Source organism: Spiribacter sp. SSL99, from assembly GCF_009805925.1.
In the GTDB taxonomy this organism is placed as follows: Bacteria; Pseudomonadota; Gammaproteobacteria; order Nitrococcales; family Nitrococcaceae; genus Spiribacter; species Spiribacter roseus.
Window position 1 is genome coordinate 112,076 of the sequence record NZ_MAOM01000016.1, and the last position, 56,492, is coordinate 168,567.

The window sequence follows — 56,492 nt, forward strand, 5'->3', positions numbered from 1 at the left end:
GGTTTCATGTGGAACACCAGTATAGGGGGACACAGGCAATGGCGGAACAGCCGTTGGAGACCGTGGAAACAGCCGGCCCGGCGCCGGAATGCAGTGTCATCTGGCTGCACGGGCTGGGTGCCAGCGGCCATGACTTCGAGCCCATCGTCCCACAGCTGGGACTGCCGTCACCGGAGCTCGTGCGGTTCGTGTTTCCGCACGCGCCATCCCAGCCCGTGACGCTGAACGGCGGGCTGTCGATGCCGGCCTGGTACGACATCTACGGCCTGTCCGCGGGCACGCCGCAGGATGAGCCGGGTCTGGACGCCGCCGCCGGCTGGATCGAGGCCCTGATCCAGCGCGAAATCGCCCGCGGGATCCCACCCCAGCGTCTGGTGCTGGCCGGGTTCTCGCAGGGCGGTGCGCTGGCGCTGCATACCGGCCTGCGCTATGCCGAGGGCCTCGCGGGCATCATGGGGCTGTCCACCTATCTGCCGCTGGCCGATCACCTGGGTCAGGCCCGCGCCGCCGCCAACCGCGATACCCCGATCTTTCTGGCCCACGGCCATCACGACCCGGTGCTGGCGTATCGGCTGGGCACGGATTCGCGGGACGCCCTCGAGGCGCTGGGGTATCCCGTGGAGTGGCGCGACTACCCCATGGAGCACCAGGTCTGCATGGAAGAGATTGCCGACATCGGCGCCTGGCTGCGCCGGGTGCTGGCCCTCTAGCGGTCGCTGTCCTGGCCGAGCCGCCGGCGCGCGGCGGCCACCTGCCGGCGGACCTGCGCCGGGGCGGTCCCGCCGGTGTGATCGCGGGCCGCCAGCGAGCCCTCCAGGGTCAGCACGCCAAAGACATCCTCGCCGATGGCCGTTGAAAAGCCCTGCAGTTCGGCCAGCGACAGATCCGCCAGATCGCGGCCCTCGGCCACGCCATAGGCCACTGCCCTGCCGACGATTTCGTGGGCGTCGCGAAAGGCCACGCCCTGGCGCACCAGGTAGTCGGCCAGGTCGGTGGCCGTCGCGAAGCCTTCGCGGGCCGCCGCCCGGGTGCGCCCGCGATTGACCGTCAGCGCCGGCACCATGTCGGCAAACGCCCGTAGGCTGTCACGCAGCGCATCGGCGGCATCAAACAGCGGTTCCTTGTCTTCCTGGTTGTCGCGGTTGTAGGCAAGCGGCTGGCCCTTCATCAGGGTCAGCAGGGTGTGCAGGGCGCCCTGCACCCGGGCGCTCTTGCCGCGCACCAGTTCGGCCACATCGGGGTTCTTTTTCTGCGGCATGATCGAGCTGCCGGTGCAGAAGCGGTCGGGCAGATCGATGAAGCCGGTCAGCGGTGATGCCCAGATCACCAGCTCCTCGGCCATGCGCGACAGGTGGGTCATGGTCAGCGCCGCCGCCGAGACGAATTCAATGGCGAAGTCGCGATCCGAGACGGCATCCAGGGAATTGCGGGTGGGCGCATCAAAGCCGAGCGCCGCACAGGTCTGGTCGCGATCGATGGGAAAGGTCGTCCCCGCGAGCGCCGCCGAGCCCAGCGGCATTTCGTTGGCACGCCGCCGGACGTCGTGGAGCCGTGACTCGTCGCGCACCAGCATTTCGTACCAGGCCAGCATGTGATGGCCAAAGCTCACCGGCTGGGCCACCTGCAGATGGGTGAAGCCGGGCATGACGGTGTCCGCCTCGCGTTCGGCCAGATCCACCAGTCCCGCCTGAAAACGCCGCAGCAGGGCAAGGTTGCCGTCGATGACCGTGCGCAGCCAGAGGCGGATGTCGGTGGCGATCTGATCGTTGCGCGAGCGCCCGGTATGCAGCCGCTTGCCCGCCTCACCGATGCGGTCGGTGAGACGCGCCTCGATGTTCATGTGGACATCCTCGAGGGCCGGATCCCAGGGGAACCCGCCGGCCTCGATCTCGGCCTCGATGGCCTGTAACCCGGCGTCGATGGCCGCGCCGTCGTCCGCACTGATGATCCCGCAGTCCGCGAGCATTCTGGCGTGGGCGCGGGAGCCGCGGATGTCCTCGCGGTAGAGGCGTCGATCGTAGTGTTCGGAGGCGCTGAAGGCCGCCACGAAGGCGTCGGTCGCTTCGCTGAAACGACCACTCCAGAGACCCTTGGCGTCTGACTCGCTCATTGCCATCCATTCCTCTCGGCTGAGCGCGGCAGTATAGCAGCCGACCGGCCGCCTGCGCCGGATGCCCGGTCTGTGAACCGGTTGGCGAACGCCGCGGGCGCGGTTTTCCATGCTCGAGCCTCCACTTGATGAGCGCCCGGGAGGAACCGACATGATGAAGATTGTGATTGCCTGCGAGCAGCCCGCCCTGCGCGAGCGTCTGGCGCGACTCGCCGCCAACCGTTCGGGCTGGCGGATTGGCGGGGTTTTCGAGACCCCGGCGGACGCCCCGCCCAGTCACCGCCGTGACCCGGTGGATGCGGTGGTGCTGGGGGTGCGCGATGCCCGGCATCTGGCCGCGGCGGTGGCGCTGGCCAATGCCACGCCGGCCCCGGCGATCCTGCTGGCCTGCGAGATGACCGACCTCATCCTCCCGCAGCTTGAGGCCAGCGGAATCGACTACGTCCTGGACAGCGTCCAGCCGGCGCGTTTCGGGGCCGCCCTCGAGGCCGCCCGTCCCCTGAGCGCCGGCCAGATCGTCCGCCTCCAGGCCCCGGGCGCCGGTGACGAGCGCCGGCATATCCTCTGCCGCCGGCGCAACGGCCTGAGCCTGATTCCGGTGGATGACGTGCGCTGCTTTGTGGCCGATCACAAGTACGTCAGCGTGCAGCACGACGCCGGTGAGGATCTGATCGAAGAGTCGCTGTGCGGTCTCGAGGCGGAGTTCGGGCAACGCTTTCTGCGGGTGCACCGCAGTGCCCTGGTGGCCCGGGACGCCCTGCGGGGGCTGGAGAAGGACGTCGAGGGTCGCACCCTCGCCCGGGTGGAGGGTAGCGACGAGACCCTGCCGGTCAGCCGGCGCCGCCTGCCCACGGTCCGGCGCTGGATGCGGGGCGCGGCGGCGCCGGGGTGATGCTTTGCGTGGGGGCGATCAGGCGGTATCGTTGCGCATTATCGCAACTGACCGCCCGGCTCGCCCCGGGTCCACGCATTCATGTCCATCACCCATCTGCGCATCGCCACCCGTCGTAGTCCACTGGCCATCTGGCAGGCCGAGCACGTGGCTGAGCGCCTGCGGGCCCGTCATCCGGGGCTCGAGGTCGAGCTGGTCCGCTTGTCCACCCGCGGCGACGAAATCACCGATCGGCCGCTGATGGCGGTGGGCGGCAAGGCCCTGTTCGTCAAGGCGCTCGAGGAGGGCATGCTGGCGGGCAAGGCCGACATCGCCGTGCATTCCATGAAAGACATCCCCGCGGAGGTCCCGGATGAATTCCGGGTGCCGGTGATCCTCGCCCGTGATGACCCCTTCGACGCCTTTGTCTCGCGCCACTACGGTGCCCTTGGTGAACTGCCCACCGGCGGCTGCGTGGGCACGGCAAGCCTGCGCCGCGAGTGTCAGATCCGCGCCCGACGCCCGGACCTGACGGTGACGTCGCTGCGCGGCAACGTCCAGACCCGGCTCGGCAAGCTCGATGCCGGCGAATTCGATGCCATCGTGCTGGCCGCCTCCGGCCTGCGGCGACTGGGCATGGCCGATCAGATCACCCGGGCGATGCCCGCCGAGGAAAGCCTGCCGGCGGTGGGTCAGGGGGCGCTGGCCATTGAGTGCCGCGCTGACGATCCCGAGGTGGAGGCGTTGATCCGCGATCTCGACGACCCGGACAGCCACGACCGGGTGGCGGCGGAGCGCGCGGTCAATGCCCGGCTGGAGGGCAGCTGCCATGTCCCGCTGGCCGCCTATGCGGTGCTGGAGGCCGACGACCTGTGGCTGCGCGCCCTGGTGGCCAGCCGCGATGGCCGCCAGGTGCTGCGTGCCGAGGGCCGCGCGCCCCGCCACGGGGCCGAGGCCCTGGGCAATACGGTTGCCGGGGACCTGCTCGCGCAGGGGGCCGGCGAGATCCTCGCCGATATTCAGTGACCACCGCAGACGCCCTGGCCGGCCGCCGGATCCTGGTGACCCGGCCCGAGGGCCAGGCCGACGGGCTGATCCACTGCCTTGAGGCCGCCGGCGCCGCGGTCCTGCACCGCCCCACCCTGCAGATCGTTGCCCTCGCGCCGGCGCTGCCGGCCATCCCCCGTGTGGACTGGCTCGTGTTCACCAGTCCCAACGCCGTGTGGCATGGCGTCGGCCGGCTGCCGACGGAGCGGCGCGGAGACGCCCGCGTGGCCGCCGTCGGCCCGGGTACCGCCACCGCCGCGCGGCGCCAGGGGCTGGCGGTCAATGCCGCGCCCCAGTCGGGTGGTGGCGCGGATGACCTGTTGGCTGAAGCGGCGTTCGATGCCGGCGCCGGTGCCCGGGTGCTGATCATTCGTGGCGAAGGCGGACGCCGCCGTCTGCCGGAGGCGCTGCGCGAGCGCGGCGCCACGGTGGACGAGTGGGTGGTCTACCGGCGCGAGGTGCCGGACGGTGGACTGGCCATTCCCCGGGAGTGGCAGGCCCGGCCGCTTGACTGCACAATTGTGACAAGCACCAGTGGCCTGTCGGGCCTGCTCGGCATGGCGGGGTCAGGCGCGCTAGAGTGGTTGCAGAAAAGCCGACTGGTCACCGTGAGCGAGCGCATCGCGATGGCCGCCGTCCGCGCGGGATGGGATGCCCCCGGCATTGCCGCTGGCGCGGACGATCAGGCAATTACACGGGCGGTGTGTGCCGCGCTGCAGAGAGAGAGCGATGAGCAAGACAGACAAGGACGCACAGAAGGCCCTCGAGACGACCCCGGGCGATGACGGCCCGGCGCCGGATGATGCCTCGACGGCGGCCCCGGCCGAACCCGCGGCACCGGCGACGGGGCGCGGGCCCGGTCGGCTTGCGTTGGTCGTGGCCCTGCTGGTCGCGCTGCTCGTGGCGGCGGCCGGGGGGTATCTCATCTGGCAGATGCAGCAGCTTGCCGACGCTCAGGCCGACCTCGCCGCCCGCAGCGAACTCGAGACCCTGCGCGACGATCAGCAGACCGCCCTGGGCGAGCTCAACGGCCGCGTCACCAACCTCAACGAACAGCTCGAATCGCGCCTGCAGTCGCTGGCCCAGCTCGAAAACCGCATGGCCGATCAGGTCAGCGCCCGCCGCGAACTGGCCGACCGGGTGGATCAGCTCTACCGCCGGATGAACTCCGAGACCGATGACTGGCGCATTGCCGAGGCCGGCTATCTGGCCCGTATGGCCGTGCATCGCGTGCGCTTCAACGGCGATATCGCCGGTGCCCTCGAGGCGCTGGAGGCCGCCGATGTCCTGCTCTCCGGCCTGGGCGGCGTGGGCATCGACCGGCGTGAGGCGATTGGCCGTGCCGTCGATCAGCTGCTGGACGTCGAGCGGATCGATCAGGTGGCCATCAACCGCGGGCTCGACCGGGTGGCGGATCAGCTCGGCTCGCTGCCACTGGCCGCCGGTATCCAGCGCTTCGAGACCGCCGACACCACCGCCGGGGCGCGGAGCGATGCGCCGGCGGGGGGCTGGCAGGCACGCCTGGATCGTGCCGGCGACCGGCTCATGACGGGGCTCAGCGAGCTGGTCACCGTCAGCCGCGACCGCCAGGTCGAGCCGCTGCCCGAGCCGGAGTCCCGGTTCCTGCTGCAGCAGAACCTGCGCCTGCAGATCGAGTCGGCGCGACTGGCGGCCCTGCGGGGCGAGCCCGCCACCTATGACAACGCCCTCAAGCGCATCGACGACTGGGTGAGCGCCTACTTTGATTCCAGCGCCGAGTCGGTGAGCGCGGTCCGCGAGCGCCTCGCGGATCTGATGGACGAGCCCGTAAAGGTTGAGCGGCCCGCCATCGGCGAGACCCTCGCCCCCGTGCTCAATGACGGTGGCCAGTCATGATCCGCCGGCTCATCCTTCTGGTCCTGCTGCTGCTGGCCAGCGTGTCGGCGGCGCAGTGGTTCGCCAACGAAGGCGGCTTTCTGATGCTCCGGGTGGGCGAATGGACCATCCAGACCAGCCTGTTCGTGGCGGTGCTCGCCTTCATTGCCCTGTGGGCGGCGGTGACTCTGGCGGTGGGGCTGCTGCGGCGGACGCTCCGGGCCCCCGGTCAGGTGCGCGAGCGGCTCGCCAGCCGGCGCACGCACCGGGCCCAGCGCGAGCTGATCGATGGACTGATCGAGCTGGCCGAAGGGCGCTATGCCCAGGCCGAGCGCCATCTCGAGGGCACCAGTGGTTTTTCGCAGCAGCCGCTCATGCACCATCTGCTCGCGGCGATCGCCGCCCAGCGCCGTGGCGAGTGGCAGCGCCGGGACGACCTGCTGGTGGCGGCCGATTCGGCCAATCCACGGGCACGGCTGGCGGTGGGCCTGCTGCAGGCCCAGCTACAGGTCGATGCCGAGCAGTGGGAACAGGCCCTGGCAACACTGGGCTGGCTGCGCGAGAAAGCGCCCCGCAACCACCGCGTGCTCATGCTGCAGGCACGCGCCATGCGCGCGGTAGAGGACTTTGCCGGATTGATGGATCTGCTGCCGGACCTGCGCCGTGAGCAGTCCCTGCCCAGTGCCGAGCTCACCGCCATCGAACAGCGGGCCCTGGACGAGCGGATCAATGCCCTGGGCGCCTCGGCCAATGCCGACAGCCTGGGGCGCATCTGGAAGTCGCTGCCCAAGAGCCGGCGCCGCGATCCGGTCCTGCAGGCCCGCTACGCGCGGGCGCTGATCGACGCCGACTGCCCGGTCACCGCCGAGCGCCAGCTGCGCCGCTGGCTGCGCCAGCGCTGGGAGCCGATGCTGGTGGAAGTCTACGGCGAGCTGCCCCTGCCCGCCGAGCGGGTCTACAACCGCCTCACCGGATGGCTCAACGAGCGCCCCGACGATCCGGCGCTGCTCTATGCGGCGGCCCGTCAGGCGGCCCGCGCGAAAGACTGGGGACCGGCCCGGCGGCACCTTGAGGCGGCCGTCGCCCGCGATGACAATCCGACCACGGCGCGGCTGCTTGCCGAGCTCTACGAGCGCCTCGGCGAGCATGACCGCGCCCGCCAGGCCTATCGCCAGGCCCTAGGCCTGGACCCGATCGGCAACAGCCTGCCGCGGATGGACGCCCCGAGCGATTAGGCCCGCAGGATGATCGAGCCGCTGCTCCGGCGCGATTCCAGGCGCTGATGGGCCGCACCCGCCTCGGCCAGCGGCCATTCGCTGTCGATGTGGATCTGCAGGTCGCCGGCGACGACGCGGGCGAACAGGGCGTCGGCCGCCGCCTGCAGTTCGGCCGGGGTGCCGATGTAGTCGAACAGCGACGGCCGGGTCAGAAACAGCGATCCCCCCGCCGCCAGCTGGCCCACCTCGATGGCGGGCGGTGCGCCGGATGACTGGCCAAAGCTGACCAGCAATCCCCGCTTGGCGAGACAGGCCAGGGATGCCGTCAGGGTATCCGCACCCACCGAGTCATAGACCACCTGCACGCCCTCGCCGCCGGTGAGGGCCTGGACCCGTTCGCTGACCGACTCGTCGCGGTAGAGCACCGGATGGTGGCAGCCATGGGCGCGGGCCTGCTCGGCCTTCTCCGCGCTGCCCACGGTGCCGATCACGGTGGCCCCGAGGTGATGGGCCCACTGACAGAGCAGCAGCCCGACACCGCCCGCCGCGGCGTGGATCAGGACCCGATCCCCCGGTCCCACGGCGTGGACCCGTTCGAGCAGCATGTGCGCGGTCATGCCCTTGAGCATCATGGCCGCGGCCCGCTCGCTGGTGATGGCCGCCGGCAGTGCCACCACCCGATCGGCGCTGATCACCCGTTCGCGGGCATAGGCCCCTGGCGGACCACCGACATAGGCCACGCGCTGGCCGGGTGTCAGCGTGTCGACGCCGTCGCCCACGGCCAGCACCTCGCCGGCGGCTTCCAGCCCCGGCGTAAAGGGCATCTGCGCGGGCCGGTAGAGCCCGGTGCGGAAGTAGACATCGATGTAGTTGACGCCGATATGGGTCTGGCGGATGAGGACCTCGCCGGGACCGGGCGTGATAGCGGCGGTCTCGGCAAGCCGTAGCTCGTCGGGGCCGCCGAAGGATTCAATGCGGATGGCCTGGTTCATGCCGGACTCCCGTCTTTGCCGCCCTCGATACCGGCTTCGACGCCGGCCAGGGCCGTGAGGTTGACGACGCCCCGCACCGTCACCGACGGCGTGAGGATGTGGGCTGGCTTGGCCATGCCCAGCACGATGGGACCGATCGACACGGCGTCGGTGACGGTCTTGAGCAGATTGAAGGCGATATTGGCCGCATCCAGCGTGGGCATGATCAGCAGGTTGGCCTCGCCCTCGAGCCGCGAGTTGGGAAAGATGCGTCGGCGGATTTCCTCATTGAGGGCGGCATCGCCATGCATCTCGCCCTCGACCTCCAGTGAAGGATCGCGGAGCTGGACCTGATGGAGGGCCTCGCGCATCTTGGCGGCCTCGGCATCGTCCGAGGTGCCGAAGTTGCTGTGCGAGAGCATCGCCACCTTGGGCACCATGCCGAAGCGCCGGATCTCATCGGCGGCGAGGGTGGTCATCTCCGCGAGCTGATCGGCGCTGGGGTGGTGATTGACGTAGGTGTCACACAGAAACAGCGTGCCCTTGGGGGTGATGATGGCGTTCATCGCCGCCAGATTGGCCACCCCTTCGCGCCGGCCGATGACCTCGGTGACATAGTCGAGCTGGCGGTGGTACTTGCCCACCGCGCCCGAGAGCATGGCGTCGGCCTCGCCCCGGTGCACCATCAGCGAGGCGATCACGGTGTTGCGCGTGCGCACGATCTGGCGGGCCCGGTCGGGGGTGACGCCGCGCCGCTCCATGAGCGAGTGATAGAGCTGCCAGTAGGCCTTGAAGCGCGGATCGTCCTCGGGGTCCACCAGCTCGAAGTCGTCATCGACGGCGAGCCGCAGGCCCAGGCGCTGGATGCGCATTTTGACCACCCGGCGGCGGCCGATGACGATGGGCTTCGCCAGACCATCGTCCACCACCAGCTGCACCGCCTGGAGGATGCGCTCGTCCTCGCCGTCGCCGTACGCCACCCGGCGCGGGTTCTGACTGGCGCGCTCGAAGATCGGCTTCATGAGCAGGCCCGACTGGAAGACATAGTTCGACAGCCGGCGGCGGTAGGCGGCGAAATCCTCGATGGGTCGGGTGGCCACCCCGCTTTCCATGGCGGCGCGGGCCACTTCGGGGGCGATGCGCGTGATCAGGCGCGGATCGAAGGGCTTGGGGATCAGGTATTCGGGGCCGAACGACAGCGGTCTGCCGCCATACGCCGCGCGCACCACATCCGAGGATTCCATGGTGGCCAGATCCGCGATGGCGCGCACGCAGGCCTTTTTCATTTCGTCGTTGATGGTGGTCGCGCCCACGTCCAGCGCGCCGCGGAAGATGAACGGAAAGCACAGGACGTTGTTGACCTGATTGGGGTAATCCGAGCGCCCGGTGGAGATGATGGCGTCGGGCCGGGCGTCGAGGGCGTCCTCGGGCAGAATCTCGGGGGTGGGGTTGGCCAGCGCCATGATCATGGGCTTGTCCGCCATGCGCTTGACCATCGCCGGCGTCAGCACGCCCGGGGCGGACAGCCCCAGAAAGATATCCGCGCCATCGATGGCCTCGCCCAGGGTGCGGGCGTCGGTGTCGCTGGCGTAGACCCCCTTGCGCGCATCCATGTACTCGGTCCGGCCCTTGTAGATCACGCCCTGCCGGTCGGTGGCGATGACGTTGGCCGGGTTGAGGCCCATCGACACCAGCAGATCCAGGCAGGCCACCGCCGAGGCCCCGGCGCCGGAAGTCACCAGCTTGATGTCCTCGAAGCGCTTGCCCACCAGGCGCAGGCCGTTATAGATGGCGGCGGCGGCGGTAATGGCCGTGCCGTGCTGGTCGTCGTGGAAGACCGGGATGTTCATGCGCTCGCGCAGCTGGGCCTCGACTTCGAAGCACTCCGGCGCCTTGATGTCTTCGAGGTTGATGGCGCCGAAGGTCGGCTCGAGCCGGGCGATGGTCTCCACCAGCTGACCGGCGTCGGTTTCGTCGATTTCGATGTCGAAGACGTCGATGCCGGCGAACTTCTTGAACAGGACGCCCTTGCCCTCCATGACCGGTTTGGAGGCGAGGGGGCCGATCGCCCCCAGCCCCAGCACCGCCGTGCCGTTGGTGATGACGCCCACTAGGTTGCCGCGGGCGGTGACATTGGCGGCTTCGCGCTCGTTCTCGACAATCGCCTCGCAGGCGGCGGCCACGCCCGGGCTGTAGGCCAGGGCCAGATCGCGCTGGTTGGCCAGCGGCTTGGTGGGGGAGACCGTGATTTTCCCCGGCGTCGGGTTGCGATGGTAGTCGAGCGCGTTCTGTTTAAAGTCCTCAGCCATGGCGGTCTCTCTGCGTGGTCAGGGGTGGGGTTGGGTCACGAAATCGTTCAGCTCATCGGTGAAGCGCTGCGGCGCCTCGGCATGCAGCCAGTGGCCGACGCCGGGATAGCTCACCACGTCGGCGGCCGGAAAATGGCGGGCGATCGCGGCGCGCCCGGCGCGATCGACATAGTCGGACGCCCCACCGTGGACGAAGCGCACCGGCGGCTCCGTCAGGGTGCCCAGGCCTTCCGGCCAGCCCTGGATGACCGGCAGTTGCTCGGCCAGCGTGGCGAGCGGAATGCGCCACACCCACTGCGCGCCCCGACGCTGCAGGTTGGTGAGCAGAAACTGCCGGATCATGGGGTGACTGACCTCGGTGGCCAGCTGCGCATCCACCGCGCCGCGATCCGGCGCCGCCGCCAGATCGATGGCCTGCATGGCACGGATCAGCCCGCCGTGCTCGGCTTCATGGTCGTAGGCCATGGGGGCGATATCCACCACCATCAGGCGGCGCAGCCGGTCCGGCCGGGTCAGGGCCAGCGCCATCGCCACCTTGCCGCCCATGCTGTGGCCCATGATGTCGGCCTGTTCAATGCCTCGTGCCTCCAGCAGGGCGACGACGTCGGCGGCCATGGCGCGATAATCCATGCCCGGGTAATGCGGGGACTGGCCGTGGTTGCGCAGATCGGGGCGCAGCACCCGATGGCCCGCCTCGAAGGATCGGGCGATGCCGCGCCAGTTGTTACCCGAGCCGTACAGGCCGTGGAGCATGACTAGTGCCGGGCCGTCACCCCCTTCGGCACAGTGCAGTTCCACCGCATCCGTCATTGCAGGCGCTCTTGGGCATTCGAGGCGACATGCCGCAGTGCCTGCAGCGCGACGCCGAACATGGCGCTGTCGGGCTGGGCGCTGGCCCGGATCTGATCGGTGATCTGGCGCAGATAGTCGACCCGGTTGCCCTCGCCAGCGAGTCCGTCCTCCACCCGGCTGGCCGCCGTGCCGTCACCGGTATGCCGGAGGATGGCTTCGGTGACCCGGCGGTGTTCCTCGTGCAGCGACTCCATGAGCCCGATCCGGTAGCGCGCCTGCCAGTCGTCCTCGGGCTGGAACCGGTCAATGGCCGCCTGCAGGTCACTGAGCGCCAGATGGTCGCTGGCCTGGAAATGCACGCGGGCCGCCTCGGTCAGTTCGGTGTCGGCGACGCAGGCCGCGGCATGGATATCGAGCGCGGGATAGAGCCGCGGCAGACGGCTCAGGCGCTCGGCCAGGGGTGCCGGGACGCCGGCCTCGACATGCCGGTCGCGTGCCGCGGCCAGCTGCCCGGCGGCGGTTTCGGTCAGCAGCGTCGGCAGGGCCTCGTCGAGGCGGGCGACCGCCTGCTGCATCGGCGCCATACCGGCCCCGGCGTCACTGCCGCCGCCGCCCGGATGACGGAGCAGCCAGCGCGTGGCCTGCTCCTGCAGGGCGCGGATGCTGTGCAGTGCGGACTGCTGATGCTGGATGGCCACCGCGTCACCCAGTCCGTTCACTTCGTGCCACAGCCCGCGCAGACCGTAGATGTCACGGGCCGCCAGATAGGCCCGCACCGCCTCGGCGGTATCGGCGCCGGTCGCTTCGGTCATGCGCATCAAAAACGTCGCCCCCATGCGGTTGAGCACATGATTGGCGAGGTGGGTGGCGATGATCTCGCGGCGCAGCGGGTGCTGGTCGATGCGTGTCGCAAAGCGCTCGCGCAGGGGCGCGGGGAAATACCCCACCAGTTCGTGAAGGTTTTCCTCGCCCTGCACCAGCGGCGAGTCGAGCAGCTCCTCGAAGCTGCGGATCTTGGTGTACGACAGCAGTATCGCCAGCTCGGGACGGGTCAGTCCGCGCCTCTGGCGAGCCCGCTCGGCGAGGCCCTCATCATCGGGCAGCTGCTCCACCGCCCGGTCCAGCCGGCCCTCGCGCTCGAGCCGGCGCATGCAGCGATCCTGCTCCGCCAGCCGTGCCGCCGCCCGATCCTGCATCAGGCTGATGGCCTGGGTCTGGCGGTCGTTATTGGCCAGCACGTGCGCGGCGACGGCATCGGTCATTTCGACCAGCAGCTGGTTGCGCTGCTTGACGGTGAGGTCGCCATCATCGACGCCGCCGTTCATGAGGATCTTGATGTTGACCTCATGATCGGAGCAGTCCACGCCACCGGAGTTGTCGATGGCGTCGTTGTTGATCCGCCCGCCGGCCAGGGCGAACGCGACCCGACCCAGGGGCGTCACCCCCAGGTTGCCGCCTTCGCCGATCACCGCGCAGCGCAGATCTTCGGCATCCGCCCGCAGGGCATCGTTGGCCTTGTCGCCCACCTCGGCATGACTCTCGGCCCGGGCCTTGACGTAGGTGCCGATCCCGCCGTTCCAGAGCAGGTCCACCGGTGCGCGCAGGATGGCGGCGATCAGGTCGGTGGGCGTCAGGCGCTGCTGCTCGACGCCGAGGGCCCGGCGGGCCGGTTCCGGCAGGGTGATGGACTTGGCGCTGCGCGGCCAGACGCCGCCGCCTTCGGAGATCAGCGCGGTGTCATAATCCGCCCAGCTGGAGGGGCCAAGGCCGAACAGCCGCTCCCGCTCGGCGTAACTGCGCTCGGGGTCCGGGTCGGGGTCAATGAATACATGGCGGTGATCGAAGGCGGCGATCAGCCGGGTGGTCCGTGACTGGAGCATGCCGTTGCCGAACACATCCCCCGACATGTCGCCGACGCCGACGACGCTGAACGGCTCGATCTGGATGTTGCGGCCGGCTTCGCGGAAATGCCGCTGGACCGCCACCCAGGCCCCGCGGGCGGTGATGCCCATGGCCTTGTGGTCGTAACCGGTGGAGCCACCCGAGGCGAAGGCGTCATGCAGCCAGAAGCCGTACTCGTCGGCGATGGCGTTGGCGTCATCCGAGAAAGTCGCGGTGCCCTTGTCGGCGGCCACCACCAGATAGGGATCGTCATCGTCGTGGCGGACCACCTGTGCCGGCGGCTGGACGACGTCATCGACGATATTGTCGGTCACATCCAGCAGCGCGCGGATGAACAGCCGGTAGCAGGCGAGCACCTCGTCGCGCTGGGCCTGACGCTCACGGGGCAGGCGCTTGCAGACAAAACCGCCCTTGGCGCCCACCGGGACGATGAGGGCGTTCTTGACCATCTGGGCTTTCATCAGGCCGAGGATTTCGGTGCGGTAGTCCTCGCGCCGCTCCGACCAGCGCAGTCCGCCCCGGGCCACCTTGCCGCCGCGCAGGTGCACGCCCTCGACCCGGGGTGAGCTGACGAAGATCTCGAACGCCGGGACCGGCTTGGGAACACCGGGGATCCGCTCGGGCCGCAGCTTGAGGGCCAGGCTGGGATGCGGCCGGCCCCGGGCGTCGCGCCGGAAGAAGCTGGTCCGCAGCGTCGCCAGCATGGCATCGCGCAGGCGCCGCAGGATGCGGTCATCATCCAGGCTCTGCACCGCCTCGAGCTGCGCATCCAGCTCGTCGGCCAGGCGGCCGGCGCGCCCGGCGTCGGCGTGATCCGGGTCGAACCGCGCCCTGAACAGCTTGATCAGGCCGCTGGCGATGGCTGGATGATCGGCAAGGGTGGACTCCATATAGGGCTGGCTGTAGGCCATCCCTGCCTGGCGCAGGTACTGGGCGTAGGCCCGCAGGATACAAATCTCCCGCCAGGTCAGACCGGCCAGCAGGATCAGTCGGTTGAAGCCGTCGTCATCGGTTTCGCGTCGCCAGATGGCGGCGAAACCCGACTGGAAGGCGTCGCGCAGCTGGCCCGTATCAAGGTCAAGTTCGGGATCGTGACTCAGGCCGAAGTCATGGATCCAGCATGGTCCGGCTCCCTCCGGACGGATGCCGTAGGGGCGCTCGTCGATCACCCGCACGCCCATGTTCTCGAGCACCGGCAGCACGTCGGACAGGCTCATGGGCTGGCCGGCGTGATAGAGCTTCAGCCGCAGGCTCCCCACCGGTGCCTCGAGCGGGCGGTACAGGCTGATCACCAGGCCGTCGCCGGCCTCCAGGGTCTCGAGGCGTTCGATGTCCTGGGTGGCGGTGCCGGGCGGCGTGTCCTCGCGATAGGCGGCGCTGAACGCGTCGCGATAGCGGTGATGGAGCTGCGTGCCGCGGGCCTCGCCGCAGTGCTCGAGCAGCGTCTGTGCCAGATCGTCCGACCAGGACCGGGTGGTGGCCGCCAGACGTGCCTCGAGGGCGTCGGTGTCCACGGTCTGGGCCTCGGTGCCGCGGAAGTGGATGATGAAGTGGATGCGGGCAAGCACCGCCTCGGAGAGCTGTACGGTGAACTCGGAGTGTGCCCCGTCGAACGCCTCCATGAGGATCTGCTGCATGCGCTGCCGCGTCGCCGTGTCATAGCGGTCCCGTGGGGCATAGACCAGGCACGAGACGAACCGCCCGAAGCGGTCGTGACGCGTGAACAGGCGCACCCGCTGGCGCTCCTGCAGCTGCAGGATGCCCAGGGCCGTCTCATAGAGCGTCTGCGAGTCGATCTCGAAGAGCTCGTCGCGGGGATAGGTCTCGAGGATGTGCACCAGGGCCTTGCCGGCATGGCTGTTGGCGCGCAGCCCGGCGCGCTCGAGCACCGCCGCCACCTTGCGCCGCAGCAGCGGGATGTTGCGCGGATTGCGGCTGTAGGCGCCTGAGGTGTAGAGCCCCAGAAAGCGGTGTTCGCCGATCACCTCGCCCCGGGTGTTGAAGCGCTTGATGCCGATGGTGTCCATGTAGCCATGGCGATGGACGGTGGCGCGGTGGCTGGATTTGGTCAGGATCAGCGGGTCGGGGTCGCTGGCCTGCTCGCGCATCGCCGGCGGTAGCGCCTCGAAGCTGCTCGACAGCCGTTCGGCGTTGCGGGCGGGCCGCAGCAGCCCCAGGCCGGTGTCCTGCACCGCCTCCAGCCGCAGGCTGTCGTTGCCGCGCCTGAGATCGTAGCGGCGGTAGCCGAGAAACGTGAAATGGTCATCGAGCATCCATTCCAGAAAGGCATCGATCTCGGCGGGGTAGTCGTCGTCGGCGGCCGGTGCGCGGCGCTTGAGTGACCGGCGCGCCTGCTCGGCCTGGTGGCGCATGGCCTGCCAGTCGGCCACCGCCACCTCGACATCGCGCAGGGTGTCCCGCACCGCCGCCTCAAGGGCGTCCAGCGGCGCATCACCGGCCTGGCGATCCACCTCGATATGGATCCAGGCCTCGGGCTCGCCGTCACTGCTGGAGCGGTCGCTCACCGCGGCGACGTGGCCACCGGCGTCGCGCGCGATCTCGAGCACCGGATGGCTGATCAGGTGGATCATCAGACCCTGCTCGTTCATCGCCATGGACAGTGAGTCCACGAGGAAGGGCTGATCGTCGGCGACGATCTGGACCACGCTGTGGGTGGACTCCCAGCCATCCTGTTCCGGGTCGGGGTTGTAGACGCGCAGCGCAACCTCGCCGCGGGGCCGCTGATAGCCCAGTCGCCAGTGCGACAGCGCCAGCCCGTAGAGGCTGCCCGGCGCCCGCGCGGTCAGGTCTTCGGTGGCCATGCTGGCGTAGTAGCAGTCGATGAAGCGGTGGATGATCGCCTGATCCGCCTCGGACCAGCGCTGATCCGCCAGCTGCTCCAGCGCGTCCAGCTGGCGCTGGCGTGTCTTGTCGGCCGCGTGATTCATCGGCTTGCGCACTCCTCCAGTCGCAGGGCAACTCCCGCCATGTTGTAACCTACGCCCGAACCCACCAGTGTGACCAGATCTCCCGGCCCGGTCAGGCCGTTTTCGATGAGATGATCGAGGGCGATGGGCAGGCAGGCCGAGCCGGTGTAGCCGTAGCGGTCCATCAGCGCGGGCGCCCGCTGGGGCGGGATGCCCACGGTCTGGCAGGCTTCGCGGATGCTGGCCGCGTTGATCTGAGTGAAGATCGCCTGATCGATGGCGGATGGGGTGAACCCGCCCTGCCGGGCGAGCCGGCGCATCACCAGCGGCCAGCCCTCGGCGTTGATGGCCGGGGGATAGCGGCGATGCACCTGCACCCGGGTGCGCCCGGCGGCCACCGCGTCATGGCTGGCCGGCTCGGCGGTGCCCCCGGCGGCGATGTTCCAGTGATCGGCATAGCGGCCGTCCGCATGGAAGGCGCTGGTGATGATGCCGTCGCCGTCGGTGGGCGCGAGCAGTGCCGCGCCGGCGCCGTCGCCATAGAAAAACACCATCGGATCGGCGGGATCGGCGAGGCGCTGCATCATGTAGGCGCCGATCACCAGGATGCGCCGCAGTGCCGGGTTGGTGGCCATCAGGCCGGTGGCGGCGGCCAGTGCCGTGGGGAACGAGGCGCAGGCACAGCCGATATCGAGGGTGCCGGCCGGGTGGGCGCCCAGCTTGGCCTGAACGATCACGCTGGTGGCCGGGGTGATGCGATCGGGGGTGTCGGTGCCGAGGATGATCAGGTCCAGCTCGTCAGCCCGCCACCCGGCCCGCGCCAGGGCCTGCTGTGCCGCGGCGACGGCAAGGTCCGAAGTAACCTGCCCGGGCGCCGCCCGGTAGCGCTGGCGGATGCCCGAGCTGGCCTCGAAGCGCTCGACGCTGTCGGCCTGGCCGGTTGCGGCCAGTTCGGTCCGCAGCTCGTCGTTGCTCACAAGGCGCTCGGGAAGGTAGCGCCCGGTGGCAACGACGGCGGCGGACCGGTTCATCGTGGGTCAGCGTTTCTTTTTGGGTATGTACAGATCCGTCAGCGTGCCGGCGGCCGCCTCGGCGGCCATGCCCACCGTCTCGGAGATGGTCGGGTGCGGGTGGATGGTCAGGCCGATGTCGTGCATGTCGGCGCCCATCTCGATGGCGAGGCCCACTTCGGCGATCAGATCACCGGCGTTGGGCCCGACGATGCCGGCGCCCACTACGCGCTCGGTGTCGCGCTCGAAGATGAGCTTGGTGATGCCTTCGTCCCGGCCCAGCGACAGTGACCGGCCATTGGCGGCCCAGGGGAAGCTGCCCACCTCGACATCCATGCCCTCGGCCTTGGCCTGCTCCTGGGTGACGCCCACCCAGGCGACCTCGGGGTCGGTATAGGCCACCGACGGGATGACCCGGGCGTCAAAGGCGCTTTTCTCGCCGGCGGCGACCTCGGCGGCCACCTTGCCCTCGTGAACCGCCTTGTGGGCGAGCATCGGCTGACCGATCAGATCGCCGATGGCGAAGATGTGACCGACCCGGGTGCGCATCTGGTCGTCCGCCGGGATGCAGCCGTTGTCCATCAGCTCGAGGCTGGTGGCTTCCAGGTTGAGCCGGTCGGTGTTGGGCCGCCGCCCCACCGAGACCAGCACCCGGTCGAAACGGTCCTCGGCCGGCGCCTTGCCGCCCTCGAACTCGACGCTGACGCCGTCATCGTCGGGCTTGAGCGCCGTCACCTTCGTATTGAGGAAGATGTTCGCGTAGCGCTTGTCGATGATCTTGCGGAACGGCTTGACGATGTCCGGATCGGCCCCCGCCATCAGGCGGTCGGCCAGCTCGACCACGGTGATTTCGCTGCCGAGGGCATGATAGACCGAGGCCATTTCCAGGCCGATGATGCCGCCACCGACGACGAGCATGCGCTTGGGCACCTCCTCGAGCTTGAGGGCGTCGGTGGAGTCCATGACCCGCGGGTGGTCCAGGTCAAAGCCCGGTGGCGCGATGGGCCGCGAGCCCGCGGCGATGATCACGTTGCGATAGCTGATCGAGCGCTCACCATCGGCGGTGTCGACCTTGACGTTATAATCATCGACGAACTGCGCCGGTCCGTGGACGGTTTCGACATTCCGCTGCTTGGCGAGCCCGACCAGACCGCCGGTGAGCTTGCCGACCACGCTCGATTTCCAGGATTCGAGCTTTTTCAGATCGATTTTCGGCTCGCCGAACTCGATGCCGTTGTCGGCAAAGAACGCCGCGTCGTCGATGACCTTGGCGGCATGCAGCAGCGCTTTCGATGGGATGCAGCCCACGTTCAGGCAGACCCCGCCCAGGCTTGGATAACGCTCGACCATAATGGTCTTCAGCCCCAGGTCCGCGGCCCGGAAGGCGGCGCTGTAGCCGCCCGGCCCGGCGCCCACCACCAGCACGTCACAGTCCGGCGAATCGGGCGCGGCCTGATTGGCGGCGGTTGCCGCAGGGGCGGCGGCCGGTGCCGGCTCGGAGGCGGCGGCGGGTGTTTCGCTGGCGGTCTCCGCCGGAGCGGCTGCGCCGCTGTCGGCGCCGCCACCGGCATCATCCGCCTCAGCGCCGGCAGCACCGTCGGCGGGCACCGCCATGGCGATCACATCGCCCTCGGCGACCTTATCGCCGACACTGACCGTCACCGACTCGATCCGCCCGTCGAAGGGCGCCGGCACTTCCATGGTGGCCTTGTCGCTCTCGAGGGTGATGAGCGAGCTCTCGGCCTCCACGGTATCGCCGGGGCCGACCAGCACCTCGATGATCTCGACCGCGTCGAAGTCGCCGATATCCGGGACGCGGACTTCCTTGGCTTGTGACATGAATCGCGATCCTTTCAGGTTTACAGGATGAGGCGGCGCAGATCGCCGAGCACACCCGTCAGATAAGTGGTGAAGCGGGCGGCCGCGGCGCCGTCGATGACCCGATGGTCATAGGAAAGGCTCAGCGGCAGCATCAGCCGGGGGACGAACTGGCTGCCGTCCCAGACCGGCTTGGTGGCGGTCTTGGACACGCCGAGGATCGCCACCTCGGGGGCATTGACGATGGGCGTGAACGCCGTGCCGCCCAGGCCGCCCAGGCTCGAGACGCTGAACGTACCGCCCTGCATGTCGCCGGCGCCAAGCTTGCCGTCACGCGCCTTGGCCGAGAGCTCGGCGAGATCCGCGGCGATCGCGTAGATGCCCTTCTGGTCGGCGTCCTTGATCACCGGCACCACCAGGCCCTGGGGCGTATCCACGGCGACGCCGATGTTGATGTAGTGCTTGCGGATCAGCGCGGCGCCATCGCTGCGCAGCGAGCTGTTGAAGTCGGGAAACGCCTGCAGGGCCCGGGCCGAGGCCTTGACCATGAAGGCCAGCGGGGTGAGCTTGATGCCGGCCTGCTCGGCGGCCGCCTTTTCCGCCTTGCGGAAGGCGTCGAGCTCGGTGATGTCGGCCTCGTCGAACTGGGTGACATGCGGGATGTTGAGCCAGCTGCGATGCAGATGCGGGCCCGAGAGCCGCTTGATGCGGGGCAGGTCGACTTCCTCGACTTCGCCGAACTTGCTGAAGTCGACCGCCGGGATGGGCGGGATGCCGGCACCCTCGGCGGCCGGTGCCGCAGCTGCGGGGGCGGCCGCTGCGCCGCCTTCCAGCGCCGATTTCACGTAGGCCTGCACGTCTTCGCGGCTGATCCGGCCCTTGCGGCCGCTGCCGGTGACCTGATCCAGCGGCACGCCAAGCTCGCGGGCGAAGCGTCGCACCGACGGTCCGGCGTGGGCCAGACGCTGGGTCTCGGCGCTGAGCGCGGGCCCGTCGGCCTGCTTCGTCGGCGCCGCGGCGGGTGCGGGCTGCTCCGCCGGGGCGGATGGCTCAGCAGGGGCCTCGGCGGCGGGTGCCGGGGCCGGTTCCGGTGCCGCAGCGGCGGGCTCGGCCGCCGGGGCCTCAGGGGCGGCGGCCGCATCGTCCCCGGCGGCGTCGCCGGCGCCGTCACCACTGACCTCAACCTTTGCAACCGGCGTGCCCTCGGCCACCTTGTCGCCGGGCTGGATCAGCATCTCGGTGACGGTGCCGTCCACCGGACAGGGGACTTCCATGGTCGCCTTGTCGCTCTCCAGGGTGATGATCGAGTCTTCGGCAGCGACGCTGTCGCCCGGGCCGACCAGCACCTCGATGACGTCCACCGCATCGAAGTCGCCGATGTCGGGGACGGTGATTTCCTTGACCTCTGCCACGCAAATTCCTCCTGCGCCGTGATTCGCCGCTAGACCGTGACCGGGTTAGGGGCGTCGGTGTCGATGTTGTAGTGGGCGATCGCCTTGCTGACGGTTTCGGCACTGATCGTGCCTTCGTCGGCCAGCGCCTTGAGGGCCGCCACCGTGACGTAATAGCGATCCACCTCGAAGAAGCGGCGCAGGTTCTCGCGCGTGTCCGAGCGGCCGTAACCGTCGGTACCCAGCACCACATAATGGCGGTCGATGTAGGGCCGGATCTGATCGGCGAACGCGCGCATGTAGTCGGTGGAGGCGATCGCCGGGCCCGCATGATCGGCCAGGCACTGCTGTACATAGGGCACGCGCGGCGTGTCCTCGGGGTGCAGCATGTTGTGGCGCTCGCAGTCGATGCCGTCGCGACGCAGCTCGGTGAACGACGGGCAACTCCAGATGTCGCTGTCGACGCCCCAGTCCTGCTTGAGCAGCTCGGCGGCGGCGATGACCTCCATGAGGATGCTGCCTGAGCCCAGCAGCTGGACCTGCTGCTTGCCCCCGGCGCCCTTCTGGAACAGGTACATGCCCCGGGTGATGCCGTCCTCGGCGCCCTCCGGCATGGCCGGCTGGTGATAGTTCTCGTTCATCATGGTGATGTAGTAGAAGACCGACTCCTGCTCCTGATACATCCGCTTCATGCCGTCCTGGATGATCACGGCCATCTCGTAGGCGAAGGTCGGATCGAATGAGCGGCAGTTGGGCAGGGCCGCGGTCATCAGATGGCTGTGGCCGTCCTCGTGCTGCAGGCCTTCGCCGTTGAGCGTGGTGCGCCCGGCGGTGCCGCCCATGAGAAAGCCCTTGGCCTGCATGTCGCCGGCCGCCCACCAGAGATCGCCGACCCGCTGGTAGCCGAACATGGAGTAGTAGGCAAAGAACGGGATCATCTCGACGCCGTGATTGGCGTAGGCGGTGGCGGCGGCGATCCAGCTCGACATGGCGCCGGCCTCGTTGATGCCCTCCTGGAGGATCTGACCTTTCTGATCCTCGCGGTAGTACATCAGCTGATCGGCATCCTGCGGCTCGTAGAGCTGACCCTGCGGGGCGTAGATGCCCAGCTGACGGAACAGGCCCTCCATGCCGAAGGTGCGGGCCTCGTCGGGGACGATCGGCACCAGACGCGAGGCCAGGCCCTTGTCGCGGGCGATGATCGACAGCGCCCGGACGAACGCCATGGTGGTCGACATCTCACGCTCGCCGCTGTCCTTGAGCAGCACCTGGAACGCCGAGAGGTCGGGCACCTCCACCGGCTCGGCGGTAATGCGCCGCTCCGGCAGGTAGCCGCCCAGCGCCTCGCGCCGCTCGTGCAGGTACTTGATCTCGGGTGAGTCCTCGGCGGGCTTGTAGAACGGCGCGTCGGCGACTTTCTCGTCGGGCACCGGGATGTGGAAGCGGTCGCGGAACTCCTTGAGGGCGTTCTCGGCCATTTTCTTCTGCTGATGGGTGATGTTCTGGCCTTCGCCGGCCTCGCCCATGCCATAGCCCTTGACCGTCTTCGCCAGGATGACCGTGGGCTGGCCCTCGTGCTCGGTGGCGGCGCGGTAGGCGTTGTAGACCTTGGCCGAGTCATGGCCGCCGCGCTTGAGCTGCCAGATGTCCTCGTCGGACATGTTCGCGACCATGGCCTTGAGGTCGGGGTATTTGCCAAAGAAATGCTCGCGGGTATAGGCGCCGCCCTTGGCCTTGAAGTTCTGGTACTCGCCGTCCACGGCTTCGTCCATGCGCCGGCGTAGCAGCCCCTGAGAGTCCTTCGCGAGGAGCGGATCCCAGGCCGAACCCCAGAGCACTTTGAGGACGTTCCAGCCGGCGCCGCGGAACTCACCCTCGAGCTCCTGGATGATCTTGCCATTGCCGCGCACCGGCCCGTCCAGGCGCTGGAGGTTGCAGTTGACCACGAAAATCAGGTTGTCGAGCCCCTCGCGGGCGGCCACACCGATGGCGCCCAGGCTCTCGGGCTCGTCCATTTCGCCGTCACCGCAGAACACCCAGACCTTGCGGTCGGCCGTATCGGCGATGCCGCGGTTGTGGAGATACTTGAGGAAGCGGGCCTGATAGACGCCCATGATCGGGCCGAGCCCCATGGACACGGTGGGCAGCTGCCAGAAATCGGGCATCAACCAGGGATGCGGATACGAGGACAGCGGCTTGCCGGTCTTGGCGAGGTCGGCGCGGAAGTTGTGCAGATCGTCGTCGTTGAGCCGGCCTTCGAGGTAGGCGCGGGCGTAGATGCCCGGCGCTGAGTGGCCCTGGATGAACACCAGGTCACCGCCGTGATCCTCACTCGGCGCGCGCCAGAAATGGTTGAAGCCCACCTCGTAGAGCGTTGCCGACGAGGCGAACGAGGCGATGTGGCCGCCAATGCCGTCCCGATCGCGGTTGGCCTGGACCACCATCGCCATGGCGTTCCAGCGGATGATCGAGCGGATCCGCGATTCCAGCGCGCGATCCCCGGGAAAGGGCTGCTCATGCTGGGTGGGAATGGTGTTCTGGTAGGCCGTGGTCGCCTTGAAGGGCAACTGGCCGCCGCTGCGGCGGGCCTTGTCCACGAGCTGCTCGAGCAGAAACTGTGCCCGCTCCGGGCCTTCGTATTCGAGGACCGACTCAATGGCCTCGAGCCACTCCTGGGTCTCCTGCGGATCCAGGTCGTCCGGCGTCGGCATGGGCGTCATTTTTGCTGCCATCTCTGACCTCGTCATTGTTCTGTCAAGGCACAGCCTAGCGGGCGGACCGTTCGGTGGCCACACCCCTGATCGCTGTAGGTTATTGTTGCGCTGCGGAAAAATGCAGTCCGTCGCGATCCGCCAACCTAACCCAACGGGCAGCGGTTGTCGCCCCGTGATTTATGAGCATCAGGCACAGACCGTATGACTCGGGCGGCGTGCCCGCTAGAGCCACTCACGGGGCTGCAGATAGCGCCGGGTCAGTTCCGCCTCGGGCGTGGCTTCGCCCACTTGGTAGTCGTACTCCCAGCGCGCCAGCGGTGGCATCGACATGAGGATCGACTCGGTCCGGCCGCCCGACTGGATGCCGAACTTGGTGCCGCGGTCGTAGAGCAGGTTGAATTCGACATAGCGGCCGCGCCGATAGAGCTGGAAGTCGCGTTCGCGCTCGGTATAGGGAATGTCCTGGCGGGCCTCGACGATGGGGGCGTAGGCGCGCATGTAGCCGTCGCCCACCGAGCGCATCATGGCGAACGCCGACCCGAAACCGCCGCGCTCGTAATCGTCAAAGAACAGTCCGCCGATGCCCCGGGTCTCGCCGCGATGAGGCAGGTAGAAATACTCATCGCACCAGGTCTTGAAGCGTGGGTACAGATCCTCTCCCCACGGGGCGACGGCGTCGTGGGCCACCTGATGCCAGTGACGGCAGTCCTCGTCGAAGGGATAGAACGGGGTCAGGTCAAAGCCGCCGCCAAACCACCAGACCGGTTCGGCGTCCTTGGCCTCGGCCATGAAAAAGCGGACATTGGCATGCGAGGTGGGCACGTATGGGTTGCGCGGATGCACCACCAGCGACACGCCCAGGGCCTGGAAGCCGCGGCCGGCCAGCTCCGGTCGGCGTTCGCTGGCGGTGGCGGGCAGGTTGGCGCCGAACACGTGCGAGAAGTTGACGCCCGCCTGCTCGAACACGGGCCCACCACTGAGCACCCGGGTCCGGCCACCGCCTCCCGCCTCGCGATCCCAGGCGTCCTCATGAAAGTCGTTGCCATCCAACGCCGACAGCCCATCGCAGATACGATCCTGCAGATCCAGCAGATAGGATCGGACGGCAGTTGCATCAATCTCGGTCATGCGTGCAAGGATACGCATCAGGGAACGCTGGAGCGAACGCAATGACGGACCATATTGATGGCGAGGCCATCGACCTCGACGCGCTGTTCGAGGAGACCGCCTCGCCGGATGCCGGCGCCGTGGTGGTGTTCGGCGGCACGGTGCGCCGTCACCACGCGGGCCAGACCGTCACCGATATCGAGTACTCGGCCTACGTTCCGCTGGCCGAGCGCGCCCTGGCCGCCGTCGAGGCCGAGGCGCTGTCCGGCTATGACATCCTCTCGTGTCGGATCCGCCATCGCACCGGCCGTCTGCGGGTCGGTGAGCTGAGCGTGGTGGTGGTGGTGCGCGCGGCGCACCGGGCGGAGGCGTTCGAGGCCGCGCGGTTTGCCATCGACCGGCTCAAGGCCACCGCACCGGTCTGGAAGCGCGAGACCTATGCCGATGGCTCGCAGGTCTATCAGCAGGGCGAGGCGCTGCCGGGGGCGGGGGAGTAGAGCCATGACGCAGGACGTCACCGATCGGCGCGATCGACCGCTGCGGGATCTGCGGATTTCGCTGACCGATCGCTGCAATTTCCGCTGCAGCTACTGCATGCCCAAGGCCCTGTTCGGCGCCGATCACGCCTTTCTGCCGCGCCACCAGCTGCTCTCGTTCGAGGAGATCGCCCGGCTCGCCGGGGTGTTCGCGTCGCTGGGCGTGCGCAAGCTGCGCCTGACCGGGGGTGAGCCGCTGCTGCGCCGCGATCTGGAAACGCTGATCGGGCTGCTGCGCGACATTGATGGCATTGACGACATCAGTCTGACCACCAATGCCTCACTGCTGACCCGCGACAAGGCCCGGGCGCTGCGGGCGGCGGGGCTGGACCGTCTGACCGTCAGCCTGGATGGCATCGATGATGCGACCTTCCGGGCCATGAATGACGTCGGATTCCCGGTGGCGAAGGTGCTGGCCGGGATCGATCACGCCGAGGCGGCCGGGCTGGGGCCGATCAAGATCAACATGGTGGTGCAGAAAGGCGTCAATGATGGCGATATTCTGCCCATGGCCGGACATTTCCGCGGCACCGCCCACATCGTGCGCTTCATTGAGTACATGGATGTCGGCAACAGCAACGGCTGGCGGCTTGATCAGGTCATCCCGTCCCGCGACGTCGTGGACCGGATCAACGCCCGCTGGCCCATCGAACCGCTGGCACCCAATTACCGTGGCGAGGTGGCCGAGCGTTATCGCTATCGGGACGGCGCCGGCGAGGTCGGTCTGATCAGTTCGGTGACCCAGCCCTTCTGCCGCACCTGCCAGCGCGCCCGGCTGTCCGCCGAGGGTCAGCTGTTCACCTGCCTGTTCGCCAGTCACGGCCATGATCTGCGCGAGCGGCTGCGCCGCGGTGACAGTGACGCCGCGCTCCACGAGGCACTGACGACGGTCTGGTCGCAGCGCGATGACCGCTACTCTGAGCTTCGCACCGCCGGCGAGCAGCCCATCGACAGCCGCCGCATCGAGATGTCCTACATCGGCGGTTAGGCGCCCGCCCGCAGCACCCGGCCGGTGTCGGCGTCGCGGATTTCCGACGGGCCGCGCTGGCCGCCCAGAGGGCCGGGCACAAACCAGTCGAGCTGCCGGCCGAAGCAGCGCTGCACCTGCCAGCCACGCCGGCAGGCGGGCCGGCCACTGCGGTTGGCACTGGTGGACACCAGCGCTGAGCCGGCCGCGCGGCAGAGGTTGATGACCGGGGGGTGGCGGGTGACCCGCACGGCAATGCTCGGGCGCCCGCCGGTCAACAGCTCGGGCAGGCCGTCGGCGGCCTGCATGACCCAGGTGACGGGGCCCGGCCAGGTGCCCAGCATCGCCTCACGCACCGAGGCACGGGCGGGCCATTGCACCAGCCCCTCGAGCTGGTCGATGCCCGCCGCAATCACGATCAGGCCCTTGTCCGCGCCCCGGCCCTTGAGCCGGATCAGCCGGGCGATGGCATCGCTGTCGAGGGGATCGCAGCCCAGGCCCCAGACCCCTTCGGTGGGGTAGGCGCCGACGCCGCCTGAATGGATCTGATCGCGGACCCGGCGCAGGGCCGGCGAGGGGGTGCGCATATCAGCTGCCCGAGGACTGCTTCTTGCGGCTGGTGCGACCCTTGCCGGTGCCACTGGCGGACTTCTTGCGGCCCCCGCCACGACCCTTGGGCTCGGGCGCCTCGTCAATCAATGCCTGGCACTCGTCCCGGGTCAGCGATTCGGCCTCGCGGTCCTTGGGGACCCGCGCCCGCTTGCGACCGTCGGTGATGTAGGGCCCGAAGCGGCCTTTCATGACGGTCAGTGCGCCGTCGTCAAAACTCTGGATGGTGCGCCGGGCGATGTTTTCCTTTTTCTCCTCGACCAGCTCCAGGGCGCGTTCACGGTCGATGGTGTAGGGATCATCGTCCTTTTTCAGGGACGCGAACTGATCACCAAAGCGGACATAGGGGCCGAAGCGGCCGATGTTGGCGCTCAGCGGCAGGCCATCCGGCGTCTCGCCGAGGTCGCGGGGCAGCGTGAACAGGGCCAGCGCCTCGTCGAGGCCGATGGTGTCGATGCTCTGCCCGGGGCGCAGGCTGGCGAAACGCGGCTTTTCCTCGTCCTCGCGGGTGCCGATCTGGACGAAGGGTCCGTAGCGGCCGAGCCGCGCCGAGACCGGACGGCCACTCTGCGGGTCGGTGCCCAGCTCACGGGCCTTCATTACTTCGCTGCGTGAGACCTGCTGTTTTTCCTCGATGCGCTCGTGGAAGGGATCCCAGAACTGGCGCAGCACCGGCACCCAGTCGGTCTCACCCCGCGAGATCGCATCCAGCCGGTCCTCGAGACGGGCGGTGAATTCGTAATCGACGTAGCGATCGAAATGCTCGGTCAGGAACTTGGTGACCACCCGACCGGTGTCGGTGGGCTTGAAACGCCGGTTCTCCAGGGTCACGTAGTTACGTGCCTGCAGCGTGGCAATGATCGCGGCATACGTCGACGGCCGGCCGATGCCGTATTCCTCGAGGGTGCGCACCAGCGTGGCCTCGGAGTAGCGCGGCGGCGGCTCGGTGAAGTGCTGTTCCGGCCGCAGGCCAGTCAGCGGGATCCGCTCGCCTTCGGCAAGCGGCGGCAGGATGCGGTCGTTGGCATCGGCCCCCGGGTCGTCCGCACCCTCCTGGTACACCGCCATGAAGCCGGGGTCGCGCACCGTCGAGCCCGTCGCCCGGAAGCTCGCCACGTCGCCGGCGGCCAGATCCACCGACACCGTGTCGATGGTGGCGTGGATCATCTGGCAGGCCACGGTGCGCTTCCAGATCAGGTCATAAAGCCGGTACTGGTCGTCGCTGAGGTATCCCTTGAGCGATTCCGGCACCCGGCTGGCATCCGTCGGCCGGATGCCTTCATGCGCTTCCTGGGCGTTCTTGGCGCGGGTGCGGTACTGGTTGGGCTTGGCCGGCAGCTTGGCGGCGCCGAAGCGCTTTTCGATCACCTCGCGCAGGCTGTGGATGGCCTCCTGCGAGAGGTTGACCGAGTCGGTGCGCATGTAGGTGATCAGGCCCACCGTGCCGCTGCCGGTATCCACACCCTCGTAGAGCTGCTGGGCGATGCGCATGGTCTGCTGCGCGGAAAAGCGCAGCTTGCGCGATGCCTCCTGCTGCAGGGTGGAGGTGATGAACGGCGCGGCGGGGTTGCGCCGGCGCTGCTTTTTCTCGACCCGGGTGACGCTCAGTTCGCCTTCGCCGTGCTCGGCGCCGGCGGCCGCGAGGATGCGCCGCGAGGCGTCTTCGGCGGTTTCGGCATTGTTGATGGTGAACTGCTCGACCTTGCCGCCATCGAGCTGCTGCAGACGCCCGACAAATGGCGTCTCAGCCTGCACCAGATCGGCCTCGACGCTCCAGTACTCCTGGGGGACGAACGCCTCGATCTCTTTTTCGCGCTCGACGATCATGCGCAGCGCCGGCGACTGCACGCGCCCGGCGGACAGGCCGCTGGTGATCTTGCGCCAGAGCAGCGGCGAGAGGTTGAACCCGACCAGGTAGTCCAGCGCCCGGCGTGCCTGCTGGGCATCCACCAGGTGATCGGACAGCCCGCGGGGATGCTGGATGGCCTCGCGGATCGCATCGCGGGTGATTTCGTAGAAGACCACCCGGTGGACCGGTTTGTCATCGACCACGCCGCGCTCGCGCAGCAGTTCGAGCAGGTGCCAGGAAATGGCCTCGCCCTCGCGGTCGGGGTCAGTGGCCAGATAGACCGCATCGGCCTTGCGGGTGGCCTTGGCGATGGCATCGACCTGTTTGGCGTTGCGCTCCACCACGCTGTAGTGCATCGCAAAGTCCTGCGCCGGATCGACGGCACCCTCCTTGGCGATCAGGTCACGGACATGACCGTACGACGCCATCACCTCGAAGTCCTTGCCCAGGTACTTCTTGATGGTGCCCGCCTTGGCCGGCGATTCGACGATTACCAGTGAATGCGACATGAATGCTTAGTGTTTCGTGGGGTAGGGAGGTTCAAAAAGCAGGCTCTCCATGGAGGCGCAGGCCTCTTCCTGACCCGGTTGGCTGAACAGGACCATGAGGACCACCCACTTGAGCTCATCAAGTCCGATGGGGTCGTCGTCGAGATCCATGAGGCGATCGATGACCAGCTCGCGGCTGCCCGCCGTGAGAATCCCGGCCTGTTCGAGGAATAGCAGAAAACCGCGGCACTCGACATCGAGCCGGGCCGCCTCGGCCGGCGTGTAGATCCGCATCGCCGCCGGTCCGTGCGCTGAAACCGGCAGATCACGGGTTTCGGCCAGCGCGTCGATCCATGCCAGTGCCTTGAAAATCTGCGGATCGGAAAAGCCCGCTTCCCGCAGGTCCGACTCGATCTGGGTCCGGTTGGGGTCGAGGTCGACGGCGTCCTGAAAATAATGCTCAAACAGGTACATCAGGATCTCGAAGACGTTTTCTTTCATCCGCCCGCTCGATTGCTGGTTCGCATGTAATAACCGCTACTGCAGGGCGCAACGTCGCCCGAGAGTTCGAGCTTCAGGAGAATGGATGAAAGGATATCGGGCGTCAATGAAGCCCGCTGGAGCAGGGTGTCGAAGGCGATGGGGTCATGATCCATGGCCTCGAGCACCGCGATTTCGCGGGCGTCCAGGGCCGTCCAGTCGGGCTGGTCAGCCGTCGGATCGGCCGGCGGCGCGCTGGGTGCCGGCCCGTCGATGGCGTGGCCGATCTCCTCGATGACCTGCCGCGCCGATTCCACCAGCCGCGCCCCGTTGCGGATCAGCGCGTGGCAGCCCTTGACCCGCGGGTTGTGGATGGAGCCGGGGATGGCCATGGCCTCGCGACCGGCCTCGATCGCCCGGTAGGCGGTTTCCAACGAGCCGCTGTGACGGCCCGCCTCGACCACCAGCGTGCCCACCGACAGCCCGGCGATCAGGCGGTTGCGGCGCGGGAACAGGCCGCGGCTGACCGGCGTGCCGGTGGGCATTTCGGTGACCAGCGCGCCGTTGTCGGCGATCTGATCGGCCAGTGCCTCGTTATCACGCGGATAGAGCCGGTCCGGGCCGGTGGCCATGACCGCCACGGTGCGCCCCTGCACCGCCAGCGCCCCCTCGTGGGCCGCGCTGTCGATCCCCAGCGCCAGGCCGCTGGTGACGGTCAGGCCGGTGGCGGCCAGATAGGCGGCGAACTCCTCGGCGATGTGAATGGCGTTTTCCGAGGCATTGCGTGCGCCGACCATGGCGACCTGCGGCTCGTTCAGGGCGTCGGGATCGCCACGCAGGTAGAGCATCGGTGGTGGATCGCCGATGCGGGTCAGCAGCGTCGGGTAGCGCGCATCATCGCGGGCGATCAGATGCCGGTCCCCGGCCTCGGCCCAGCGCAGGTCGGCATCGATGCCCGGCTGCAGGCTGGCTAAGTCATGGGGCGCGCGCACGGCGGCGCGCGGCAGTCCATGCGCGGCGCGATCCGCCTCGGAGGCGGCCCGAAAGGCCTCGGGATGGCCATAAGCCTCGATGATCAGGGTGCTGGTCCGCGGGCCGACGCCCGGCAGACGCGCCAGCCACAGCCAGGCCTCGAGCGCGCGGTCAGCCATCGGCATCGCTCCGCTCGGGATTGATGGCAAGGAGATAGTCGCCGGGGCGGATTTCGCGGCGGGCCTGCAGGATGCGCAGCAGCGCCGGCTGCCCCCGGCTGATCAGCGTCGCTTTGCCCAGGGCGATGGTGCTGCGGCCGAGGCGCTCGCCGCTGTGGCCGGTGATGGCCGGGCCCGGCCGGAGCAGATAGTAATGTCGGGCGGCCCGACCGCTCAGCCCTTCGGCATAGACCCGGTCACCGGCGGCGTTCAGGCGTCGTCCCTCCTCGCCCAGCACCACCCGCGGCAGCGCTTCGCTGGACGGGAACAGGGCCGGTGGCGAGGCCGGCACCGGCAGCGCGGTGAGCAGGGCAGTGGTGGCAAGCAGGACGCGCGGGCTCCACGCAGGCATGATGTCTCCTTGTCGCCCCGTGTCTGACTGGTCGCAGGCGGCGGCGGTTCGCTACACTGAGCGGTAGTGCTTCAAACGGATAGTCTCATGGCCATACGCGAAATCCTCCAGTACCCCGATGAAAGGCTGCGCCGCCGGGCCGCGCCGGTCGAGCGGATCGACGCCGAGGTGCATGCCCTGGTGCGCGATATGATCGAGACCATGTACGACGCCGCCGGGATTGGTCTGGCGGCCACGCAGATCAACGTCCACCAGCGCGTCGTCGTGGTCGATGTCAGTGAAAACGGCGACGCGCCGCAGGTGTTCATCAACCCCGAGATCACCGCGCGCGGCGAGACCCGCGATGTCGTCGAAGAGGGCTGTCTGTCCATCGCCGGCTACACCGACAACGTCGAACGGGTCGAGGCGGTGACCGTGCGCGCCCTGGGGCTGGACGGCGAGGCCTTCGAGTGTCAGGCCGAAGGCATGATGGCGCGCTGCCTGCAGCACGAGATCGACCACATTGATGGCCGGCTTTTCATCGATCACCTCTCCGAGCTCAAGCGCAAGCGCCTGCGCCGGCGGTTTGAAAAGGCCGCCCGGCAGCGCGGTGATGCGTCGGCCCGGACGGGATCGGTCTGATCGGCGCCGACGAAATGACATCGCCCCGCATTGTCTATGCGGGGACGCCCGACTTTGCCGTGCCCGCCCTCGAGGCGCTGGTGGCGGCGGGTTATCCCATCGCCGCGGTCTATACCCAGCCCGACCGGCCGGCCGGCCGCGGGCGCCGGCCGCGACCCTCAGCCGTCAAGACGGCCGCCCTCGAGCACGGTCTGAGCGTTGAGCAGCCGGAACGCCTGGACAACGCCGACGCCCGGGCCCGGCTCGCCCACTACCAGCCCGATGTCTTGATCGTGGCGGCCTATGGCCTGATCCTGCCGACTTCCGTGCTGAACATCCCGACCAATGGCTGTGTGAACGTCCATGCCTCGCTGCTGCCGCGCTGGCGGGGGGCGGCGCCCATCCAGCGGGCCATCGAGGCCGGCGACCCGGAAACCGGCGTCTGCCTGATGGAGATGGCGGCGGGCCTGGATACCGGGCCGGTGATCGCGGCGCGGTCGACGCCCATCACCGCGGACGACAACGCCGCGCAGTTGCACGACCGGCTGGCCGATCTGGGGGCGCAGCTGCTTCTGGAGTGTCTGGATGACTGGCTGGATGGCCGTCGACCCGCCCATCCGCAGCCGGAGGATGGCGTGACATACGCCGCCCGGATCAGCGCCGACGAGGCCTGGATCGACTGGCAGCGCCCGGCGCTCGAGACGGCCCGCCGGGTGCGGGCGTTCAATGCCTGGCCGGTGGCCCGCTGCGCCTGGGGCGATGCCCGGCTGCGGGTCTGGCAGGCAGTGGCGCTGCCGGGCGATGGGGCGACAGCCGCGCCCGGCACCATTGTCGCCGTCGGCGCCGACGGGATCGATGTGCAGACCGGCGAGGGCCTGCTGCGGCTGCAGCGGGTGCAGGCGGCCGGTGGCCGGGCTCAGCCAGTGGCGGAATTCCTTCGGGGGCACCCAGTGCATGTCGGCGAAACCCTCCACTGATCCGCGCGGGGCCGCCGTCGAGGTCCTGCTGGCGGTGCTCGGCCGGGGCCGGTCGCTGGATCGCGCCCTGACCGAGCACGGTCCGGGCGGCGATGATCCCCGGGATGTCGCGTTGTGCCGGGCGATCGCCTACGGGGTGCTGCGGCATCACCGCCGACTGGGTGCCATTCGGGATCACTTTCTGCGCAGCCGGCTCAAGTCGCGGGATCAGGACATGGCGCTGCTCCTTGAGGTCGGCTTTTTCCAGCTCACCGAAATGGACATGCCGGCCCACGCGGCGGTCTCGGAAACCGTCGCGGAGGCCCGGCGGCGCGGCAAGCCCTGGGCCGCGAAGCTGATCAACGCCGTCCTGCGACGTTTCCAGCGCGACAGCGCGGCCTGCCTGCAGGCGGTGGACGCCGATCCCGGCCGCAGCGCTTCAGTGCCGGACTGGCTGCTGGCCCGCCTGCGCCGGGACTGGCCCGACGACTGGCCGGCGCTGCTGGCGGCGCAGAATACCCGGGCGCCCATGACGCTGCGGGTCAATCAGCGCCGCAGCAGCCGCGAGGCCTATCGCGGACGGCTTGCCGCCGAGGGCATCGGCGCCCGTCCCCTGGACGGCTTCGAGGATGCCCTGGTGCTCGATCACGCGGTGGCGGTCAGCGCGCTGCCGGGCTTTGCCGAGGGCGACTGCTCGGTGCAGGACGCCGTGGCCCAGTGGGCCGCGCCGTTGCTGGGGGCCGCGGATGGCGATCGGGTGCTCGATGCCTGCGCCGCACCCGGCGGCAAGGCGGCCCACGTGCTCGAGCGCGCGGCGGCATCACTGCTGGCGGTGGACAGTGATGGCGAGCGCCTGCAGCGGGTCACCGAAACCCTTGACCGCCTTGGCCTGAGTGCCGAGGTGCGGGTGGCGGATGCCTCGGACCCCGGCCAGTGGCCGGCGGCTGAGCGCTTCGATCGCATCCTCATTGATGCGCCCTGTTCGGGCACCGGCGTCATCCGCCGGCATCCCGACATCAAATGGCTGCGGCGCGAGGCCGACATCGCGCATCTGGCCGTGCGTCAGCGCGCGCTGCTGGACACCCTCTGGCCGCGCGTGGCGCCGGGTGGCCGCCTGGTCTACTGCACCTGCTCGGTGCTGCGCGCCGAGAATGAAGCGGTGGTCGAGGCCTTCGTCGCGGATCAGGATGATGTCACTGTGGTCCCACCGGTACTGCCGGTGGGTCGACCGGTGGGCCACGGACATCAGATCCTGACTGGCGAGGCCGGCGTCGATGGCTTCTACTATGCCTGTCTGGACAAGCGCTAACCCCCGCATCGCGGCGCTGGCGGCGCTGCTGTGTCTGGCCGTGGCCGGCAATAGCCCACCGGCGGCGGGCTTCAGTGTCGCCGCCCTCGAGCAGCGCTTTGACAACGGGCTGCTGGTGGTGGACGGGCGCATTGACTATTCCCTGACGGCGACGGCGACCGAGGCGCTGGAGAATGGCGTCGATCTGGTGATCAGCCAGCGGCTCAGCCTGGAGCGGCCGCGCTGGTGGTGGCGCGACGTGGAGGTGGTCAGCCAGCAGCGCCGCTACCGGCTTGCCTACCACGCCATGAGCCGTCGCTATGTGCTCAACCGCCTTGCCAGCGGTGAGAGCCGCAGCTATCGCAGCCTCGACGCGCTGCTGACGCGGCTCGGCACCATCGAGGCCTGGCCGGTGATCGGTCGCGACCGCCTCGATGACCAGCAGACCTATCGACTGCGCTTCGAGACCGAGCTCGATGTGGAGGCGCTGCCGCGGCTGCTGCGCACGGTGGCCTGGGCCAGCGATGACTGGCAGCTGCGCAGTGAGCCGGCGACGCTTGAGGTGCGGCCATGAGCGGGCTGCCGCGGCAGGCCATTGTCCGCATCCTGCTCAGCGTGCTGCTGATCCTGTCGCTGTACCTGCTCAGCGCCGCGACCGAGAACTCCTCGCGCTTCGGGCGCCTGTACCTGTGGCTGCTGCTGATCAACGGCGTGGTGCTGGTGGTCCTCTCGGGGCTGATCATCAACAACCTGCAGCGGCTGGTGCGCTCATTCCGGGCGCGGGAAACCGGCAGTCGCCTGACCCTGCGGCTGATGGCGCTGTTCGTGGTCCTGGCGGTGCTGCCCGGGCTGGTGGTCTACGGGTTTTCGATGCAGTTCCTGCAGCGCGGCGTGGACAGCTGGTTTGACGTGCGCGTCGAGAACGCCCTCGAGGACGCACTGGCGCTTTCCCAGGCGTCGCTGGATCAGCGCATGCGTGACATGCAGCAGCGCCTTGAAGAGGCCGCCCGGGATCTGGCCGATGTCAGCTCGGACATGGCGCCCATCACCCTGGGCGACCTGCGCGCCCGCACCGGCGCCTCGGAGCTGACACTGATCGGCGAGAACGGGCGCATCATCGCCGCCAGCAGCATGGATACCGACAGCATCCTGCCCCACCGTCCCGAGGAGAGCATTCTCCTGCAGCTGCGCCAGGGCCGGCCCTATGTGGGGCTTGATCCCATCGAGAACGCCGGGCTGCACATCCGCGCACTGGTGCGTGCGCCGGGCCCGGACGGACCGGGCAATACGCGCATCCTGCAGGGGCTTTTCCAGGTCTCGCCGCGCATCAATGACCTGGCCGACGAGGTGGAAACCGCTTTCAGCGAGTATCGCGAGCTCGCCTATCTGCGCGGACCGCTCAAGGACAGTTTCATTCTGACGCTGTCGCTGGTGCTGCTGGTCTCGCTGCTGTTCGCCGTCTGGTCGGCCTTTTATCTGGCCCGGCGACTGGTCGCGCCGGTCAGTCGTCTGGCCGAAGGCACCCGGGCGATGGCCGCCGGCGAGTACGGGACCCAGCTGCCTCCGGCGGGCAACGACGAGCTGGGCTTTCTGGTGCGCTCGTTCAATGACATGAGCCGGCGGGTGGCCGATGTCCGCGATGCCGCGCGGCAGAGCCAGGCGCTGGTCGAGTCCCAGCGCGCCTACCTCGAGACCGTGCTGGGGCGCCTGTCCTCGGGGGTGCTGGCGCTGGGCCGGGACGGCACCCTGCGCACCTATAACCAGGCGGCGGAGGACATCCTCTCGGTGCCGCTGCACGAGGCCACCGGGCAGCCGCTCTCGGCGCTTGTCGAGCGCTTCCCCGACTTCAGTCCGTTCGTCGAGCAGATCGAAGCCCATCCGCACGGGGCCGAGGGCGAATGGCGGGCCGAGCTCAGCCTGGACACCCGCGAGGGGCGTCGATCGCTGATCTGCAGCGGGGCGATGCTGCCGGGCGGGGCCGAAGGCGGCGGCGAGGTGATCGTTTTTGATGACGTGACCACGCTCATCCAGGCCCAGCGCGACGCGGCCTGGGGTGAAGTCGCCCGCCGGCTGGCCCACGAGATCCGCAATCCGCTGACGCCCATCCAGCTGTCCGCCGAGCGCCTCCAGCACAAGGTGGGCAACCGCGTGAGCGGTGAGGAAGCGGCCCTGCTGCAGCGCTCCACCGACACCATCATCCATCAGGTTGAGGCCATGAAAGACATGGTCCAGGCGTTTTCCGAGTATGCGCGACCGCCGGTGCTCGAGCTCCAGCGGGTCGACCTCAACGCCCTGGTGCAGGAGGTGGCCGAACTCTATCGCGGACAGGCGGCGCAGGCCTCGATCCGCACGGATCTGGATGAGCACCTGCCGAGGCTGGAAGCCGATGCCGGCCGGCTGCGTCAGCTGCTCAACAACCTCATCCGCAATGCCCTCGAGGCCGATGATGGCGGCGCCTGCGAGATCGTGGTCTCGACCCGTCGCGGCACTGGCCGTCACGCCGGCTGTGTCGAACTGGACATCGAGGACAACGGGCCCGGGTTTGCCGATGCCATGCTCGATCAGCTCTTCGAGCCCTATGTCAGCACCAAGCCGCGGGGCTCGGGACTGGGCCTGGCGATCGTGAAAAAGATCGTCGAGGAGCACAATGGCAGCATCAGTGCCCGCAATGTCGAGGGCGGCGCACGCCTGTCAGTGCGCCTGCCGACCGGGGAGAAAGGAGAATGAGCAAGGCTTATGTGCTGGTCGTCGACGACGAGCCGGACATCCGTGAGCTGGTCCGCGAGATCCTCGAGGACGAGGGGTACGCGGTGGCGACGGCGGAAAGCGCCGACCAGGCGCGCTCGCTCCTGCGGGAGCGGACGCCGCAGCTGGTGCTGCTGGACATCTGGATGCCCGGCGACGATGGGATTTCGCTGCTCAGGGAGTGGGCGCAGGGCGGTGTCTGCCCGTTCCCCGTGGTGATGATCTCGGGGCATGGCACGGTGGAAACCGCCGTTGAGGCCACCCGTCACGGGGCCATGGATTTCGTCGAAAAGCCGCTGTCCATGGGCAAGCTGCTGGCGACGGTGGAGCAGGCGCTGAACGCCCCCGATGCCGTCGCCGCCCCCGCCGGGGCGCCCGCCGCGGTGGTTGAGCCGGTGGGACGCAGCAGTGCCATGCGCGATCTGCGCGAGCAGGCCGAGCGGCTTGCCGGCACCGACAGCTGGGTGCTGATCAGTGGCGAGCCCGGCAGCGGCCGGAAATGCCTGGGGCGCTATATCCACAGCCTAAGCGAGCGCCGTGCGGGGCCGCTGGTGGAGGTGGCCGCCGGCACCATCGCCGGGCAGTCGGCGGCCCACGAGCTGTTCGGCCAGGTGCGCGGCGACCAGGTCATCCCCGGTCGCCTCGAAGCGGCGGCGGGGGGCACGTTGATCCTTGACGGGGCCGCCGACCTGGACGCCGAGGCGCAGACCCGGCTGGCCTCGGCCATTGATGCCGGCAGTTTCCAGCGGGTGGGCGGCTCGGAGCGTCTTTCGCTGGATGTGCGCATGATCGCCATCAGCCGTCGCGACCTGACCGCCGAGGCCCACGCCGGGCGGTTCCGGCCGGATCTGGCCTATGCGCTGAGTGTGATTCCGCTGACCGTCCCGCCGCTGCGCGAGCATGCCGAGGACATCCCCGAGCTGGTGGTCTTTCAGGTCGACCGGCTGGTCGAGCGGGAACAGCTCGGTTACCGTCGCTTCACGGTGGCGGCCCAGAACCGGCTGCGAAATCATCACTGGCCCGGCAATGTCCAGGAGTTGCATAACCTGGTGCAGCGGCTGCTGGTGCTGGGTGACGGCATCGACATTGAGGTCGGCGAGGTCGAGGCCGCCCTCAGTGAGCGCCCGGCCGCGGCCGGTGGCGACAGCGACTGGCCGCAGGCGCTGGCGCTGCCGCTGCGCGAGGCCCGTGAGCGCTTCGAGCGCGATTACCTGCAGCGACAGCTGCAGCGCGCCGACGGCAGTGTCGCGCAGCTCGCGCGTCTGGCGGGCATGGAGCGCACGCATCTGTATCGCAAGCTGCGCGCGCTGGGCATCGACCCACGCGAGGGCGGCGAATCCGGCGGAGGCCGTGCATGAAGATCATCATCCTGGGAGCCGGCCAGGTCGGCGGTACCGTGGCCGCCAACCTGACCAGCGAAGACAACGACATCACCGTGGTCGACCGCGACGGCCAGATCCTGCAGGCACTCCAGGATCGACTGGACCTGCGCACGGTCGCGGGCAACGCCACCTACCCGGCGGTACTCGAGCGCGCCGGGGTTGATGACGCCGACATGGTGATCGCGGTCACCAACTCGGACGAGGCCAACATGGTGGCCTGCCAGATCTGCGCCACGCTGTTCCGCACGCCCAGCAAGATCGCCCGGGTACGGGCCGTGGAGTATCTCTCGCACCCGCAGATCTTTGCCCCCGACGCCCTGCCCATCGATGTGCTCATCAGCCCCGAGCAGCTGGTCACCCAGTACGTGCGCCGGCTGATCGAGCATCCCGGCGCGCTGCAGGTGATGGATTTTGCCGATGGCAGGGTCCGTCTGGTGGGTGTGCGCGCCTACTACGGGGGTCCGCTGGTGGGTCAGGAACTGCGCACCCTGCGCGAACACGTCCCCGGCGTGCAGACCCGGGTGGCGGCCATCTATCGCCGCGGCAGCGCCATCATCCCCGAGGGGGAGACGGTGATCGAGGCCGGTGACGAGGTGTTCTTCGTGGCGGCCCGCAAGAACATCCGCGCGGTGATGAGCGAGCTGCGCCGGCTCGACAAGCCGGTCAAGCGCATCACCCTGGCCGGTGGCGGCAATATCGGCATGCGCCTTGCCCAGTCCCTCGAGCCTCATTACCAGGTCAAGATCATCGAGCATAATCCGCAGCGCTGCCGGGCGATCGCCGATACCCTCAAAAAGACCATCGTGCTGCGTGGGGATGCCGCCGACGAGGACCTGCTGCTCGAGGAGAACATCGAGAACACCGACGTATTCTGCGCCCTGACCAACGATGACGAGGCCAATATCCTGGCGGCCATGCTGGCCAAGCGGCGCGGCGCGCGCACGGTCATGGCGCTGATCAACCGCGCCGCCTACGTTGATCTGATCCAGTCCAGCGACGACATCGATGTGGCGATCTCGCCGCAGCAGGCGACCATCGGCAGCCTGCTCGCGCATATCCGCCGCGGTGACGTGGCCACGGTGCACAGCCTGCGCCGTGGGGCCGCCGAGGCGATCGAGGCGATCGCCCACGGCGATGCCGGCAGCTCCGAAGTGGTGGGCCGCCGCATCGATCAGATCCGCCTGCCGCGGGGCACCACCATTGGCGCCATCGTGCGCGGCGAAGAGGTGGTCATGGCGCATCACGATACGGTGATCGAACCCGAAGACCACGTCATCCTGTTCCTCGTCGACAAGAGCCGGCTGCGAGACGTCGAAAAGCTCTTCTCGGTGGGCGTGACCTTTCTTTAGGGACCCGAGAGCTCATGCATCCCGATGCCGTCCAACGCGTGCTGGGTGTCCTGCTGATGGTGTTCAGCGTGACGATGCTGCCGCCCGCCCTGGTGAGCGTGATCGCGGCCGACGGGGTGGCCGAGGCGTTCTTCCTGACCTCCGGCCTGCTGCTGGCCGTGGGCGGGCTGCTCTGGCTGCCGGTCCGCCAGTCGCGCCGCGAGCTGCGCATCCGCGACGGGTTCTTTGTGGTGGCGATGTTCTGGGTGGTGCTGGGCGCCGCCGGTTCGCTGCCACTGGCGCTCCAGACCGTGGTCCCGCTGGCCTTCGTCGACGCCCTGTTCGAGAGCGTCTCGGGGCTCACCACCACCGGCGCCACGGCGCTGACCGGGCTCGACGTCCTGCCGGTGTCCATCCTCTACTATCGCCAGCAGCTGCAGTGGCTGGGCGGCATGGGGATCATCGTGCTGGCCGTGGCCATCCTGCCCATGCTGGGCATCGGTGGCATGCAGCTCTACCGCGCCGAGCTGCCGGGGCCGGTCAAGGATGCCAAGCTGACCCCGCGCATCGCCGAGACCGCCAAGGCGCTGTGGTACATCTACCTGGGGCTGACGGTGGCCTGCGCCCTGGCCTACTGGGCGGCCGGCATGGGGCCGTTTGATGCGGTGATGCATGCCTTCACCACCATCGCCACCGGCGGCTTCTCGACCCACGACGCCAGCATGGGTTATTTCGACAGTGCCCTGATCGAGATGATCGCGGTGGTGTTCATGATCATCTCGGCGCTCAACTACTCCCTGCATTTCATGGCCTGGCGGCGCCGCAGCACCGAGCCCTGGCGCAGCGACCCCGAGCTGGTGACCTTTCTGACCGTGCTGGCCCTGGTGACGGTGCTGGTGCTGGGCGGACTGCTGATCTATCAGGCCGCGCACAGCCTGCTGCTGGACGAGACCTGGCATCACGCCATCTTTCAGGTGGTCTCGTTCGCCACCACCACCGGGTATACCACGGCCTCGTATTATGTCTGGCCGGCCTTCCTGCCGGTGCTGCTGCTGTTCGTGGCGGTGGTCGGCGGCTGTGCCAACTCCACCTCGGGCGGTCTCAAGGTAATGCGCATCCTGCTGCTCTGGCGCCAGGGCGGGCGCGAGATCCTGCGCCTGATCCACCCCCAGGCGCAGATCCCGGTCAAGATCGGCGACCGGCCGGTCAGCGAGCGGGTCATCGACGCGGTATGGGGGTTCTTTGCCGCCTATGTCCTGCTGTTCGTCCTGCTGATGCTGCTCATGCTGGCCATGGGGCTTGATCAGATCACGGCCTTCTCGGCGGTGGCCTCGGGGCTTGCCAACCTGGGCCCGGCGCTGGGAGACGTCGCCGCCAATTTCGCTGGCGTGGGGGCGGGGCCCAAGCTGGTCATGTGTGTGGCGATGATCATGGGCCGGCTCGAGATCTTCACCCTGCTGGTGCTTTTTACGCCGGCATTCTGGCGGCGTTGACGCCCGGCTTGGTAGCCTGCCCGGTATGGATATCGAGGCACTGAAAAAGATGATCGACGGCGGGCGCGACGGGGCCATGCCGCGCCTGACCCTGGGCGAGGCGCTGGCCCGCGAGGGTGACACGCAGGCGGCCCAGGCCCATCTGCGGCGCGCCATCGAATTCGATCCCGATTACTCGGCCGCCTGGCGGGCGCTGGGGCGGCTGCAGTTGAAGGCCGGCGAGCGTGAGGCCGCCGCCGAGACCTTCCGCAGCGGTCTGGAGGCGGCGCGCCGACGGGGCGACATGCAGATCGTCAAGGAGCTCGAGGTCCGCCTCAAACGCCTGGACGGGCAGTGATCGGCCTGCTCCAGCGCGTCGTCCGGGCCGAGGTCCGGGTCGACGACGCGACGGTGGCGGCCATCGACGCGGGGCTGCTGGTGCTGGTGGGCGTGGAGCAGGGCGATACGCCGGCGGGTGGCGCGCGCCTCATCGAGCGGCTGCTGGCCTATCGGGTGTTCGCGGATGCCAGCGAGCGCATGAACCGCAGCCTGACCGACACCGGTGGCGGCCTGCTGCTGGTCCCGCAGTTCACCCTGGTGGCGGATACCCGTAAGGGCACGCGGCCGGGGTTTTCCGCAGCGGCACCGCCGGCGACCGCCGCGCAGCGCTTTGATCAGCTGGTGGACGAGGCCCGTCGACGGCATCCCCGGGTGGAGGCCGGCGTTTTCGGTGCCGACATGCAGGTCAGCCTGTGCAATGACGGGCCGGTGACCTTCTGGCTGAGCGTGCCGCCCGACTCAAAGTGACCGCGGCGGCGTGCTATCCTTCGCCGCATTCATTGCAAGGCGCCACACCCATGAGCGAACGCAGGGCAACCATCGAGCGCGATACGCTCGAGACGCGCATCCGGGTCAGTCTTGATCTGGACGGCTCCGGAGCGGGCACACGCCGGACCGGCGTGGGCTTTTTCGACCACATGCTCGACCAGCTGGCCCGTCACGGGCTGTTCGATCTTGAGGTGAGTGCGGCCGGGGATCTGCACATCGATGCCCATCACACCGTCGAGGATGTCGGCATCGCCCTGGGCCAGGCATTTGCCGCCGCCGTCGGGGAAAAGCGCGGCATCGTCCGTTATGGCCATGCCTTCTGCCCCCTCGACGAGGCACTCTCCCGCGTGGTCGTGGACCTGTCCGGCCGGCCGGGGCTGTATTACCGGGTGACGTTCCCCACCGCCCGGATCGGTGATTTTGACACCGAGCTGGTGCGCGAATTCTGGCAGGGTTTCGCCAATCAGGCGGCGGTGACGCTGCACATGGACAGCCTGCAGGGGGACAACGCCCACCACGTCGCCGAGACCCTGTTCAAGGCCGGCGGCCGGGCCCTGCGCATGGCCTGCAGCGGTGATCCGCGCACCGGCAACGAGCTGCCATCGACGAAGGGCGCGCTGTGATCGCGATCATCGACTACGGCATGGGCAACCTGCGCTCGGTGGAGCGCGCGCTGACCCACGTCGGCGCCGCCGAGGTGCGGGTCAGTGACGACCCCGCCGTCATCGAGGCGGCGGATCGGGTGGTGTTTCCCGGTCAGGGCGCGGTGCGTGACTGCATGAGCGCGCTGCATCGCTACGAGCTGGTGGACGTGCTGGAACGGGTCATGCGCGATCGCCCTTTTCTGGGGATCTGCATGGGCATGCAGGCACTGATGAGCCGCAGCGAGGAAAACGACGGTGTCGAGGCGCTGGGCCATTTCGCGGGCACGGTGCGGCATTTCCGGCACCTGACCGGCGCTGATCCGCAGCTCAAGATTCCGCACATGGGCTGGAACCGGCTGGAGCAGATCCGGCCGCATCCACTGTTCGCCGGCATCGACTCGGGGACGCGCTTTTATTTTGTGCACAGCTACTACGTGGAGCCCGCGGACGCATCCATCGTCCAGGGGCGCAGCGACTATGGTGGGCCGTTCGCCGCGGCGATCGGCGCCGACAATGTCTTCGCGACCCAGTTTCACCCGGAGAAAAGCCAGGCCCCCGGCCTGCGGCTGCTCGAGAACTTTCTTGCCTGGGATGGAGAACCATGCAGCTGATACCCGCCATTGATCTCAAGGATGGCAAGTGTGTGCGCCTGCGCCAGGGGCGCATGGTGGATGAGACGGTCTTCTCGGACGACCCGCTGGCGGTGGCCGACCGCTGGGTCGAGGCCGGCGCCCGGCGCCTGCATCTGGTGGATCTGGACGGGGCGCTCGCCGGTTTCCCCGTCAATGCCGACCTGATCGGCCGCATCGCCGAGGCCCATCCCGGTATCGAGGTGCAGGTCGGCGGCGGTCTGCGCAGCTTCGAGGTCATTCAGACCTATCTGGATGTCGGTGTGGACTACGTGATCATCGGCACCCAGGCGGTGCGCACGCCAAGTTTTGTCGACGATGCCTGCCTGGAGTTTCCCGGCCGCATCATGGTGGGCCTTGACGCCCGCGAGGGCCGCGTCGCCACCGACGGCTGGGAGAGCGTCTCGACCCTCACCGCCAGCGATCTGGCGCGGCGTTTTGAAGACGCCGGTGTCGATTCCATCGTATTCACCGACATCGGCCGCGACGGCATGATGCGGGGCAGCAATGTCGAGGCCACCGCCGAGCTGGCCCGCGCCATCGACATCCCGGTGATCGCCTCGGGCGGTGTCACCGGGCTGGATGATGTGCGCGAGCTCTGCCGGGTGGCCGACTCGGGCATCACTGGCGCCATCGTGGGGCGGGCGCTCTATGAAGGCAGCATCGATCTGGCCGAGGCCCAGCGCCTGGCTGACGAGACGGTGGGCGGGCGCTGAGCATGGGCGTCGCGCGCCGCATCATTCCCTGCCTTGATATCAACGCCGGCCGCGTGGTCAAGGGCGTGCAGTTCGTGGACATCCGCGACGCCGGCGATCCGGTGGAAATCGCTCGGCGCTATGACCGCGCAGGTGCCGATGAGCTGACCTTTCTGGACATCACCGCCAGCCACGAGCAGCGCGACACCCTGGTCCATACCGTCGAGGCGGTCGCCTCGGAGGTGTTCATCCCGCTGACCGTGGGGGGCGGGATCCGCTCGGTGGCGGATGTGCGCCGCATGCTCAATGCCGGGGCGGACAAGGTCTCGATCAACACCGCGGCGATCCGTGACCCCGATCTGGTGGGCGAGGCCGCGGCACGGTTCGGCTCGCAGTGCATCGTCGTGGCCGTCGATGCGAAGCGCCGGGGCGGCACCGACGGGGATCCGCGCTGGGGCGTGTTCACCCACGGCGGGCGCCAGCCGACCGAGCTCGATGCCGTCGACTGGGCCCGGCGCATGGCCGCGGCCGGCGCCGGCGAGCTGCTGGTGACCAGCATGGACCGGGATGGCACCCGGATCGGCTTTGACAATGCGCTCAACCGCGCCATCTCCGAGCAGGCCGGCGTGCCGCTGATCGCCTCCGGCGGGGTCGGCAACCTCCAGCACCTGGTGGACGGGGTCATCGAGGGGCACGCCGATGCGGTGCTGGCCGCCAGCATTTTCCATTTCGGGGAATACACCATTGCCGAGGCGAAAGACTGCATGGCCGAGGCCGGGATCGAGGTGCGCTGATGGACGGGCTGGATGCGATCGCCTGGAACGCCGACGGCCTGGTGCCGGTGATTGCCCAGGACGCCGATGACGGCCGTGTGCTGATGATGGCCTGGATGAGCCCGCAGACCCTCGAGACCACCCGTCGCACCGGCGAGGCGGTGTACTGGTCACGCTCGCGGCAGCGGCCGTGGCACAAGGGCGAGTCCTCGGGCAACGTCCAGCGGGTGCGGGCGATTGAGCTTGACTGCGATGGCGACACCCTGCTGCTGCAGGTCGAGCAGCGCGGTGGCGTCGCCTGCCACACCGGGCGGCGGAGCTGCTTTTACCGCCGGCTCGCGGCGGACGGCTGGCGGATCACCGATACGGTGCGGCGTGATCCCGCTGACATGTATGGAGAGGGCAGCGATGAGTGACGAGATTCTGCGCCGCCTGGACGCGGTGCTGGCGGCGCGGCGCGAGGCCGATCCCGAGAGTTCCTACGTGGCGGGGCTGCATGCGGGGGGCATTGATCGCATCCTTCGCAAGCTCGGCGAGGAATGCACCGAGACGGTGGTTGCGTCAAAGAACGGCGAGCGTGACGATATCGTTTATGAAACCGCCGATCTGTGGTTCCATAGCCTTGTCATGCTCTCGCATCATGGGCTTGATTCCGGGTCGGTGCTTGCTGAGCTTGAGCGCCGTTTCGGGCTCTCCGGCGTCGCCGAGAAGGCGGCCCGGAACAAACAGGGGCAGTAATGCCCGTTGGCACGCGCTGGAGGTAATCCGTTATGGGTCCTGGTGGAATCAGTCCCTGGTCTCTTTTATTGATACTGGTCATCGTGCTGTTGCTGTTCGGCACCAAGAAGCTGCGCAACGTCGGCACCGATCTGGGTGGTGCGCTCAAGGGGTTCAAGAGCGCCATGAGTGATGGCGAAAAAGCGGCAAAGGACGGCCAGGACAGTCAGGAAGACCCGGAAAGCCTCGAGGAGAACGACGCCGAGAGCGACGCCACGTCCTCGACGGCCCGACGCGAGCAGGTCAAGGAAAAGGACTCGTCCGGCGGCAACGCCTGACCGCCGGAGGAACGCGTTCATGCTGGATGTCAGCTTCTGGGAGTTGCTGATCATCGGGGCGATCGCCCTGGTGGTTGTCGGTCCCGAGCGCCTGCCCCGTCTTATGCGCACACTGGGATTGTGGGCGGGCCGCGCGCGCGCGTCCTTCCAGTCGATCCGCGATGAGGTCGAGCGCGAGGTGAACATCGACGGGGTCCAGCAGACACGTCGCGCCGTGGATCGCGAAGCCAGCGAGGCCAAGCGCAAGGTCACCGAGACGGTGGGTCAGGTCGACCCCTCCCGCGGGTCAGACGAGTCCGCGGCCGAGAAAGACAAGGGAGATGAATCCCGGTGAGCGATCCGGCCAGTGACTCCAACGCCGGTGATCCCGACCGCCCGCTGCTGACCCACCTGCTCGAGCTGCGCACCCGGCTGCTGTACTCCGGTGGCTGCGTGCTGGTGCTGTTTCTGGCGGTCTACCCGTTCCGCGAGCCGCTCTACAGCGCGCTCGCCGAGCCGCTGATGGCGGTGCTGCCGCCGGGCACCTCAATGATCGCCACCCAGGTGGCCACCCCGTTCCTGATCCCGCTCAAGGTCGCGCTGGCCGGCGCGTTCTTCCTGAGTGTTCCGTTCCTGCTCTACCAGCTCTGGGCGTTTGTGGCGCCGGGGCTCTACCGCCACGAAAAGCGCCTGATCTGGCCGCTGGTGATCTCCAGCGTGCTGCTGTTCTATCTGGGCATGGCCTTCGCCTACTTCGTGGTCTTCCCGCTGGTGTTCCAGTTCTTTGCCTCGGCGACGCCGGATGGCGTGTCGATGATGACCGATATCGGCGAATATCTGTCGTTCATCATGACCCTGTTCTTCGCCTTCGGGGCGTCCTTCGAGGTGCCCGTCGCCACCATCCTGCTGGTCCGCAGCGGCGCCACGACGCGCCAGGCGCTGGCGGCCAAGCGCCCGTTCGTGATCGTGGCGGCGTTCACCGTGGGTATGCTGCTGACGCCGCCGGATATCATCTCGCAGGTGCTGCTGGCGGTCCCGGTCTGGCTGCTGTTCGAGCTGGGGATCTTTTTCTCGCGCTGGTTCGAGGCACCGGCGGCGGATCGCCCGGCCGGGGAAGACGACGGGGCATGATGCCCGGTGTCCCGCCGCGCAAATACCTGACCTTGGGGTCAGTTTTTCCCGCGCCCGCAGGGAGTGATGGTTTTCCGGCTCCCTTCAGGTGCCCGTAAATGCCCATTGGCGTTGCGTTTAAGGGGGCTGCGGGTTAACTTGCACATACGCCGGAAACAGGCTTTCCCACCGCAGATGCCAGGTAAACTGCCATGAGTGGTCCTTTCGAACAGTCGCTCAGTCACTCCTATCTCAACGGTGCCAACGCCAACTTCATCGAAGCACTGTACGAGAAGTACCTCGAGGATCCCGACGCGGTCGAACCGCGCTGGCGGGACTACTTCCGCGACCTCGAGGCGCTGGATCCCGACGGCCGCCGCGACGTGCCCCATACCCCGATCCGCGAAGCCTTCGAAGAGATCGGCCGCAGCAGCCGCCGGGGCCGCGCGCGCATCGCCAGCGAGGGCATGGATGCCGTGGCCGCGCAGAAGCAGGCCGCGGTGCTGCGCCTGATCAATGCCTACCGGGTGCGTGGCCATCAGCATGCCGACACCGATCCCCTGCACCTGCGCGAGCGCCCGCAGGTGCCGGACCTCGATCCGGGGTTTCACGGCCTGACCGATGACGACCTCGATACCGCCTTCAACACCGGCTCGCTGGCCGCACCCGATCGCCTGACCCTGCGCGAGATCGTCGATCTGGTGAAGCGGGTCTACTCGGGCAAGATCGGCTCGGAGTACATGCACATCACGGATACCGCGCAGAAGCGCTGGATCCAGGAGCGGCTCGAGAAGCCGCAGGCGCGGCCCCACCTCAGCGCCGACGAGAAAAAGGCCCTGCTCAACCGCCTGACCGCGGCCGAGGGCATCGAGAAGTATCTCAACAGCAAGTATGTGGGCCAGAAGCGCTTCTCGCTGGAGGGCGGCGAAGCGACGCTGCCGATCCTCGATGAAATCGTCCAGCGCGGTGGCCGCGACGGGGTCGAGGAAATGGTCCTGGGCATGGCCCATCGCGGCCGCCTGAACGTGCTCATCAACCTGATGGGCAAATCGCCGGCCGAGCTGTTCGCCGAGTTCGAGGGCGAGCACGCCCCGGAGCATGCCAGCGCCGGCGATGTGAAATACCACATGGGCTATTCCTCGGACATCGACACGCCCGGCGGGCCGCTGCATCTGGCGCTTGCCTTCAACCCCTCGCATCTCGAGATCGTCAACCCGGTGGTCGAGGGGTCGGCGCGCGCCCGCATGCATCGCCACGATGACGAGGACGGCCGCTCGGTGCTGCCGGTGCTCATCCACGGTGATGCGGCCATGGCCGGTCAGGGTGTGGTGATGGAAACCCTGCAGCTGTCGCAGGCCCGGGGCTTTTACACCGGGGGCACCGTACACCTGGTGATCAACAACCAGATCGGCTTCACCACATCGAACCCGCTTGATACGCGCTCGACGTTCTACTGCACTGAAGTGGCCAAGATGGTTCAGGCGCCGATCTTTCACGTCAACGGCGACGATCCCGAGGCGGTGCTGTTCGTGACCCAGCTGGCGATGGACTACCGGCGGGAATTCCATTCGGATGTGGTCATCGACCTGATCTGCTACCGCCGCCACGGCCATAACGAGGCCGACGAGCCATCGGCGACCCAGCCGATGATGTACCAGAAGATCAAGGCGCGGCCGTCGGTGCGCAGTCTCTACGCCGATCAGCTCACCGACGAGGGCGTCATCGACCGCGATGGGGCCAAGGCCATGGAGCGGGAATACCGCGATGCGCTGGATGCCGAGCAGGTGGTGGCGCCCGGCGCACTCGAGGAGCAGGACAACGAGTTCACCGTCGACTGGTCGCCCTACTTTGACGCCCGCTGGGATGAGCCGGTGGACACCACCCTGTCGGTGGACCGGATCCGCGCACTCCAGGAGAAGCTGCAGTGGCTGCCCGAGGGCTTCGAGCTCAACCCGCGGGTGGCGACGGTCATGGAAAGCCGGCGCAAGATGGCCGCCGGCGCGCTGGCCATGGACTGGGGGTTCGCCGAGACCATGGCCTACGCCGGGCTGCTCGAGGAAGGGCACTGCGTGCGCCTGACCGGCCAGGACTCGGGGCGCGGGACGTTTTTCCATCGCAACTCGGTGCTGCATAACGCCGCCGATGGCTCCACCCACACGCCGCTCAAGACCATCCCGGCCGACCGCAAAGACTTCGTGGTGATCGATTCGCTGCTCTCCGAGGAGGCGGTGCTCGGCTTCGAGTACGGCTACGCCACGGCCGATCCGCGCACGATGGTGATCTGGGAGGCGCAGTTCGGCGACTTCAGCAACGGGGCGCAGGTGCTGATCGATCAGTTCATCGCCTCGGGCGAGACCAAGTGGGGGCGGCTCTGCGGGCTCACGCTCTACCTGCCGCATGGCTACGAGGGTCAGGGCCCGGAGCATTCCTCGGCCCGCATCGAGCGTTTTCTCCAGCTCTGCGCCGAGCAGAACATCCAGGTCTGCGTGCCTTCCACGCCGGCCCAGTTCTTCCACATGATCCGCCGGCAGATGCTGCGCCACTGGCGCAAGCCGCTGGTGGTGATGACGCCCAAGAGCCTGCTCCGGCACAAGCTCTCGACGTCGGTGCTGGATGACCTCTCAGGGGGCCACTTCCAGGTGGTCATCGACGACACCGAAGGAGTGCGGCCCAGCAATGTCCAGCGGGTGGTGCTGTGCAGCGGCAAGGTCTACTACGACCTGCTCGAGGAGCGTCGCCAGCAGGGCCGCAGCGATGTCGCGCTGATCCGCATCGAACAGCTCTACCCGTTCCCCGAGGCGCAGCTCTCGGCGCTGCTGAAGCGGCGCTACAAGACGGTGAAGTCGGTGGTCTGGTGTCAGGAAGAGCCCAAGAACCAGGGCGCCTGGTACCAGGTCTATCACCATCTGACCCAGTGCATCGCCCGCGATCAGAAGCTGACCTACGCGGGCCGCGATCCGCTGGCCTCGCCGGCGGTCGGCTACGCCAAGGTGCATTTCGAACAGCAGCGCCGTCTGGTGGCGGATGCGCTCGGCAAGGTTCACGGATAAAACAAGAGCGAGGAGTAGATGAGCACCGAAGTCAAAGTACCGGCGCTGCCGGAATCGGTGAGCGAAGCCACCGTTGTCACCTGGCACAAGCAACCCGGCGAGGCGGTGGAGCGCGACGAGAACCTTGTCGACCTTGAGACCGATAAGGTGGTCCTCGAGGTGCCGGCCCCCGAGGACGGCGTGCTGGGCGAAATCCTCAAGCCCGAGGGCGAGACCGTCACCGCCGGTGAAGTGGTGGCGGTGCTGGGCGAGGGCACCGGAGGCGCCGCTGCTGGAGCGCCGGCGGAGGAAAAGCCCGCCGCAGCGCCCGAGCCTGCCGACGAGGCCCCCGCCGCCTCGGCCCCTGCCGCCGCGGCGGGCGAGGCCCCAGCGCTGAGCCCGGCGGTGCGCAGCCTAGTCGAGGAAAACGACCTGGATCCGCGGACGATCACGCCCACCGGGCGCAACGGCCGGATCCTCAAAGAGGATGTCCTGCGGGCCCTTCGGGAAGGCGATTCCGGCGCGGCCGCCCCGGCGCCGGCAGCGGCGCCCGCCCCCTCCAGCGAACCGGCGCCCGCCGCGCCAGCCGCCGCACCGGCTGCATCGACGCCGGCGCCCGCCGCCAGCCTGCCCACCGGTGACCGCGAAGAGCGCCGGGTGCCCATGACCCGGCTGCGGCAGCGGATTGCCGAGCGCCTGGTGCAGGCCCAGCAGACCGCGGCCATGCTGACCACCTTCAACGAGGTCAACATGCAGCCGGTCATGGATCTGCGCGCCCGCCACAAGGATGCCTTCGTCAAGACCCATGACACCAAGCTCGGTTTCATGTCGTTCTTTGTGAAGGCGGCGGTCGAGGCGCTCAAGCGCTTCCCGAGTGTCAACGCCTCCATCGACGGCACCGACATCCTCTACCACGGCTACTATGACATCGGCATCGCCGTGTCCACCGAGCGCGGTCTGATGGTGCCGGTGCTGCGTGACGCCGATCAGCTCTCGTTCGCCGAAATCGAGGCCGCCATTGCCGACTTCGGTCAGCGCGCGCAGGCGGGCAAGATCGAGATCGAGGAGCTGACCGGCGGGACGTTCACGATCACCAACGGTGGGATCTTCGGGTCACTGGTCTCGACGCCCATTCTCAATCCGCCGCAGAGCGGCATCATGGGCATGCACAAGATCCAGGAACGGCCCATGGCCGAGAATGGTCAGGTGGTGGTCCGGCCGATGATGTACCTAGCCCACTCCTACGACCATCGCATCATCGATGGCAAGGAGGCGGTCCAGTTCCTCGTCACCATCAAGGACATGCTTGAGGACCCGGCACGGCTGCTGCTCGAGGTCTGATACCAGCGAATTCGGGAGTCATCATGACGAATTCATACGACGTCATCGTCATCGGGGCCGGCCCGGCCGGCTATGTGGGCGCCATCCGCTGCGCCCAGCTCGGCATGCGCGTTGCCGTGATCGACGAGTATCGGCGCAAGGACGGCGAGCCGTCGCTCGGGGGAACCTGCCTGAATGTCGGCTGCATCCCCTCCAAGGCGCTGCTCGACTCGTCCGAGCACTATCATCGCGTCCAGTCGCAGCTGGGACAGCACGGCATCAAGGTCGACGGGGTCAGCCTTGACGTGCCGCAGATGATCAAGCGCAAGGACAAGGTGGTGGCCGACCTGACCGGCGGCATCAAGCAGCTGTTCAAGGCCAACGACATCGAGTGGCTGCAGGGCCATGGCAAGCTGCTGGCCGACCGCCAAGTGGCGTTCAAGCCCCACAAGGGCCAGGAAAAAACCCTGTCCGCCGACAACATCATCCTTGCCACCGGGTCGCGGCCCATTGAGATCGGGGCGGCGCCGCTCACCGGCGATCGCATCGTCAGCTCCACCGGTGCCCAGGAGTTCCAGGAGGTGCCCAAGCGCCTCGGCGTGATCGGCGCCGGCGTGATCGGCCTGGAGATGGGCAGCGTCTGGAACCGGCTCGGCTCCAAGGTGGTGCTGCTCGAGGCACAGGACTCGTTCCTCACCCCGGTGGATCAGCAGGTGGCCCGTGAGGCGAAGAAGCTGTTCGCCAAGCAGGGGCTCGAGATCCGGCAGGGCTGCCGCGTGACCGAGACGCGCGATGGCAAGAACATCAGCGTCCACTACGAGGATAAGGACGGCAAACAGCACATGCAGGTCGATCGCCTGGTGGTCTCGGTGGGCCGCCGGCCGAATACCGACGGCCTCGCCTCGGAGGATGCCGACCTGCTGACCGACGAGCGGGGCTTCGTGCACGTCAACGACTACTGCGAGACCAACATCCCCGGCGTCTACGCGGTGGGCGATGTGGTGCGCGGGCCCATGCTGGCGCACAAGGGCTCGGAAGAGGGTGTGATGGTGGCCGAGCGAATGGCCGGCCATGCCGGACATGTCAACTACGACACCATCCCGTGGGTGATCTACACCGACCCCGAGATCGCCTGGGTGGGCCGCACCGAGGCGCAGCTCAAGGCCGCGGGCATTCCCCATCGCAGCGGCACCTTCGGCTTTGGTGCCACGGGCCGCGCCCGGGCCATGGATCAGTCCGACGGCATGGTCAAGATCATCGCCCATGCCGAAACCGACCGGATCCTGGGCGTGCACATGGTGGGCCCGCAGACCAGCGAGCTGATCGCCGAGGCCACCCTGGCCATGGAGTACGAGGCCAGCGCCGAGGACCTCGCCCGCACCATTCATGCGCATCCGACGCTGTCCGAGGCGGTCCACGAGGCGGCCCTCGCGGTGGATAAGCGCGCGATCCACAAGGCGAACTAGGGCGGCGGTCATCAGTACACCCAATATCTGGATCGGGAAGATCCTCGGCGCCATCTTCGGGGGATTGGCCGGTGGCTGGGTCGGCGCTCTGATCGGTCTGGTCATCGGCAATTTCTTTGACCGGGGACTGGCCCGCAAGGCCGCTGGCGGCGCCGGCCATCGGCAGATGGTGCATGCGGCGTTTTTCCGCAGCGTCTTCGTGGTCATGGGCCATGTCTGCAAGGCCGATGGCCGGGTCAGTCAGGCCGAGATCCGCATCGCCGAGCAGGTGATGACGCGGATGGACCTCAACCCCACCCAGCGCGAAGAGGCCATCAGCTACTTCAGTGCCGGCCGCGATGGCGAAGCCGATCTGGATCAGACGCTCGAGGAGTTCCGCCGCTACTGCCGGGGCCACGTCCAGCTGGTCCGGGTATTCCTTGAAATCCAGATCCAGGCGGCCCTGGCGGATGGCAGTTTCGATGACGCCGAGCGCGACATGCTGCGGCGCATTGCCCTGGGCCTGGGCCTGTCGGAGGAGGACTTTGCCCGCCTCGAGACCATGATGGGCGGGCACGCCAGCAACCAGACCGGCAGCGAGTCCGAGCTGGAGGCGGCCTATGACACTCTGGGGGTTTCCGCCGACGCCAGCGATGCCGAGGTCAAGAAGGCCTGGCGCAAGCTCATGAGCGAGCACCATCCCGACAAGCTGGTCGCCAAGGGGCTGCCCGAGGAGATGATGCGCATCGCCAAGGAACGGGCCCAGGATATTCAGAAGGCCTATGACACCATCAAGACCGCCCGGGGCATGCGCTGAACCCGAGCGCGGCGGCCGTGGTCTGTAAGGCATGATCGCGATACGCAACACGACCCGGTTCTGGGGCGCGGGCGCGCAGCTGCTGCACTGGCTGATGGCCGCCGGCATCGCCACCTCGATGGTGCTTGGCTGGGTGATGGTCAACATGCCCGCCGGCTCGGCGCAGTTCCGGTTATACGCCCTCCATAAAAGCCTCGGCATCACCCTGCTGGCGCTGGTTGCGCTGCGGCTGGTGTGGCGCTGGATCAACGTGACCCCGCCGCTGCCGGACAGCCTGCCGCGGCATGAGCGCTGGCTGGCCAAGGCCGGGCACCGCGCGCTCTACGCGCTGATGCTGCTGATGCCGCTATCGGGCTATGTCATCAACTCCGCCGCGAATTTCCCGCTGAATGTGTTCGGACTCGTCCAGATCCCCAACCTGACTCCGGCCAGCGAGTCGCTGGGTGATCTGGCCAGTAACCTGCATCTGGCCTTTTTCTGGGGATTCGTCGCGGTGCTCACCGCGCACATTGGCGGTGCCCTGCGCCACCACTTCGTGCTGCGCGACAACATCCTCCGACGCATGCTGCCGGTGCGGCATGCCTCAGACGACAGGAGCCGATCATGATGAATGCCCGCGCGGATCGCCTGCGCCGTGGACTGCTGTTGGCCCTGGGTGCCGCCGGCCTTGCCAGTGGCCCGGCGACGGCCGCCACCGAGTGGTCGATTATCCACGACGACAGCCGGCTCGGATTCGAGGCCACCCAGCAGGGGGGCGAGTTCGAGGGACGCTTCGAGTCGTTCAGCGCCGACATGCGCTTTTCAGCGGATGATCTCGCGGCAAGTGGCTTCGATGTGCGCATTGATACCGCCAGCGTCGAGACCGGCAGTTCGCAGCGCGACTCGGCCCTTCCGAACGACGACTGGTTCAATGTCGATGCCTTTGGCGAGGCGAGCTACGTGGCCGACACCATCCGCGCCACGGAGGACGGCTACGCCGCCGAGGGCACGCTGACCATCCGCGGCAACAGCCACCCGGTCACCCTGCCGTTTACCTGGCAGGTGGACGGGGACCGCGCCATGATGGACGGCGCGGTGGTCATTGATCGCACCCGCTACGGCGTGGGACAGGGCGACTGGAGCGATCCTTCGGTGGCCGGCCACGATGTCCGCGTGGTGGTCGACCTGACCCTGTCAAAGGCCGATTAGCCAGGCCACCAGCGGCGCGAGCAGCGCCGTCAACGTGGCATTGAGGCCCATCCCCAGCCCGGCGTAGGCACCGGCCTGATCGCTGTGCTGAAACGCCCGGGCGGTGGCGATGCCATGCCCGGCAACGCCCATGGCAAAGCCCTTGACCGCGGCATCACGCTCGCCCAGCAGGCGCATCAGCGGGATGCCGATGACCGCTCCCGCAATGCCCGCCATGATCACGAACACCGCAGTCAGAGAGGCCTCGCCGCCCAGCTTTTCGGCAACGCCGATGGCGATCGGCGTGGTGGCCGACTTGGGCATCAGCGAGAGCAGCGTTGAGGGGGTCAGCCCCAGGGCATGGCCGATGCCGACCGCACTGGCAATGGCGGTGATCGATCCCACCAGCAGCGCGATGCCCAGCGGCAGCCACTGGCGCTGCAGGCGCTGCAGCTGCTGGTAGAGCGGTAGGGCGAGCAGCACCGTGGCCGGTCCCAGCAGAAAGTGGACGAACTGGGCGCCCTCAAAGTAGGTGTCATAGCCCGTACCGGTGGCCAGCAGCAGCAGGACGGTCAGGGTCACCGCCACCAGTACGGGATTGAGCAGGGGAAAACGCCGCGCCCGCATGAACAGCCACTGGGCCAGCGCGTAGGTGCCGACCGTGATGGTCAGCCACAGTAGCGGCTGTTCGGCCAGATAGACCCAGATCTCGAACAGCCCTGCCATCAGGAAGGATCCTCGGGGCCGCGGTTGAGCAGAAAACGCAGGGTCAGTGCCGTCGCCAGCAGGCTGATCAGCGTGCTGGCAATGACGGTCACGGTCACCGCCAGCCACCGATCGGCCAGCAGCCCCAGGTAGCTGATCACCCCCACGCCCGCGGGAATGAACAGCAGTGACAGATGACCCAGCAGGGTCTCAGCCAGGCGTGACAGCGCCGGCGGCGGGCCGCCGCGCACCACCAGCAGGGCCACCAGCAGCAGCATCCCCACCACCGGACCGGGAACCGGCGCGCCGGTCAGGCGCACCAGTGCCTCGCCGATGAGCTGCAGCGCCAGAATCAGCGCGATCATGCCCGCCATCAGCGTTGCACCTCCAGCAGCACGTCGCGCGCTTCATTGAGACGCGAGGCCAGATAGTCGGTACCGCCGCGATCCGGATGCAAGCGCTGGATCAGACGCCGGTGGGCGGCCATGACGCTGTCGCGGTCGGCATCCGTTTCGACTCCCAGCATGTCCGCGGCCTCCTGCCGGCTCATGCGGCCATCGCGCCGCGGCGGCGGTGCATTGCCCGGCGCCGGGTCATCGCCGCGGGGGCTGGCACCGGCGTCGCGACCGCGACCGGTGAGCCGGGCGATCACCGGCAGAAACCTGAGCAGCGGCGCGAACCGCCAGATGGCCGGCAGGGCGGCGCTGATCGCCGCGAATATCCAGTTCAGCCGCCCGGTGATGGCCAGCCCGATGGCGGTCAGTGCAACCGCCCCCAGGATGAACATCGGCGCCCGTGCCCGGGCCCTGCGCCGCAGGCGTGGCGAGAGCAGGAACGCCAGCGCGGCAATGATCAGCGCCAGGCTTACCAGACGCATCATCGCTCGGCGTCCTCCCGCGGCCCGAAGCCGGCCTCGCGGTTGGCGGCCTCAATGGCCGCGCAGCGATCGCGCCAGCGCTCGACGCGCTGATCATAGAGGTCGAACACGCAGGGGTCGCAGCCGCTACCGCAGCACTCGTCCAGATCCGGCTCGCGGGGCGGCGGTGGCAGGGGTTGGCGCTCGGACATCGTCGGTCTATCCCGTCACAAAGGCATGCGCATGGCGGAGCAGCACGGCGACCACGGCGGCGATGGGCAGGGCGAGGAGCACGCCGGCAAACCCGAACAGCTGGCCGCCGGCCAGCACCGCGAAAATCACGATGACCGGATGCAGACCGATCCGGTCACCGACGAAAAGTGGCGTGAACACCGCCGATTCGAGGACCTGGCCGGCGCCATAGACCACCCACACCAGTAGCAGCGGTATCAGCCAGTCGTTGAACTGGAACAGCGTGGCCAGTGTCGCCGCCGCGATCCCCACGATGAATCCCAGATAGGGGACCACCGCCGCCAGACCTGAGAGCAGCCCGATCAGCAGGCCCAGCTGTACGCCCACCAGCCACAGGCCGGCGGCGTAGAAGATGCCGAGGCAGATCATGACCAGCAGCTGGCCGCGCAGAAAGGCCCCCACCACCTCGTCGCACTCGCGCCCCAGGCCCGCCACCGTGTCGCGCCAGCGGGCGGGGATCAGCGCCAGGCTGGCGGCAAGGGCACGGTCCCAGTCGCGGAGCAGATAGAAAGCCACCACCGGTACCAGGGCCAGACTCGCCAGCGCGCCGGCCAGGGCGAATCCGGACTGGGTGATGCGCTGGACGATACCGGCGGCGATGCTACTGGTGGACTGCCAGTGGCTGGACAGGGCATCGCGGACGACGTTCAGGTCGATGACCGAGGCGTCGACCCCCAGGGCCTGCTCGATCGCGGGCAGCGCCTGGGTCTGGGCCCATTCGATCATGGCCGGCATCTGGCTGCGCAGCATCCCCAGCTGGCTGCCCACCAGCGGGATGAGCATCAGCACCACTGCCACGGCGACCGCCGCCAGCGCCAGAAACACCAGGCTGACCGACAGCGTGCGGTTGAGACCCAGCCGCTGCAGGCGCGAGGCCAGCGGGTTGCCCAGGTAGGCCAGCAGCGC

The 56,492-nt window shown here is 68.3% G+C and carries 53 protein-coding genes (1 of these 53 cut by a window edge); 33 read left to right on the forward strand and 20 right to left on the reverse strand.

Going from position 1 to position 56,492, the window contains the following annotated elements:
• The first annotated feature begins 38 nt into the window (after window positions 1-38).
• Complete coding sequence (locus BA899_RS05340) at window positions 39-710, forward strand: alpha/beta hydrolase (protein WP_159299984.1); 672 nt, start codon at window positions 39-41, stop codon at window positions 708-710.
• Here the strand turns inward: BA899_RS05340 and argH are convergent.
• On the reverse strand, window positions 707-2,110 hold the full coding sequence (gene argH / locus BA899_RS05345; RefSeq protein WP_144346888.1) for an argininosuccinate lyase: 1,404 nt from the start codon (window positions 2,108-2,110) through the stop codon (window positions 707-709). The genes BA899_RS05340 and argH overlap by 4 nt on opposite strands.
• A 151-nt stretch (window positions 2,111-2,261) precedes the next feature.
• On the opposite strand from argH, the gene BA899_RS05350 reads away from it, so the two are divergent.
• The 5 genes from BA899_RS05350 (at window position 2,262) to BA899_RS05370 (ending at window position 7,117) form a co-directional block, all read left to right on the forward strand.
• Entirely contained in the window at window positions 2,262-3,002 is a 741-nt protein-coding gene (locus tag BA899_RS05350) for a LytTR family DNA-binding domain-containing protein (RefSeq protein WP_159299985.1), read from the forward strand.
• Window positions 3,003-3,083: 81 nt separating this feature from the next.
• Window positions 3,084-4,007 (forward strand): hydroxymethylbilane synthase, encoded by a 924-nt coding sequence (gene hemC / locus BA899_RS05355; RefSeq protein WP_200833068.1) that lies wholly within the window; start codon window positions 3,084-3,086, stop codon window positions 4,005-4,007.
• The gene (locus tag BA899_RS05360; protein WP_159299986.1) at window positions 4,004-4,813 is read left to right on the forward strand and encodes a uroporphyrinogen-III synthase; all 810 of its coding nucleotides are present in this window, start codon (window positions 4,004-4,006) and stop codon (window positions 4,811-4,813) included. The genes hemC and BA899_RS05360 overlap by 4 nt, the downstream gene beginning before the upstream one ends.
• Window positions 4,758-5,903, forward strand: a complete 1,146-nt coding sequence (locus tag BA899_RS05365; RefSeq protein WP_159299987.1) for a uroporphyrinogen-III C-methyltransferase — start codon at window positions 4,758-4,760, stop codon at window positions 5,901-5,903. Before BA899_RS05360 ends, BA899_RS05365 begins: the two co-directional genes overlap by 56 nt.
• The gene (locus tag BA899_RS05370; protein ID WP_110882228.1) at window positions 5,900-7,117 is read left to right on the forward strand and encodes a heme biosynthesis HemY N-terminal domain-containing protein; all 1,218 of its coding nucleotides are present in this window, start codon (window positions 5,900-5,902) and stop codon (window positions 7,115-7,117) included. Before BA899_RS05365 ends, BA899_RS05370 begins: the two co-directional genes overlap by 4 nt.
• On the opposite strand, the gene BA899_RS05375 is transcribed toward BA899_RS05370, so the two are convergent.
• From BA899_RS05375 to hemF, 9 genes are all read right to left on the reverse strand, one after another.
• Window positions 7,114-8,091 carry a quinone oxidoreductase gene (locus BA899_RS05375; RefSeq protein ID WP_159299988.1) on the reverse strand — a complete coding sequence of 326 codons (978 nt, stop codon included), beginning with the start codon at window positions 8,089-8,091 and terminating at the stop codon, window positions 7,114-7,116. The two genes, BA899_RS05370 and BA899_RS05375, sit on opposite strands and share 4 nt — an antisense overlap.
• On the reverse strand, window positions 8,088-10,379 hold the full coding sequence (locus BA899_RS05380; RefSeq protein WP_159299989.1) for an NADP-dependent malic enzyme: 2,292 nt from the start codon (window positions 10,377-10,379) through the stop codon (window positions 8,088-8,090). The genes BA899_RS05375 and BA899_RS05380 overlap by 4 nt, the downstream gene beginning before the upstream one ends.
• Before the next feature lie 18 nt (window positions 10,380-10,397).
• The gene (locus BA899_RS05385; protein ID WP_159299990.1) at window positions 10,398-11,189 is read right to left on the reverse strand and encodes an alpha/beta fold hydrolase; all 792 of its coding nucleotides are present in this window, start codon (window positions 11,187-11,189) and stop codon (window positions 10,398-10,400) included.
• Window positions 11,186-16,021, reverse strand: a complete 4,836-nt coding sequence (locus tag BA899_RS05390) for an NAD-glutamate dehydrogenase (RefSeq protein ID WP_159299991.1) — start codon at window positions 16,019-16,021, stop codon at window positions 11,186-11,188. The genes BA899_RS05385 and BA899_RS05390 overlap by 4 nt, the downstream gene beginning before the upstream one ends.
• Window positions 16,018-17,031, reverse strand: coding sequence for a 3-oxoacyl-ACP synthase III family protein (locus BA899_RS05395; RefSeq protein WP_159299992.1), 1,014 nt, complete (start codon window positions 17,029-17,031; stop codon window positions 16,018-16,020). The genes BA899_RS05390 and BA899_RS05395 overlap by 4 nt, the downstream gene beginning before the upstream one ends.
• Window positions 17,032-17,037: 6 nt before the next feature.
• Window positions 17,038-18,849 (reverse strand): dihydrolipoyl dehydrogenase, encoded by a 1,812-nt coding sequence (lpdA, locus tag BA899_RS05400; RefSeq protein WP_159299993.1) that lies wholly within the window; start codon window positions 18,847-18,849, stop codon window positions 17,038-17,040.
• 20 nt (window positions 18,850-18,869) lie between these two features.
• Window positions 18,870-20,240: a dihydrolipoyllysine-residue acetyltransferase gene (locus BA899_RS05405; protein WP_159299994.1), complete on the reverse strand. Its 1,371-nt coding sequence runs from the start codon at window positions 20,238-20,240 to the stop codon at window positions 18,870-18,872.
• A 29-nt stretch (window positions 20,241-20,269) separates the two neighbouring features.
• Window positions 20,270-22,930: a pyruvate dehydrogenase (acetyl-transferring), homodimeric type gene (gene aceE / locus BA899_RS05410; RefSeq protein ID WP_370456321.1), complete on the reverse strand. Its 2,661-nt coding sequence runs from the start codon at window positions 22,928-22,930 to the stop codon at window positions 20,270-20,272.
• Between the two features lie 225 nt (window positions 22,931-23,155).
• Window positions 23,156-24,061, reverse strand: a complete 906-nt coding sequence (hemF, locus tag BA899_RS05415; RefSeq protein WP_159299995.1) for an oxygen-dependent coproporphyrinogen oxidase — start codon at window positions 24,059-24,061, stop codon at window positions 23,156-23,158.
• 41 nt (window positions 24,062-24,102) lie between these two features.
• On the opposite strand from hemF, the gene BA899_RS05420 reads away from it, so the two are divergent.
• Together BA899_RS05420 and moaA are read left to right on the forward strand one after the other, a co-directional pair.
• Window positions 24,103-24,537 (forward strand): molybdenum cofactor biosynthesis protein MoaE, encoded by a 435-nt coding sequence (locus tag BA899_RS05420; RefSeq protein ID WP_148122606.1) that lies wholly within the window; start codon window positions 24,103-24,105, stop codon window positions 24,535-24,537.
• Window positions 24,538-24,541: 4 nt separating this feature from the next.
• On the forward strand, window positions 24,542-25,564 hold the full coding sequence (gene moaA / locus BA899_RS05425) for a GTP 3',8-cyclase MoaA (RefSeq protein ID WP_159299996.1): 1,023 nt from the start codon (window positions 24,542-24,544) through the stop codon (window positions 25,562-25,564).
• On the opposite strand, the gene BA899_RS05430 is transcribed toward moaA, so the two are convergent.
• Genes BA899_RS05430 through BA899_RS05450 form a run of 5 tightly spaced genes read right to left on the reverse strand, consistent with a single transcriptional unit; the run spans window position 25,561 to window position 30,511 of the window.
• On the reverse strand, window positions 25,561-26,130 hold the full coding sequence (locus BA899_RS05430; RefSeq protein ID WP_159299997.1) for an L-threonylcarbamoyladenylate synthase: 570 nt from the start codon (window positions 26,128-26,130) through the stop codon (window positions 25,561-25,563). The two genes, moaA and BA899_RS05430, sit on opposite strands and share 4 nt — an antisense overlap.
• A gap of 1 nt (window position 26,131) precedes the next feature.
• A complete protein-coding gene (locus tag BA899_RS05435) occupies window positions 26,132-28,510 on the reverse strand; it encodes a DNA topoisomerase I (protein ID WP_159299998.1) in 2,379 nt (792 codons plus the stop codon).
• A gap of 6 nt (window positions 28,511-28,516) precedes the next feature.
• Entirely contained in the window at window positions 28,517-28,990 is a 474-nt protein-coding gene (locus tag BA899_RS05440; protein ID WP_110882241.1) for a DUF494 family protein, read from the reverse strand.
• Window positions 28,987-30,120 (reverse strand): DNA-processing protein DprA, encoded by a 1,134-nt coding sequence (dprA, locus tag BA899_RS05445; RefSeq protein ID WP_159299999.1) that lies wholly within the window; start codon window positions 30,118-30,120, stop codon window positions 28,987-28,989. The genes BA899_RS05440 and dprA overlap by 4 nt, the downstream gene beginning before the upstream one ends.
• Window positions 30,113-30,511 (reverse strand): hypothetical protein, encoded by a 399-nt coding sequence (locus BA899_RS05450; RefSeq protein ID WP_110882242.1) that lies wholly within the window; start codon window positions 30,509-30,511, stop codon window positions 30,113-30,115. Before BA899_RS05450 ends, dprA begins: the two co-directional genes overlap by 8 nt.
• A gap of 87 nt (window positions 30,512-30,598) precedes the next feature.
• Here BA899_RS05450 and def point away from each other — a divergent pair, with 87 nt between their 5' ends.
• From def to BA899_RS05575, 25 genes are all read left to right on the forward strand, one after another.
• On the forward strand, window positions 30,599-31,132 hold the full coding sequence (gene def, locus BA899_RS05455; RefSeq protein WP_159300000.1) for a peptide deformylase: 534 nt from the start codon (window positions 30,599-30,601) through the stop codon (window positions 31,130-31,132).
• Window positions 31,133-31,146: 14 nt separating this feature from the next.
• Window positions 31,147-32,088: a methionyl-tRNA formyltransferase gene (fmt, locus tag BA899_RS05460; protein WP_200833069.1), complete on the forward strand. Its 942-nt coding sequence runs from the start codon at window positions 31,147-31,149 to the stop codon at window positions 32,086-32,088.
• Window positions 32,066-33,376, forward strand: a complete 1,311-nt coding sequence (rsmB, locus tag BA899_RS05465; protein WP_159300001.1) for a 16S rRNA (cytosine(967)-C(5))-methyltransferase RsmB — start codon at window positions 32,066-32,068, stop codon at window positions 33,374-33,376. The genes fmt and rsmB overlap by 23 nt, the downstream gene beginning before the upstream one ends.
• Window positions 33,354-33,929: a DUF4390 domain-containing protein gene (locus BA899_RS05470; protein ID WP_159300002.1), complete on the forward strand. Its 576-nt coding sequence runs from the start codon at window positions 33,354-33,356 to the stop codon at window positions 33,927-33,929. The genes rsmB and BA899_RS05470 overlap by 23 nt, the downstream gene beginning before the upstream one ends.
• Window positions 33,926-36,082: an ATP-binding protein gene (locus BA899_RS05475; RefSeq protein ID WP_159300003.1), complete on the forward strand. Its 2,157-nt coding sequence runs from the start codon at window positions 33,926-33,928 to the stop codon at window positions 36,080-36,082. The genes BA899_RS05470 and BA899_RS05475 overlap by 4 nt, the downstream gene beginning before the upstream one ends.
• A complete protein-coding gene (locus tag BA899_RS05480) occupies window positions 36,079-37,458 on the forward strand; it encodes a sigma-54 dependent transcriptional regulator (protein ID WP_144346914.1) in 1,380 nt (459 codons plus the stop codon). The genes BA899_RS05475 and BA899_RS05480 overlap by 4 nt, the downstream gene beginning before the upstream one ends.
• The gene (gene trkA, locus BA899_RS05485) at window positions 37,455-38,831 is read left to right on the forward strand and encodes a Trk system potassium transporter TrkA (protein WP_144346915.1); all 1,377 of its coding nucleotides are present in this window, start codon (window positions 37,455-37,457) and stop codon (window positions 38,829-38,831) included. Before BA899_RS05480 ends, trkA begins: the two co-directional genes overlap by 4 nt.
• 14 nt (window positions 38,832-38,845) lie before the next feature.
• Window positions 38,846-40,303 carry a TrkH family potassium uptake protein gene (locus BA899_RS05490; RefSeq protein WP_159300004.1) on the forward strand — a complete coding sequence of 486 codons (1,458 nt, stop codon included), beginning with the start codon at window positions 38,846-38,848 and terminating at the stop codon, window positions 40,301-40,303.
• 25 nt (window positions 40,304-40,328) lie between these two features.
• Window positions 40,329-40,640: a tetratricopeptide repeat protein gene (locus tag BA899_RS05495; protein WP_110882251.1), complete on the forward strand. Its 312-nt coding sequence runs from the start codon at window positions 40,329-40,331 to the stop codon at window positions 40,638-40,640.
• Window positions 40,637-41,089 (forward strand): D-aminoacyl-tRNA deacylase, encoded by a 453-nt coding sequence (gene dtd, locus BA899_RS05500; protein WP_159300005.1) that lies wholly within the window; start codon window positions 40,637-40,639, stop codon window positions 41,087-41,089. Before BA899_RS05495 ends, dtd begins: the two co-directional genes overlap by 4 nt.
• A gap of 50 nt (window positions 41,090-41,139) precedes the next feature.
• Complete coding sequence (gene hisB, locus BA899_RS05505; protein WP_159300006.1) at window positions 41,140-41,733, forward strand: imidazoleglycerol-phosphate dehydratase HisB; 594 nt, start codon at window positions 41,140-41,142, stop codon at window positions 41,731-41,733.
• On the forward strand, window positions 41,730-42,365 hold the full coding sequence (hisH, locus tag BA899_RS05510; protein WP_370456318.1) for an imidazole glycerol phosphate synthase subunit HisH: 636 nt from the start codon (window positions 41,730-41,732) through the stop codon (window positions 42,363-42,365). Before hisB ends, hisH begins: the two co-directional genes overlap by 4 nt.
• Entirely contained in the window at window positions 42,356-43,099 is a 744-nt protein-coding gene (hisA, locus tag BA899_RS05515; RefSeq protein WP_110882254.1) for a 1-(5-phosphoribosyl)-5-[(5-phosphoribosylamino)methylideneamino]imidazole-4-carboxamide isomerase, read from the forward strand. The genes hisH and hisA overlap by 10 nt, the downstream gene beginning before the upstream one ends.
• 2 nt (window positions 43,100-43,101) lie before the next feature.
• On the forward strand, window positions 43,102-43,872 hold the full coding sequence (hisF, locus tag BA899_RS05520; RefSeq protein WP_159300007.1) for an imidazole glycerol phosphate synthase subunit HisF: 771 nt from the start codon (window positions 43,102-43,104) through the stop codon (window positions 43,870-43,872).
• Complete coding sequence (gene hisI, locus BA899_RS05525; protein WP_110882256.1) at window positions 43,872-44,267, forward strand: phosphoribosyl-AMP cyclohydrolase; 396 nt, start codon at window positions 43,872-43,874, stop codon at window positions 44,265-44,267. Before hisF ends, hisI begins: the two co-directional genes overlap by 1 nt.
• Window positions 44,260-44,589 carry a phosphoribosyl-ATP diphosphatase gene (locus tag BA899_RS05530; RefSeq protein WP_110882257.1) on the forward strand — a complete coding sequence of 110 codons (330 nt, stop codon included), beginning with the start codon at window positions 44,260-44,262 and terminating at the stop codon, window positions 44,587-44,589. Before hisI ends, BA899_RS05530 begins: the two co-directional genes overlap by 8 nt.
• Before the next feature lie 32 nt (window positions 44,590-44,621).
• Window positions 44,622-44,906 (forward strand): twin-arginine translocase TatA/TatE family subunit, encoded by a 285-nt coding sequence (tatA, locus tag BA899_RS05535; RefSeq protein WP_110882258.1) that lies wholly within the window; start codon window positions 44,622-44,624, stop codon window positions 44,904-44,906.
• 19 nt (window positions 44,907-44,925) lie between these two features.
• On the forward strand, window positions 44,926-45,240 hold the full coding sequence (gene tatB, locus BA899_RS05540; RefSeq protein ID WP_144346922.1) for a Sec-independent protein translocase protein TatB: 315 nt from the start codon (window positions 44,926-44,928) through the stop codon (window positions 45,238-45,240).
• The gene (tatC, locus tag BA899_RS05545; protein ID WP_159300008.1) at window positions 45,237-46,016 is read left to right on the forward strand and encodes a twin-arginine translocase subunit TatC; all 780 of its coding nucleotides are present in this window, start codon (window positions 45,237-45,239) and stop codon (window positions 46,014-46,016) included. Before tatB ends, tatC begins: the two co-directional genes overlap by 4 nt.
• Window positions 46,017-46,207: 191 nt before the next feature.
• Window positions 46,208-49,045 carry a 2-oxoglutarate dehydrogenase E1 component gene (locus BA899_RS05550; protein ID WP_159300009.1) on the forward strand — a complete coding sequence of 946 codons (2,838 nt, stop codon included), beginning with the start codon at window positions 46,208-46,210 and terminating at the stop codon, window positions 49,043-49,045.
• 18 nt (window positions 49,046-49,063) lie between these two features.
• Complete coding sequence (gene odhB, locus BA899_RS05555; RefSeq protein ID WP_159300010.1) at window positions 49,064-50,365, forward strand: 2-oxoglutarate dehydrogenase complex dihydrolipoyllysine-residue succinyltransferase; 1,302 nt, start codon at window positions 49,064-49,066, stop codon at window positions 50,363-50,365.
• 23 nt (window positions 50,366-50,388) lie between these two features.
• On the forward strand, window positions 50,389-51,810 hold the full coding sequence (gene lpdA / locus BA899_RS05560; protein WP_148122624.1) for a dihydrolipoyl dehydrogenase: 1,422 nt from the start codon (window positions 50,389-50,391) through the stop codon (window positions 51,808-51,810).
• Between the two features lie 40 nt (window positions 51,811-51,850).
• Entirely contained in the window at window positions 51,851-52,606 is a 756-nt protein-coding gene (gene djlA / locus BA899_RS05565) for a co-chaperone DjlA (protein WP_255425110.1), read from the forward strand.
• A 31-nt stretch (window positions 52,607-52,637) separates the two neighbouring features.
• Window positions 52,638-53,213, forward strand: a complete 576-nt coding sequence (locus tag BA899_RS05570; protein ID WP_110882264.1) for a cytochrome b — start codon at window positions 52,638-52,640, stop codon at window positions 53,211-53,213.
• A complete protein-coding gene (locus tag BA899_RS05575) occupies window positions 53,210-53,794 on the forward strand; it encodes a YceI family protein (protein WP_159300011.1) in 585 nt (194 codons plus the stop codon). Before BA899_RS05570 ends, BA899_RS05575 begins: the two co-directional genes overlap by 4 nt.
• Here BA899_RS05575 and BA899_RS05580 read toward each other — a convergent pair.
• The 5 genes in view from BA899_RS05580 to BA899_RS05600 are tightly spaced (at most 7 nt apart) and all read right to left on the reverse strand, a layout consistent with a single transcriptional unit that may run on beyond the window.
• On the reverse strand, window positions 53,780-54,499 hold the full coding sequence (locus BA899_RS05580; RefSeq protein WP_110882266.1) for an LrgB family protein: 720 nt from the start codon (window positions 54,497-54,499) through the stop codon (window positions 53,780-53,782). The two genes, BA899_RS05575 and BA899_RS05580, sit on opposite strands and share 15 nt — an antisense overlap.
• Window positions 54,499-54,852, reverse strand: coding sequence for a CidA/LrgA family protein (locus BA899_RS05585; protein ID WP_144346925.1), 354 nt, complete (start codon window positions 54,850-54,852; stop codon window positions 54,499-54,501). Before BA899_RS05585 ends, BA899_RS05580 begins: the two co-directional genes overlap by 1 nt.
• The gene (locus BA899_RS05590; RefSeq protein ID WP_159300012.1) at window positions 54,852-55,358 is read right to left on the reverse strand and encodes a molecular chaperone DnaJ; all 507 of its coding nucleotides are present in this window, start codon (window positions 55,356-55,358) and stop codon (window positions 54,852-54,854) included. The genes BA899_RS05585 and BA899_RS05590 overlap by 1 nt, the downstream gene beginning before the upstream one ends.
• Window positions 55,355-55,546: an oxidoreductase-like domain-containing protein gene (locus BA899_RS05595; protein ID WP_110882269.1), complete on the reverse strand. Its 192-nt coding sequence runs from the start codon at window positions 55,544-55,546 to the stop codon at window positions 55,355-55,357. The genes BA899_RS05590 and BA899_RS05595 overlap by 4 nt, the downstream gene beginning before the upstream one ends.
• A gap of 7 nt (window positions 55,547-55,553) precedes the next feature.
• Window positions 55,554-56,492, reverse strand: the 3' portion of a protein-coding gene (locus BA899_RS05600; protein ID WP_159300013.1) for an AI-2E family transporter. The gene runs 111 nt beyond the window's last position; only the last 939 of its 1,050 coding nucleotides appear in the window; its start codon lies beyond the right edge, outside the window — the gene reads right to left on this strand; the stop codon is at window positions 55,554-55,556.

Bases quoted from the DNA above. Each gene is read 5' to 3' on its own strand.
- BA899_RS05340 (WP_159299984.1), top strand. From the start codon at position 39: ATGGCGGAACAGCCGTTGGAGACCGTGGAAACAGCCGGCCCGGCGCCG.
- argH (WP_144346888.1), bottom strand. From the start codon at position 2,110: ATGAGCGAGTCAGACGCCAAGGGTCTCTGGAGTGGTCGTTTCAGCGAA.
- BA899_RS05350 (WP_159299985.1), top strand. From the start codon at position 2,262: ATGATGAAGATTGTGATTGCCTGCGAGCAGCCCGCCCTGCGCGAGCGT.
- hemC (WP_200833068.1), top strand. From the start codon at position 3,084: ATGTCCATCACCCATCTGCGCATCGCCACCCGTCGTAGTCCACTGGCC.
- BA899_RS05365 (WP_159299987.1), top strand. From the start codon at position 4,758: ATGAGCAAGACAGACAAGGACGCACAGAAGGCCCTCGAGACGACCCCG.
- BA899_RS05370 (WP_110882228.1), top strand. From the start codon at position 5,900: ATGATCCGCCGGCTCATCCTTCTGGTCCTGCTGCTGCTGGCCAGCGTG.
- BA899_RS05375 (WP_159299988.1), bottom strand. From the start codon at position 8,091: ATGAACCAGGCCATCCGCATTGAATCCTTCGGCGGCCCCGACGAGCTA.
- BA899_RS05380 (WP_159299989.1), bottom strand. From the start codon at position 10,379: ATGGCTGAGGACTTTAAACAGAACGCGCTCGACTACCATCGCAACCCG.
- BA899_RS05385 (WP_159299990.1), bottom strand. From the start codon at position 11,189: ATGACGGATGCGGTGGAACTGCACTGTGCCGAAGGGGGTGACGGCCCG.
- BA899_RS05390 (WP_159299991.1), bottom strand. From the start codon at position 16,021: ATGAATCACGCGGCCGACAAGACACGCCAGCGCCAGCTGGACGCGCTG.
- BA899_RS05395 (WP_159299992.1), bottom strand. From the start codon at position 17,031: ATGAACCGGTCCGCCGCCGTCGTTGCCACCGGGCGCTACCTTCCCGAG.
- lpdA (WP_159299993.1), bottom strand. From the start codon at position 18,849: ATGTCACAAGCCAAGGAAGTCCGCGTCCCGGATATCGGCGACTTCGAC.
- aceE (WP_370456321.1), bottom strand. From the start codon at position 22,930: ATGCCGACGCCGGACGACCTGGATCCGCAGGAGACCCAGGAGTGGCTC.
- hemF (WP_159299995.1), bottom strand. From the start codon at position 24,061: ATGACCGAGATTGATGCAACTGCCGTCCGATCCTATCTGCTGGATCTG.
- BA899_RS05420 (WP_148122606.1), top strand. From the start codon at position 24,103: ATGACGGACCATATTGATGGCGAGGCCATCGACCTCGACGCGCTGTTC.
- moaA (WP_159299996.1), top strand. From the start codon at position 24,542: ATGACGCAGGACGTCACCGATCGGCGCGATCGACCGCTGCGGGATCTG.
- BA899_RS05430 (WP_159299997.1), bottom strand. From the start codon at position 26,130: ATGCGCACCCCCTCGCCGGCCCTGCGCCGGGTCCGCGATCAGATCCAT.
- BA899_RS05435 (WP_159299998.1), bottom strand. From the start codon at position 28,510: ATGTCGCATTCACTGGTAATCGTCGAATCGCCGGCCAAGGCGGGCACC.
- BA899_RS05440 (WP_110882241.1), bottom strand. From the start codon at position 28,990: ATGAAAGAAAACGTCTTCGAGATCCTGATGTACCTGTTTGAGCATTAT.
- dprA (WP_159299999.1), bottom strand. From the start codon at position 30,120: ATGGCTGACCGCGCGCTCGAGGCCTGGCTGTGGCTGGCGCGTCTGCCG.
- BA899_RS05450 (WP_110882242.1), bottom strand. From the start codon at position 30,511: ATGCCTGCGTGGAGCCCGCGCGTCCTGCTTGCCACCACTGCCCTGCTC.
- def (WP_159300000.1), top strand. From the start codon at position 30,599: ATGGCCATACGCGAAATCCTCCAGTACCCCGATGAAAGGCTGCGCCGC.
- fmt (WP_200833069.1), top strand. From the start codon at position 31,147: ATGACATCGCCCCGCATTGTCTATGCGGGGACGCCCGACTTTGCCGTG.
- rsmB (WP_159300001.1), top strand. From the start codon at position 32,066: ATGTCGGCGAAACCCTCCACTGATCCGCGCGGGGCCGCCGTCGAGGTC.
- BA899_RS05470 (WP_159300002.1), top strand. From the start codon at position 33,354: ATGCCTGTCTGGACAAGCGCTAACCCCCGCATCGCGGCGCTGGCGGCG.
- BA899_RS05475 (WP_159300003.1), top strand. From the start codon at position 33,926: ATGAGCGGGCTGCCGCGGCAGGCCATTGTCCGCATCCTGCTCAGCGTG.
- BA899_RS05480 (WP_144346914.1), top strand. From the start codon at position 36,079: ATGAGCAAGGCTTATGTGCTGGTCGTCGACGACGAGCCGGACATCCGT.
- trkA (WP_144346915.1), top strand. From the start codon at position 37,455: ATGAAGATCATCATCCTGGGAGCCGGCCAGGTCGGCGGTACCGTGGCC.
- BA899_RS05490 (WP_159300004.1), top strand. From the start codon at position 38,846: ATGCATCCCGATGCCGTCCAACGCGTGCTGGGTGTCCTGCTGATGGTG.
- BA899_RS05495 (WP_110882251.1), top strand. From the start codon at position 40,329: ATGGATATCGAGGCACTGAAAAAGATGATCGACGGCGGGCGCGACGGG.
- hisB (WP_159300006.1), top strand. From the start codon at position 41,140: ATGAGCGAACGCAGGGCAACCATCGAGCGCGATACGCTCGAGACGCGC.
- hisA (WP_110882254.1), top strand. From the start codon at position 42,356: ATGCAGCTGATACCCGCCATTGATCTCAAGGATGGCAAGTGTGTGCGC.
- hisF (WP_159300007.1), top strand. From the start codon at position 43,102: ATGGGCGTCGCGCGCCGCATCATTCCCTGCCTTGATATCAACGCCGGC.
- hisI (WP_110882256.1), top strand. From the start codon at position 43,872: ATGGACGGGCTGGATGCGATCGCCTGGAACGCCGACGGCCTGGTGCCG.
- BA899_RS05530 (WP_110882257.1), top strand. From the start codon at position 44,260: ATGAGTGACGAGATTCTGCGCCGCCTGGACGCGGTGCTGGCGGCGCGG.
- tatA (WP_110882258.1), top strand. From the start codon at position 44,622: ATGGGTCCTGGTGGAATCAGTCCCTGGTCTCTTTTATTGATACTGGTC.
- tatB (WP_144346922.1), top strand. From the start codon at position 44,926: ATGCTGGATGTCAGCTTCTGGGAGTTGCTGATCATCGGGGCGATCGCC.
- BA899_RS05550 (WP_159300009.1), top strand. From the start codon at position 46,208: ATGAGTGGTCCTTTCGAACAGTCGCTCAGTCACTCCTATCTCAACGGT.
- odhB (WP_159300010.1), top strand. From the start codon at position 49,064: ATGAGCACCGAAGTCAAAGTACCGGCGCTGCCGGAATCGGTGAGCGAA.
- lpdA (WP_148122624.1), top strand. From the start codon at position 50,389: ATGACGAATTCATACGACGTCATCGTCATCGGGGCCGGCCCGGCCGGC.
- BA899_RS05570 (WP_110882264.1), top strand. From the start codon at position 52,638: ATGATCGCGATACGCAACACGACCCGGTTCTGGGGCGCGGGCGCGCAG.
- BA899_RS05575 (WP_159300011.1), top strand. From the start codon at position 53,210: ATGATGAATGCCCGCGCGGATCGCCTGCGCCGTGGACTGCTGTTGGCC.
- BA899_RS05580 (WP_110882266.1), bottom strand. From the start codon at position 54,499: ATGGCAGGGCTGTTCGAGATCTGGGTCTATCTGGCCGAACAGCCGCTA.
- BA899_RS05585 (WP_144346925.1), bottom strand. From the start codon at position 54,852: ATGGCGGGCATGATCGCGCTGATTCTGGCGCTGCAGCTCATCGGCGAG.
- BA899_RS05590 (WP_159300012.1), bottom strand. From the start codon at position 55,358: ATGATGCGTCTGGTAAGCCTGGCGCTGATCATTGCCGCGCTGGCGTTC.
- BA899_RS05595 (WP_110882269.1), bottom strand. From the start codon at position 55,546: ATGTCCGAGCGCCAACCCCTGCCACCGCCGCCCCGCGAGCCGGATCTG.